56 protein-coding genes and 5 tRNA genes (1 of these 61 only partly in view) are annotated in these 49,413 nt (G+C 70.5%); 27 read left to right on the plus strand and 34 right to left on the minus strand.

What is annotated here, in order from left to right:
- A protein-coding gene (locus ACLQ3K_RS17845) for an epoxide hydrolase family protein (protein WP_224645714.1) crosses the window boundary here: on the plus strand, positions 1–832 show its 3' portion. It extends 254 nt beyond the left edge of the window; only the last 832 of its 1,086 coding nucleotides appear in the window; its start codon lies beyond the left edge, outside the window; the stop codon is at positions 830–832.
- Between the two features lie 49 nt (positions 833–881).
- Here the strand turns inward: ACLQ3K_RS17845 and ACLQ3K_RS17850 are convergent, their stop codons facing one another.
- Together ACLQ3K_RS17850 and ppgK are read right to left on the minus strand one after the other, a co-directional pair.
- Positions 882–2,333: an RNA polymerase sigma factor gene (locus ACLQ3K_RS17850; RefSeq protein WP_224645713.1), complete on the minus strand. Its 1,452-nt coding sequence runs from the start codon at positions 2,331–2,333 to the stop codon at positions 882–884.
- Positions 2,334–2,551: 218 nt separating this feature from the next.
- Entirely contained in the window at positions 2,552–3,295 is a 744-nt protein-coding gene (gene ppgK / locus ACLQ3K_RS17855; RefSeq protein ID WP_224645712.1) for a polyphosphate--glucose phosphotransferase, read from the minus strand.
- Between the two features lie 97 nt (positions 3,296–3,392).
- On the opposite strand from ppgK, the gene ACLQ3K_RS17860 reads away from it, so the two are divergent.
- Positions 3,393–4,256: an inositol monophosphatase family protein gene (locus tag ACLQ3K_RS17860; protein ID WP_374201275.1), complete on the plus strand. Its 864-nt coding sequence runs from the start codon at positions 3,393–3,395 to the stop codon at positions 4,254–4,256.
- Between the two features lie 46 nt (positions 4,257–4,302).
- Here the strand turns inward: ACLQ3K_RS17860 and cei are convergent, their stop codons facing one another.
- Positions 4,303–5,034 (minus strand): envelope integrity protein Cei, encoded by a 732-nt coding sequence (cei, locus tag ACLQ3K_RS17865; RefSeq protein WP_224645710.1) that lies wholly within the window; start codon positions 5,032–5,034, stop codon positions 4,303–4,305.
- Positions 5,035–5,279: 245 nt separating this feature from the next.
- On the opposite strand from cei, the gene ACLQ3K_RS17870 reads away from it, so the two are divergent.
- Entirely contained in the window at positions 5,280–5,579 is a 300-nt protein-coding gene (locus tag ACLQ3K_RS17870) for a DUF4193 domain-containing protein (protein WP_068525100.1), read from the plus strand.
- Between the two features lie 29 nt (positions 5,580–5,608).
- On the opposite strand, the gene ACLQ3K_RS17875 is transcribed toward ACLQ3K_RS17870, so the two are convergent.
- Positions 5,609–6,100, minus strand: a complete 492-nt coding sequence (locus ACLQ3K_RS17875; protein ID WP_426000979.1) for a DUF3093 domain-containing protein — start codon at positions 6,098–6,100, stop codon at positions 5,609–5,611.
- 23 nt (positions 6,101–6,123) lie between these two features.
- Here ACLQ3K_RS17875 and dut point away from each other — a divergent pair, with 23 nt between their 5' ends.
- A complete protein-coding gene (gene dut, locus ACLQ3K_RS17880; RefSeq protein ID WP_212553016.1) occupies positions 6,124–6,585 on the plus strand; it encodes a dUTP diphosphatase in 462 nt (153 codons plus the stop codon).
- A gap of 39 nt (positions 6,586–6,624) precedes the next feature.
- Positions 6,625–7,446: a DUF3710 domain-containing protein gene (locus ACLQ3K_RS17885; RefSeq protein WP_224645708.1), complete on the plus strand. Its 822-nt coding sequence runs from the start codon at positions 6,625–6,627 to the stop codon at positions 7,444–7,446.
- On the opposite strand, the gene ACLQ3K_RS17890 is transcribed toward ACLQ3K_RS17885, so the two are convergent.
- Positions 7,430–8,128 (minus strand): alpha/beta fold hydrolase, encoded by a 699-nt coding sequence (locus ACLQ3K_RS17890; protein WP_426000980.1) that lies wholly within the window; start codon positions 8,126–8,128, stop codon positions 7,430–7,432. The two genes, ACLQ3K_RS17885 and ACLQ3K_RS17890, sit on opposite strands and share 17 nt — an antisense overlap.
- 87 nt (positions 8,129–8,215) lie before the next feature.
- Between ACLQ3K_RS17890 and ACLQ3K_RS17895 the strand changes: the two genes are divergently transcribed.
- The 3 genes from ACLQ3K_RS17895 to dxs are packed head-to-tail and all read left to right on the plus strand — an operon-like array spanning position 8,216 to position 12,069.
- Positions 8,216–8,908 (plus strand): DUF3159 domain-containing protein, encoded by a 693-nt coding sequence (locus ACLQ3K_RS17895; protein ID WP_336670462.1) that lies wholly within the window; start codon positions 8,216–8,218, stop codon positions 8,906–8,908.
- The gene (locus ACLQ3K_RS17900; protein WP_336670461.1) at positions 8,892–10,094 is read left to right on the plus strand and encodes a class I SAM-dependent RNA methyltransferase; all 1,203 of its coding nucleotides are present in this window, start codon (positions 8,892–8,894) and stop codon (positions 10,092–10,094) included. The genes ACLQ3K_RS17895 and ACLQ3K_RS17900 overlap by 17 nt, the downstream gene beginning before the upstream one ends.
- A gap of 40 nt (positions 10,095–10,134) precedes the next feature.
- Positions 10,135–12,069 carry a 1-deoxy-D-xylulose-5-phosphate synthase gene (gene dxs / locus ACLQ3K_RS17905; protein WP_224645704.1) on the plus strand — a complete coding sequence of 645 codons (1,935 nt, stop codon included), beginning with the start codon at positions 10,135–10,137 and terminating at the stop codon, positions 12,067–12,069.
- A gap of 16 nt (positions 12,070–12,085) precedes the next feature.
- Here dxs and ACLQ3K_RS17910 read toward each other — a convergent pair whose 3' ends face one another.
- Positions 12,086–13,306: an HRDC domain-containing protein gene (locus tag ACLQ3K_RS17910; RefSeq protein ID WP_336670460.1), complete on the minus strand. Its 1,221-nt coding sequence runs from the start codon at positions 13,304–13,306 to the stop codon at positions 12,086–12,088.
- Between the two features lie 8 nt (positions 13,307–13,314).
- Positions 13,315–13,932: a DUF3000 domain-containing protein gene (locus ACLQ3K_RS17915; RefSeq protein ID WP_426000981.1), complete on the minus strand. Its 618-nt coding sequence runs from the start codon at positions 13,930–13,932 to the stop codon at positions 13,315–13,317.
- A 95-nt stretch (positions 13,933–14,027) separates the two neighbouring features.
- On the opposite strand from ACLQ3K_RS17915, the gene hemE reads away from it, so the two are divergent.
- From hemE to hemQ, 3 genes are read left to right on the plus strand one after another with little or no spacing between them, the layout of a single operon-like run.
- Complete coding sequence (hemE, locus tag ACLQ3K_RS17920; protein ID WP_224645701.1) at positions 14,028–15,101, plus strand: uroporphyrinogen decarboxylase; 1,074 nt, start codon at positions 14,028–14,030, stop codon at positions 15,099–15,101.
- Positions 15,098–16,363 (plus strand): protoporphyrinogen oxidase, encoded by a 1,266-nt coding sequence (gene hemG / locus ACLQ3K_RS17925; protein WP_336670457.1) that lies wholly within the window; start codon positions 15,098–15,100, stop codon positions 16,361–16,363. Before hemE ends, hemG begins: the two co-directional genes overlap by 4 nt.
- 33 nt (positions 16,364–16,396) lie before the next feature.
- Positions 16,397–17,098 carry a hydrogen peroxide-dependent heme synthase gene (hemQ, locus tag ACLQ3K_RS17930; protein ID WP_336670456.1) on the plus strand — a complete coding sequence of 234 codons (702 nt, stop codon included), beginning with the start codon at positions 16,397–16,399 and terminating at the stop codon, positions 17,096–17,098.
- Positions 17,099–17,116: 18 nt separating this feature from the next.
- On the opposite strand, the gene msrB is transcribed toward hemQ, so the two are convergent.
- The 4 genes from msrB to ACLQ3K_RS17950 all read right to left on the minus strand — a co-directional run bounded on the left by msrB (position 17,117) and on the right by ACLQ3K_RS17950 (position 21,086).
- Positions 17,117–17,542: a peptide-methionine (R)-S-oxide reductase MsrB gene (gene msrB, locus ACLQ3K_RS17935; protein ID WP_426000982.1), complete on the minus strand. Its 426-nt coding sequence runs from the start codon at positions 17,540–17,542 to the stop codon at positions 17,117–17,119.
- A 9-nt stretch (positions 17,543–17,551) separates the two neighbouring features.
- Positions 17,552–18,811 carry a glycosyltransferase family 87 protein gene (locus tag ACLQ3K_RS17940; protein ID WP_426000983.1) on the minus strand — a complete coding sequence of 420 codons (1,260 nt, stop codon included), beginning with the start codon at positions 18,809–18,811 and terminating at the stop codon, positions 17,552–17,554.
- Positions 18,812–18,884: 73 nt separating this feature from the next.
- Complete coding sequence (locus ACLQ3K_RS17945) at positions 18,885–20,438, minus strand: alpha/beta fold hydrolase (RefSeq protein WP_426000984.1); 1,554 nt, start codon at positions 20,436–20,438, stop codon at positions 18,885–18,887.
- Positions 20,439–20,474: 36 nt separating this feature from the next.
- Entirely contained in the window at positions 20,475–21,086 is a 612-nt protein-coding gene (locus ACLQ3K_RS17950; protein WP_426000985.1) for a dihydrofolate reductase family protein, read from the minus strand.
- A gap of 59 nt (positions 21,087–21,145) precedes the next feature.
- On the opposite strand from ACLQ3K_RS17950, the gene zapE reads away from it, so the two are divergent.
- On the plus strand, positions 21,146–22,171 hold the full coding sequence (zapE, locus tag ACLQ3K_RS17955) for a cell division protein ZapE (protein WP_224645694.1): 1,026 nt from the start codon (positions 21,146–21,148) through the stop codon (positions 22,169–22,171).
- A 227-nt stretch (positions 22,172–22,398) separates the two neighbouring features.
- Here zapE and ACLQ3K_RS17960 read toward each other — a convergent pair whose 3' ends face one another.
- From ACLQ3K_RS17960 to ACLQ3K_RS17970, 3 genes are read right to left on the minus strand one after another with little or no spacing between them, the layout of a single operon-like run.
- Positions 22,399–22,704, minus strand: a complete 306-nt coding sequence (locus tag ACLQ3K_RS17960) for a metal-sensitive transcriptional regulator (protein WP_304941267.1) — start codon at positions 22,702–22,704, stop codon at positions 22,399–22,401.
- Positions 22,705–22,709: 5 nt separating this feature from the next.
- Positions 22,710–24,959 carry a heavy metal translocating P-type ATPase gene (locus tag ACLQ3K_RS17965; protein WP_426000986.1) on the minus strand — a complete coding sequence of 750 codons (2,250 nt, stop codon included), beginning with the start codon at positions 24,957–24,959 and terminating at the stop codon, positions 22,710–22,712.
- Entirely contained in the window at positions 24,949–25,128 is a 180-nt protein-coding gene (locus tag ACLQ3K_RS17970; RefSeq protein ID WP_336670450.1) for a hypothetical protein, read from the minus strand. The genes ACLQ3K_RS17965 and ACLQ3K_RS17970 overlap by 11 nt, the downstream gene beginning before the upstream one ends.
- Positions 25,129–25,233: 105 nt before the next feature.
- Between ACLQ3K_RS17970 and ACLQ3K_RS17975 the strand changes: the two genes are divergently transcribed.
- Positions 25,234–25,407, plus strand: coding sequence for a hypothetical protein (locus tag ACLQ3K_RS17975; protein WP_336670449.1), 174 nt, complete (start codon positions 25,234–25,236; stop codon positions 25,405–25,407).
- A 7-nt stretch (positions 25,408–25,414) separates the two neighbouring features.
- Positions 25,415–25,933, plus strand: a complete 519-nt coding sequence (locus ACLQ3K_RS17980; protein WP_336670448.1) for a CGNR zinc finger domain-containing protein — start codon at positions 25,415–25,417, stop codon at positions 25,931–25,933.
- A gap of 19 nt (positions 25,934–25,952) precedes the next feature.
- Here the strand turns inward: ACLQ3K_RS17980 and ACLQ3K_RS17985 are convergent, their stop codons facing one another.
- The 8 genes from ACLQ3K_RS17985 to ACLQ3K_RS18020 form a co-directional block, all read right to left on the minus strand.
- Positions 25,953–27,515 carry an acyl-CoA carboxylase subunit beta gene (locus ACLQ3K_RS17985; protein ID WP_336670447.1) on the minus strand — a complete coding sequence of 521 codons (1,563 nt, stop codon included), beginning with the start codon at positions 27,513–27,515 and terminating at the stop codon, positions 25,953–25,955.
- Positions 27,516–27,598: 83 nt separating this feature from the next.
- Positions 27,599–27,937, minus strand: a complete 339-nt coding sequence (locus ACLQ3K_RS17990; RefSeq protein ID WP_336670446.1) for a hypothetical protein — start codon at positions 27,935–27,937, stop codon at positions 27,599–27,601.
- A 34-nt stretch (positions 27,938–27,971) separates the two neighbouring features.
- Complete coding sequence (gene yidC, locus ACLQ3K_RS17995) at positions 27,972–28,832, minus strand: membrane protein insertase YidC (protein ID WP_336670445.1); 861 nt, start codon at positions 28,830–28,832, stop codon at positions 27,972–27,974.
- Between the two features lie 93 nt (positions 28,833–28,925).
- A complete protein-coding gene (locus ACLQ3K_RS18000) occupies positions 28,926–29,243 on the minus strand; it encodes a DUF6412 domain-containing protein (protein WP_426000987.1) in 318 nt (105 codons plus the stop codon).
- Between the two features lie 62 nt (positions 29,244–29,305).
- Positions 29,306–29,378 (minus strand) — tRNA-Gly (locus tag ACLQ3K_RS18005).
- Between the two features lie 64 nt (positions 29,379–29,442).
- Entirely contained in the window at positions 29,443–30,414 is a 972-nt protein-coding gene (locus tag ACLQ3K_RS18010; protein ID WP_336670725.1) for an NAD(P)H-quinone oxidoreductase, read from the minus strand.
- Between the two features lie 50 nt (positions 30,415–30,464).
- Positions 30,465–31,370, minus strand: a complete 906-nt coding sequence (locus ACLQ3K_RS18015; RefSeq protein WP_336670443.1) for an acetoacetate decarboxylase family protein — start codon at positions 31,368–31,370, stop codon at positions 30,465–30,467.
- 91 nt (positions 31,371–31,461) lie between these two features.
- Positions 31,462–31,695, minus strand: coding sequence for a hypothetical protein (locus tag ACLQ3K_RS18020; protein ID WP_224645685.1), 234 nt, complete (start codon positions 31,693–31,695; stop codon positions 31,462–31,464).
- A gap of 484 nt (positions 31,696–32,179) precedes the next feature.
- Between ACLQ3K_RS18020 and ACLQ3K_RS18025 the strand changes: the two genes are divergently transcribed.
- Positions 32,180–32,671 carry a hypothetical protein gene (locus tag ACLQ3K_RS18025; RefSeq protein WP_224645684.1) on the plus strand — a complete coding sequence of 164 codons (492 nt, stop codon included), beginning with the start codon at positions 32,180–32,182 and terminating at the stop codon, positions 32,669–32,671.
- Between the two features lie 69 nt (positions 32,672–32,740).
- Here ACLQ3K_RS18025 and ACLQ3K_RS18030 read toward each other — a convergent pair.
- From ACLQ3K_RS18030 to ACLQ3K_RS18040, 3 genes are all read right to left on the minus strand, one after another.
- A tRNA-Val gene (locus ACLQ3K_RS18030) sits at positions 32,741–32,815 on the minus strand.
- A gap of 49 nt (positions 32,816–32,864) precedes the next feature.
- Positions 32,865–32,938, minus strand: a tRNA-Cys gene (locus ACLQ3K_RS18035).
- A 17-nt stretch (positions 32,939–32,955) separates the two neighbouring features.
- Positions 32,956–33,028 (minus strand) — tRNA-Gly (locus tag ACLQ3K_RS18040).
- Positions 33,029–33,287: 259 nt separating this feature from the next.
- Between ACLQ3K_RS18040 and ACLQ3K_RS18045 the strand changes: the two genes are divergently transcribed.
- Positions 33,288–33,359 (plus strand) — tRNA-Val (locus tag ACLQ3K_RS18045).
- A 259-nt stretch (positions 33,360–33,618) separates the two neighbouring features.
- Positions 33,619–33,894, plus strand: coding sequence for a helix-turn-helix domain-containing protein (locus ACLQ3K_RS18050; protein ID WP_336670441.1), 276 nt, complete (start codon positions 33,619–33,621; stop codon positions 33,892–33,894).
- Positions 33,895–33,950: 56 nt separating this feature from the next.
- On the opposite strand, the gene ACLQ3K_RS18055 is transcribed toward ACLQ3K_RS18050, so the two are convergent.
- The 5 genes from ACLQ3K_RS18055 to ACLQ3K_RS18075 form a co-directional block, all read right to left on the minus strand.
- Positions 33,951–34,421: a hypothetical protein gene (locus tag ACLQ3K_RS18055; RefSeq protein WP_224652038.1), complete on the minus strand. Its 471-nt coding sequence runs from the start codon at positions 34,419–34,421 to the stop codon at positions 33,951–33,953.
- Between the two features lie 210 nt (positions 34,422–34,631).
- Positions 34,632–34,856 carry a hypothetical protein gene (locus ACLQ3K_RS18060; protein WP_224652039.1) on the minus strand — a complete coding sequence of 75 codons (225 nt, stop codon included), beginning with the start codon at positions 34,854–34,856 and terminating at the stop codon, positions 34,632–34,634.
- A gap of 82 nt (positions 34,857–34,938) precedes the next feature.
- Entirely contained in the window at positions 34,939–35,604 is a 666-nt protein-coding gene (locus tag ACLQ3K_RS18065) for a hypothetical protein (protein ID WP_426000988.1), read from the minus strand.
- 67 nt (positions 35,605–35,671) lie between these two features.
- Complete coding sequence (locus ACLQ3K_RS18070; RefSeq protein ID WP_224652043.1) at positions 35,672–36,235, minus strand: winged helix-turn-helix domain-containing protein; 564 nt, start codon at positions 36,233–36,235, stop codon at positions 35,672–35,674.
- A gap of 107 nt (positions 36,236–36,342) precedes the next feature.
- Positions 36,343–36,828 (minus strand): hypothetical protein, encoded by a 486-nt coding sequence (locus tag ACLQ3K_RS18075; RefSeq protein WP_224652045.1) that lies wholly within the window; start codon positions 36,826–36,828, stop codon positions 36,343–36,345.
- A 133-nt stretch (positions 36,829–36,961) separates the two neighbouring features.
- Here ACLQ3K_RS18075 and ACLQ3K_RS18080 point away from each other — a divergent pair, with 133 nt between their 5' ends.
- The 4 genes from ACLQ3K_RS18080 to ACLQ3K_RS18095 all read left to right on the plus strand — a co-directional run bounded on the left by ACLQ3K_RS18080 (position 36,962) and on the right by ACLQ3K_RS18095 (position 39,106).
- Positions 36,962–37,258: a hypothetical protein gene (locus ACLQ3K_RS18080; protein ID WP_224652047.1), complete on the plus strand. Its 297-nt coding sequence runs from the start codon at positions 36,962–36,964 to the stop codon at positions 37,256–37,258.
- Positions 37,251–37,745, plus strand: coding sequence for a hypothetical protein (locus ACLQ3K_RS18085; RefSeq protein ID WP_224652057.1), 495 nt, complete (start codon positions 37,251–37,253; stop codon positions 37,743–37,745). The genes ACLQ3K_RS18080 and ACLQ3K_RS18085 overlap by 8 nt, the downstream gene beginning before the upstream one ends.
- Positions 37,742–38,665, plus strand: a complete 924-nt coding sequence (locus tag ACLQ3K_RS18090) for a hypothetical protein (protein ID WP_426000989.1) — start codon at positions 37,742–37,744, stop codon at positions 38,663–38,665. The genes ACLQ3K_RS18085 and ACLQ3K_RS18090 overlap by 4 nt, the downstream gene beginning before the upstream one ends.
- An 87-nt stretch (positions 38,666–38,752) precedes the next feature.
- Positions 38,753–39,106, plus strand: coding sequence for a hypothetical protein (locus ACLQ3K_RS18095; RefSeq protein WP_426000990.1), 354 nt, complete (start codon positions 38,753–38,755; stop codon positions 39,104–39,106).
- Positions 39,107–39,173: 67 nt separating this feature from the next.
- Here the strand turns inward: ACLQ3K_RS18095 and ACLQ3K_RS18100 are convergent, their stop codons facing one another.
- Positions 39,174–39,506 carry a WXG100 family type VII secretion target gene (locus tag ACLQ3K_RS18100; RefSeq protein WP_068627341.1) on the minus strand — a complete coding sequence of 111 codons (333 nt, stop codon included), beginning with the start codon at positions 39,504–39,506 and terminating at the stop codon, positions 39,174–39,176.
- Between the two features lie 228 nt (positions 39,507–39,734).
- Between ACLQ3K_RS18100 and ACLQ3K_RS18105 the strand changes: the two genes are divergently transcribed.
- The 4 genes from ACLQ3K_RS18105 to ACLQ3K_RS18120 all read left to right on the plus strand — a co-directional run bounded on the left by ACLQ3K_RS18105 (position 39,735) and on the right by ACLQ3K_RS18120 (position 46,379).
- Positions 39,735–39,941 carry a WXG100 family type VII secretion target gene (locus ACLQ3K_RS18105; RefSeq protein ID WP_426000991.1) on the plus strand — a complete coding sequence of 69 codons (207 nt, stop codon included), beginning with the start codon at positions 39,735–39,737 and terminating at the stop codon, positions 39,939–39,941.
- A 327-nt stretch (positions 39,942–40,268) separates the two neighbouring features.
- Positions 40,269–44,693 (plus strand): DNA/RNA non-specific endonuclease, encoded by a 4,425-nt coding sequence (locus ACLQ3K_RS18110; protein WP_426000992.1) that lies wholly within the window; start codon positions 40,269–40,271, stop codon positions 44,691–44,693.
- Positions 44,694–44,701: 8 nt separating this feature from the next.
- Positions 44,702–45,244 (plus strand): hypothetical protein, encoded by a 543-nt coding sequence (locus ACLQ3K_RS18115; RefSeq protein ID WP_426000993.1) that lies wholly within the window; start codon positions 44,702–44,704, stop codon positions 45,242–45,244.
- Between the two features lie 706 nt (positions 45,245–45,950).
- Positions 45,951–46,379 carry a hypothetical protein gene (locus tag ACLQ3K_RS18120; protein ID WP_224644957.1) on the plus strand — a complete coding sequence of 143 codons (429 nt, stop codon included), beginning with the start codon at positions 45,951–45,953 and terminating at the stop codon, positions 46,377–46,379.
- Positions 46,380–46,570: 191 nt separating this feature from the next.
- On the opposite strand, the gene ACLQ3K_RS18125 is transcribed toward ACLQ3K_RS18120, so the two are convergent.
- Positions 46,571–47,263: a GntR family transcriptional regulator gene (locus tag ACLQ3K_RS18125; RefSeq protein WP_224645184.1), complete on the minus strand. Its 693-nt coding sequence runs from the start codon at positions 47,261–47,263 to the stop codon at positions 46,571–46,573.
- Positions 47,264–47,443: 180 nt separating this feature from the next.
- Between ACLQ3K_RS18125 and ACLQ3K_RS18130 the strand changes: the two genes are divergently transcribed.
- Entirely contained in the window at positions 47,444–47,875 is a 432-nt protein-coding gene (locus ACLQ3K_RS18130) for a PaaI family thioesterase (RefSeq protein ID WP_224644958.1), read from the plus strand.
- Between the two features lie 6 nt (positions 47,876–47,881).
- Here ACLQ3K_RS18130 and ACLQ3K_RS18135 read toward each other — a convergent pair whose 3' ends face one another.
- Positions 47,882–48,427: an isochorismatase family cysteine hydrolase gene (locus tag ACLQ3K_RS18135; protein ID WP_224644959.1), complete on the minus strand. Its 546-nt coding sequence runs from the start codon at positions 48,425–48,427 to the stop codon at positions 47,882–47,884.
- 58 nt (positions 48,428–48,485) lie between these two features.
- On the opposite strand from ACLQ3K_RS18135, the gene ACLQ3K_RS18140 reads away from it, so the two are divergent.
- On the plus strand, positions 48,486–48,923 hold the full coding sequence (locus ACLQ3K_RS18140; protein ID WP_224644960.1) for a VOC family protein: 438 nt from the start codon (positions 48,486–48,488) through the stop codon (positions 48,921–48,923).
- 19 nt (positions 48,924–48,942) lie between these two features.
- Here the strand turns inward: ACLQ3K_RS18140 and ACLQ3K_RS18145 are convergent, their stop codons facing one another.
- Complete coding sequence (locus ACLQ3K_RS18145; RefSeq protein ID WP_224644961.1) at positions 48,943–49,284, minus strand: DUF1801 domain-containing protein; 342 nt, start codon at positions 49,282–49,284, stop codon at positions 48,943–48,945.
- Positions 49,285–49,413 lie beyond the last annotated feature (129 nt).

The raw sequence follows: 49,413 nt of genomic DNA on the forward strand, positions 1-49,413 counted from the left end.
CGTCGCCGCCGACTCCCGCGGCGCGATCCTGCTGTTGCACGGATGGCCGGATACGCCCTTCCGGTACCGGCGCGTGCTCGACGACCTCACCGCCCGCGGCTTCGACTGCGTCGTGCCCTCGCTGCCGGGCTTCGCGTTCACCGGCGGGCACGCGCTCTCGAGCACCGCGACCGCGGACCTGTTCCAGCGTCTCATGACCGAGGTACTCGGCTACGAGAAGTTCGTGGTGGCGGGCGGCGACGTCGGCACCGTCGTCGGCTCGCAGCTCGCGCGGCGGCACCCGGACCGGGTCGCCGGCCTGCACCTGACGAACGCGGAGTACCCGACCGGCGCGGAGACGGATCTGGACGAGGAGGAGCGCGCCTACGCCGAGTTCATCCAGTACTGGTGGGCCACCCAGGGCGGCTACGCGGCCGTCCAGTCCACGAAGCCGCAGATCGTCGGCCCCGCGCTCAACGACAGTCCCGCCGGGCTCGCCGCCTGGATGATCGGGCTGATCGACACCGGGTCCCAGGATCATGACGTCGACGGTGCCTTCGGCGGGCGCGACGAGCTCCTCACCAATCTCAGCATCTATTGGTTCACGCAGACCGCCGCCACCGCCGCGGACAGCTACGCCGCGGACGGGTGGGGCGGCGAGGCCACCAGGATCACCGTGCCGACCGCGATGGCCATCTACCCGCGCGAGGCCCAGTCGCCCCGCAGCTGGTGCGAGCGCGCGGCGAACGTGGTCCGGTACACGACGATGCCGCGCGGCGGGCACTTCGCGGCCCTCGAGGTGCCGCAGGACTACGCCGGCGACCTCCTCGCGTTCGTCGAGGAACTCGGCTAGAACGCCGAACGGCCCGGCGGAGACCGCCGGGCCGTTCGGTGGGAGACGTTTAGTCGAGGTAGTCGCGCAGGACCTGCGAGCGCGACGGGTGCCGCAGCTTGCTCATCGTCTTCGACTCGATCTGGCGGATGCGCTCCCGCGTCACGCCGTAAACCTGACCGATCTCGTCTAAAGTGCGCGGCTGACCGTCGGTGAGGCCGAACCGCAGGCGGACCACGCCGGCCTCGCGCTCGGACAGGGTGTCCAGCACGGACTGGAGCTGGTCCTGCAGCAGCGTGAAGGACACCGCGTCGACCGCGACGACGGCCTCCGAGTCCTCGATGAAGTCACCGAGCTGGCTGTCGCCCTCGTCGCCGATGGTCTGGTCCAGCGAGATCGGCTCGCGCGCGTACTGCTGGATCTCCAGCACCTTCTCCGGCGTGATGTCCATCTCCTTCGCCAGCTCCTCCGGGGTGGGCTCGCGGCCCAGGTCCTGGAGCAGCTCGCGCTGGATGCGGCCGAGCTTGTTGATGACCTCCACCATGTGCACCGGGATGCGGATGGTGCGGGCCTGATCGGCCATCGCGCGGGTGATCGCCTGCCGGATCCACCAGGTGGCGTACGTGGAGAACTTGTAGCCCTTGGTGTAGTCGAACTTCTCGACCGCGCGGATCAGGCCGAGGTTGCCCTCCTGGATCAGGTCCAGGAACGCCATGCCGCGGCCGGTGTAGCGCTTGGCCAGCGAGACCACGAGGCGCAGGTTGGCCTCGAGGAGGTGGTTCTTGGCGCGGTTGCCGTCGCGGGCGATCCAGTTCATGTCGCGCCGGATGCCGATCGCGGGCTTCTCGCCGCGCTCGAGCCAGCGGTTGATCTGCTGCTCGGCGAACAGGCCGGCCTCGATCCGCTTGGCGAGCTCGACCTCCTCCTCGGCGTTGAGCAGCGCGACCTTGCCGATCTGCTTGAGGTAGGCGCGCACGGAGTCGGCCGAGGCGGTGAGCTCGGCGTCCTTGCGGGCCTGTCGCAGCGCCTCCGACTCCTCCTCGTCCCAGACGAAGTCGCCCGATGCCTTGTCCTGCTCGGACGGCTCCTCGTCCTCCGCGTCCGCCGGGGCGGGCTTGGTGACGGCGCTCTTCGCCTTCGCATCCGCGGTGTCGTCCGCGGCGTCGTCGGCGTCGAGCGCGACCTCCTCGTCCGCGAGCTCCGTGGGATCGGGATCGCCGTCGAGCTCCGGATCGACCTCGTCCTCGGCGCCGCCCTCGGCGCCGGCCGCCGAGGCGTCCTTCTTGCCCGCGGCCTTCTTCGCCGTGCGCTTCGCCGGACCCGCGGCCGCCTTCTTGGCCGGGGCCTTCTTGGCGGGGGCCTTCTTCGCCACCGCCTTCTTGGCCGGGGCCTTCTTGGCCGCGGCCTTCTTCGCGGGAGCCTTCTTGGCGGTGGTCTTCTTGGCGGGGGTCTCCGCCGAGGTGGCCGAACCGTCCACGCCGTCTGCCGACGGTGCGCTGGAGCTGGTCTGCGTCGCTGCCACGTACGCCCTTTCCTACTGTGCCTGCATGCGCCGGAACCGCTTCCCGGGCGCGACAACAACACCTGTTCCGAGCCGTGCGCGGCGTCGGTGGTGGCTGAGGCGACCGGAGGCGAGGGAGACCGGCGTCTGTTCCGGCGTTTCGACGCCGGCACCCCATTGTAACGATCCGGTCGCTCCGCCCGCATTCACCTGCGGTCAAAGCGCCCGAACCGGACGGATCAGCCGCGCTGCGACGCCATCGCCGCGCCCACGATCCCGGCGGTGTTCAGCAGCTTCGCGGGGATCACCGGAGTCTTCACCTCGAGCAGCGGGACCCACTTGTCGGCCTTGCGGCTGATGCCTCCGCCGACGATGATCAGGTCCGGCCAGAGCAGCTTCTCGTACTCGCGGAAGACGCGGCTGACCTGGCCCGCCCACTTCTCGTAGCTCCATCCGCGGCGGTCCTTGATCGAGCTGGCCGCCCGGTGCTCGGCCTCCTTGCCCTCGACCTCGATGTGGCCGAACTCGGTGTTGGGCACCAGGGTCCCGCGATAGATCAGCGCCGAGCCGATGCCGGTGCCCAGGGTCAGGAGCAGGATCACCCCGTCGAAGTCGCGGCCGGCGCCGTACCGGTCCTCCGCCAGCCCCGCCGCGTCCGCGTCGTTGAGCACAGTGACCGGACGATCGAGAGTGGACGTGAAGAGCTCGCTCGCGTCGGCGCCGATCCAGCCCGGGTCGATGTTCGCCGCGCTGCGGACCGTGCCGTTCGTCACGACCGCGGGGACGGTGATCCCGACGGGGCCGGCCCAGTCGAAGTGCTCGATGACCTCGCGGACCGCGCCGGCGCACGCGCCCGGCGTGGACGGCTGCGGCGTGGGCACCTTGAAGCGCTCGCCGACCAAGTCGCCCGTGTCCATATCTACGATGCCGCCCTTGATGCCGCTGCCGCCGATGTCGACGCCGAACCCCAGATTCTCCGCCATTGCCTACTCCGCATTCCTTGAGGTGCCGGACCGCAGTCCTCCGCCCGGGTGCCCCCGGCGCTGACAAAGTACCGCGGATTGTGGTTCTGTGGTGGGCGTGCAACTTAACCGGTGGGAGTTGTCCGAGATCGCCGTCGCCGTCGTCACGGAGGCCGCGCAACGCGTCGCGGCCCGCCGGGCGGAGGTCTTCGGCGCCAATGCATTCGATGGCGCCGACGGGACGCGTCCGGAGGGTGTGACCACCAAGTCGACGCCCACCGACCCGGTCACCGTCGTCGATACCGAGACCGAGCGCTTCGTGCGGGAGCGGCTCGCGGAGCTGCGGCCCGACGACGCCGTCCTCGGCGAGGAGTTCGGTGGCGAGCAGGGGGAGCCCGGCGCGGTCCGCTGGATCGTCGACCCCATCGACGGCACCGTCAACTTCCTCTACGGGGTGCCCGCCTACGCCGTCTCCCTCGGCGCCCAGGTCGACGGCGTGTCCGTGGCGGGCGCGGTCGCCGACGTGGTGCACGGCACCGTCTACGCCGCCGCCCTGGGCGAGGGTGCGCGCGAGATCGCCCCCGACGGCACGGTCCGCGGGCTCCGGGCGAACCCGATCACCGACCCCGCGCTGGCCCTGGTCGCGACCGGCTTCGGGTACTCCCGCGAGCGCCGCGAGAAGCAGGGCCGGGTTCTCGCGCAGCTGTTGCCCGCGGTCCGCGACGTGCGACGCATCGGCTCCGCCGCCCTCGACCTGTGCATGGTGGCCGCCGGCCGCGCCGACGCGCATTTCGAGCACGGCCTCAGCCCGTGGGACTGGGCCGCAGGCGCCCTCGTCGCGCAGGAGGCCGGCGCGGTTGTGATCGTGCCCGCCGCGGACTCCACGAGCGATGACGGCGCCCTGACCCTCGCGGCCGCGCCGGGCATCGCCGACGGGCTGATCGCACTGCTGCGGGAGGCCGGAGGGCTCGAGGCCCTCTAGGGCTGCGGCACCCGGCCGCGGGGCGGATCAGCTGCGGGCGGACCGCTCAGCGGTTGCAGGACTGGCTGTGCACGGCCGAGACGAGGGCGGGGTTCGCCCCGCCGTCGGCCGCACCCGCGGGAGCCGCCCGCAGGATCCGCAGGATCTCCTGCGCATCGGTGCTGGGCTCGAGATCGGTGAAGAACGTGCCCAGGACCAGGTCGACCGAGTTGTCGCGCCGCCCGTCGTCCACCAGCTCCGCGCACGGGGCGATGATCCAGGCCGCTGCGGCCGCTGCCCGGCCCGAATCGCCGAACCGCAGCTGCGCCTGGCAGGCCATCTCGGGGTAGACCGGGTCGTTGCCGTAGGCGCCGGTGGTGGGTGCGCCGAACCCGTAGTCGGCGAGTTTGTTCAGGGTGGTCTCCGCGCGGCCCGCCTGGCCCGAGGCGTTGAGCACGCGCACCGTCGACGCGGCGAGCGGTGCGGGCCGGACCGAGACCAGGTCATCGGGGGAGACGACGTCGAACTTCCCCGACGCGGGCGCGGGCGCCGGCGCGGTGGCGCCCGCGCGCGCCGCGGCGCCCGTCGTCGGCGCCGCCGAGGCCGACGGGGCCGGCGGCGGCGGGCAGGACACGGGCGCTGCGGTCTCCTCCTGGGAGGACATGGCGCGGGCCCAGGTCGCGATGGCCACGACGGCGAGGACGGCGATCACGATGAGGATCGGGAGCGTGTTGCGCCGCCGGAACGGTTCACCGTTCCGGTCGAATCGCCGGCCCGTGCCGGTGAGCTGGGAAACCACGGCCCCGACTGTACGGGAGGGCGTCGCCCGGGCAGGGGAGGCGGCGCGGGAGTCGCGCGGGAATCATCCGGGCCCATCGTGCGTTGGAGGGGCAACGAGCGGTGGAATCCGGACCGTCACGGAAAGTCCGTGACATCCGATTTCGAGTGCGCTACACTCTGGCCGCTCGCGCGGGAAACAACGCGCCCGGCGGTCTCGGAAACCCTGAGGCCCAGGGGTACGAGCAAGGATGGGGATGACACGGCATGGCAACTGATTACGATGCTCCACGGCGGTCCGAGGCGGATGAGATCTCGGAGGATTCGCTCGAGGAGTTGAAGGCCCGTCGCAACGAGGGCCAGTCCGGCACGGTGGACGTGGACGAAGGCGAGACCGCCGAGTCCTTCGAGCTCCCCGGTGCCGACCTGTCGGGCGAGGAGCTGAGCGTCCGGGTGGTGCCGAAGCAGGCTGACGAGTTCACCTGTACCAGCTGCTTCCTGGTGTACCACCGCAGCCGGCTCGCCGATCCGGACGGCACCGAGCTGATCTGCATCGACTGCGCCTGACGGCTACTTTCTCCGCGGCGGCCCGCTCGCTATCCGAGCGTGGTCGCGGCGGGGATGAGCGCGAGCATCTTCTCCGGATGCCGCGTGGAGACCATCCAGTACGGCGTCGGATCGTCGGGGTCGTCGAGGACCACGACGATCATGGTCTTGATCCAGCCGCGGTGGTACACGAACGCCGCGGGATCGAGCTGGCGGCCGAGCGCCGCGCTCTTCGCCTCCGCCGGCACGGCCGCGGCGCGGGAGATCAGGTCCAGCGGGAGGTGGGCGTTGCCCGCCCACAGCTCACCGTCGCGCACGCCGACGCTGCCGCGGCCCATCGACCAGAGCAGCACCGCGATCACGGCGACGATCAGCACGAACGCGCCGATCATCCAGTCCCCCCACTTCGCAGCGAGAGTCACCTCGAAACACAGCAGACCCGCCACGACCGCTCCCGCGAGCCACCAGTACCACGGCACCGTCGGCCTCTCGGTGTAGCCGTTCTCCGGCTTCGAGGTCTTCACTGTTCGATCGTCCGACACGGCTTCAGCGTAGTCTGCATCCCATGGTGAGCCAGATACCCCTACTGCGGCTCGACGAGGGCCTCCCACTCCCCAAGCGCGCACATCCCGGCGACGCGGGCGTGGACCTGTACTCGACGACCGACGTGCGGATCGAACCCGGCGCCCGCACGCTCGTCGCCACCGGCGTGGCGATCGCGCTGCCGCACGGCACCGTCGGCCTGATCCACCCCCGGTCCGGCCTGGCTGCGAAACACGGTCTCACCGTGGTCAATACGCCCGGCACCATCGACGCCGGCTATCGCGGCGAGATCAAGGTGTGCCTCCTGAACACCGACCGCGAGACGGCCGTCGACATCAAGCGCGGCGACCGCATCGCCCAGTTGCTGGTGCAGCGCGTCGAGTTGCCCGACTTCAAGGAGGTCTCGTTCCTCGACGAGACGGTCCGCGGCGCCGGCGGCTACGGCTCGTCGGGCGGCCACGCCAGCCTCGAGTCCTCCCACTGATTCACCACCGAACCCCCGAAGACCCAAGGAGCACCGTTCATGGCCCTCGGCCGCCGCAAGTCCAAGCAGCGCAGCACCGCGAGTGTCGACCCGTACGCCACGATCGGGCAGCCGGAGCACCACACGGCGCCGGTCCCCGCGGACGACGACGAGGCGCAGGAGCTCGGCACCGGCGCCGGCCCGTACGACCTCAACTCCCTGGAGAGCACCGAGGGCCTCGACGACGGCCGGCTCGATCTCGGCTCGATCATCCTCGCCATGCCGCCGGAGTCGCAGCTGCAGGTCGAGATGAGCCCCGAGGGCGTTCCCGTCGGCGTGCACCTCGACACCCCCGTCGGCCGGATCACGCCGGGCGTCTTCGCGGCGCCCAAGTCGGGCGGGCAGTGGCGCGAGGTGGTCACCGAGCTGGCCGATTCACTCCGCGAGAACGGCGCCCAGGTCGCGATCGAGGACGGCCACTGGGGCCGCGAGGTCGTCGGCACCCAGCCCGACGGCGTGCTCCGCTTCATCGGCGTCGACGGCCCGCGGTGGATGGTCCGCATCGTCGTCGCCGCGCCGCTCGAGAACGCCGATCAGGCCGCTCAGCTCGCGCGCGCCATGCTCGCGGAGACAGTGATCCGCCGCGGCATCGACCCGCGCCCCGCCCGCGACCACCTGGAGATCGAGCTCCCCGCCGAGCTGGTGCAGCAGCTGCAGGAGGCCATGGCGGCCCAGCAGGCGCAGCAGGAGCAGGCCGCTGCGGCGATCGCCGCGCAGGTCGCGCAGCGCGCCGCCGCCGAGGGCCCCGCAGCCCTGCGGCAGAGCAATCAGGACCGGCTCACCCAGGGATCCGCGCTGACCCGGCTCAACAACCAGCAGTAAGGCCGTCGAGCCCCGCCCGGCCCAGGACGGCCGGGTCGGGGCCGAGGTCCGCGAGGTCGACCACGACCGCGGAGGCGTTGGGGATCGCCGCCGCCCACGTGCGCGCCGTGGCGACGGGGTGGATCAGGTCGCCCTCCGCGCCGACCACGACGGTGCGCGCGACCAGTCCGCCGAGCGCGGACTCCGTCGGCGCGGCGAACCCGGCCGCCTCCCGCAGGGCGGGCGCGAGGAAGTCGCCGTGCGCGGCCCAGGAGCGGCTCAGCTCCCGCGCCAGCCACGGCGGGCTGCCCGCCCGCATCCGGGCGATCGCCTCGGCCGCGTCCACCTCGTCGACGACGTCCGCGGTCACCCGCGCCGACATCGCCGCGGGTACCTCCGGCCCGGCCGCGCCGCACCACGGCGGCAGGGTGAGGACGAGCGTCGCATCGGCGTCGGGGTGCTCGAGCGCCCAGCCCGCGGCGACGGCCGAGCCCAGAGAGACCCCGCAGACCAGCAGCGGTCCGTCGGCGGCGGCCGCGTCCAGCGCCGCGCGGTATCCGGCCACCACCGACGGCGGCGTCGCGTCGACCGCCATGGTGCGCGCGCACAGCGCGGTGAGCGGCGCGAACGCGCGGAGCGCGAAGTCGGCGTCCGAGCCCGAGCCCGGCAACAGGACGGCGGTGGTGTGCGCGGGGAACTGCATGCGCCGAGCATGCCAGGATGTCGCCGCGCCGCGGCGGGGGCACCGACGGCGGACGGCCGCCGGCCCGCCGCCGCGTAGTGTGATCGTGTGAAAGATGGTGCAGAGCAGGAGCCGGACACGGCGGCGGACGACGCCCCCGAGCCCTCGATCAAGGATCAGGTGCTCGACCAGATGGGCGGCTGGCAGGGCATGGTGTACTCCGCGCTGCCGGTGATGGCCTTCGTGCCCGCGAACGCGGTCTGGGGACTCAAGGGCGGTGCCATTGCGGCCCTCGCCGTCGCGGCGCTCGTGGCCGTGGTCCGCGTCGCCACCCGCACCTCCATCCAACCGGCGATCTCGGGATTCTTCGGCGTCGCGGTCTGCGTGGTGATCGCGATGATCGTCGGCGGCAACGGCAAGGGCTACTTCCTGTACGGCATCGTGATGCAGGCCGTCTTCGCGGTCGTCTTCGCGGTCTCGCTGGTCGTCCGGTGGCCGCTCGTCGGGGTGCTCTGGCACCTCTTCGACGAGCGGAAGAAGGATGCGCCCGGCGCGGAGGGTGCGGGCGCCGGCCACGACTGGCGCGCCGACCGGCGGCAGTACCGCGCCTTCGCGTGGCTGACGGTGCTGTGGTTCGCCATGTTCGTCGTGCGGTTCGCCGTCCAGTTCGCGCTGTACCAGAACGACGACGTCGGCGGGCTCGGCGTCGCACGTATCGCCATGGGCTGGCCCATGTTCGCCGTCGGCCTGCTTATCACCTTCCTCGTGGCCAGGAGGACGACGCATGCTCGCGCCGAATGATCTGCTCGAGCTGACCTGCGGCGCACCGGGGCACGGCGGCTTCGTCGTCGCGCGGTACGACGGCCGCGCCGTCTTCGTGCGCGGAGCGCTCCCCGGGGAGACCGTCCGCGCCCGGGTCACCGAGGTCAAGAAGTCCTACGCCCGCGCGAGCACCGTCGAGGTGCTCGAGGCCTCGCCGCACCGCGTACCCGAGGCGTGCGCCGCGGCGGCCGCCGGCGCCGGCTGCTGCGACCTGACTTTCGCCGCCCCGGCCTACCAGCGCGAGCTCACGGCGGCCGTGTTGCAGGACCTCCTCGTGCGCTTCGGAGGCTTCGAGCCCGATGCGCTCGAGCCGACCGTCGAGCCCCTGTCCGACGGGCTCGTCACCGGCTGGCGGCACCGCGCCCGCCTCGTCGCGGACGCCGACGGCCGCCTCGGGCAGCACGCCCACCGCAGCACCGCGGTGATCGTCGCGCCGTGTGCGCAGCTGCCCGACGCGCTGACCGACCTCGCGGCGGGGCTGCGCGCCGAGCCCGGAACCGAGGTCGCCCTCGTCCTCGACGACGCGGGCGCCGCGCACGCCGCGGTGCCCGCGCGCCGCGGCCGCCCAGCGAAGGTCCTCGCCGGCGCGCCCTTGGCCGAGTACCGGGTGGGCGCGCGGTCCTGGCGGATCCCCGTCGGGGGCTTCTGGCAGGCGCACCGCGATGCGGCGTCCCGGTACGCCCAATGGGTCGCCGCCTACACGGGACGGTACGGGGGAGAGCCCGGCCGCGCCTGGGACCTGTACGGCGGCGCGGGCGTCCTCGCCGGCGCGCTGGTCGACGAGGGTTTCGCGGTCGACGTGGTCGAGACCTCCGGCGGTGCGATCGCGGCCGGCAGGCAGTCCCTCGCGGACGAGCCCGTGGCGTTCCACCGCGGCGACGTCTCGTCCCGCCTCAAGGGCCTCCCGTCGCCCTCCGTCGTGGTCCTCGACCCGCCCCGCGCAGGCGCCGGCGCAACGGTCGTGACGGCGATCGCGGCGGCCGGTCCGCGGGCGATCGTGCACGTCGGTTGCGATCCGGCGGCGTTCGCACGCGACGTCGGCGCCGCGTGCGAGAACGGCTATCGCGTCGCTGAGCTGGACGCATACGACGCCTTCCCGGGAACGCATCACCTCGAGGCGTTCGCGGTGCTGGTGCCGGGGCGCGAAAACCGTCGCGGCCGGTAAAGTGGCAAAGGCACCTCTCACGGGAGTAGACACGAGGGATATGAACCTGCTGCGCACCATCGAGTCCCCACGCGACCTGCGTCGGCTGGACCAGGATCAGCTCACCGAGCTGGCCGGGGAGATCCGTGACTTCCTCGTGGAGAAGGTCTCGGCGACCGGTGGGCACCTCGGCCCGAACCTGGGCGTCGTCGAGCTGACGATGGCGATCCACCGCGTGTTCGATTCGCCGACCGACCCTGTGCTCTTCGACACGGGTCATCAGGCGTACGTGCACAAGATCCTCACGGGCCGGCGCGACGGTTTCGACACCCTGCGTCAGGCCGGCGGCCTGTCCGGGTACCCGTGTCGCGCGGAGTCCGAGCACGACTGGGTCGAGTCCTCGCACGCTTCGGCGGCCCTGAGCTACGCCGACGGCCTGGCGAAGGCCTTCGCTCTCAAGGGCGAGCAGCGCACCGTCGTGGCCGTGGTCGGCGACGGCGCTCTGACCGGCGGTATGTGCTGGGAGGCGCTCAACAACATCGCGGCGTCGGACCGCCCCGTCGTCATCGTGGTCAACGACAACGGCCGCTCCTACGCGCCCACGATCGGCGGCCTCGCGACGCACCTGTCGGGCCTGCGCACGCAGCCGGAGTACGAGCGACTGCTCGGCGAGGCGCGGGCGCGACTGCGGAAGATGCCCGTGGTCGGCGAGCCCGCGTACTCGTTCCTGCACGGCATGAAGGCCGGCATCAAGGACATGGTGAGCCCGCAGGCGCTGTTCGCGGACCTGGGCCTCAAGTACGTCGGCCCCATCGACGGGCACGACGAGCTGGCCCTCGAGGCGGCCCTGCGCCGCGCCAAGGATTTCGGCGGCCCCGTCGTCGTGCACGCGCTCACCCGCAAGGGGAACGGCTACGAGCACGCCGAGAACCACGAGGCCGACCAGATGCACGGTATCGGCGTGATCGACCCCGCCACCGGCCTGCCGGTCGGGGGTGCCGCCGGCGCCCGCGACTGGACCTCGGTCTTCGCGGAGGAGCTGGTCGCGCACGGCGAGCGCCGCGACGACGTGGTCGCCATCACCGGCGCCATGGCGGAGCCGACGGGCGTCGCGGACTTCGGCCGCAAGTTCCCCGACCGCATGTACGACGTGGGCATCGCCGAGCAGCACGCCCTGACCTCCGCCGCCGGCCTCGCGCTGGGCGGCATGCACCCCGTGGTCGCCCTGTACGCCACGTTCCTCAACCGTGCCTTCGACCAGCTGCTCATGGACGTCGCCCTGCTCGGCCAGGGCGTCACCGTCGTCCTGGACCGCTCCGGCGTCACCGGACCGGACGGCGCGAGCCACCACGGCATGTGGGACCTCTCGCTCGCCGCGATCGTCCCCGGCCTGCGCGCCGCGGTGCCCCGCGACGCGGCCCGTCTCCGCGAGGAGTTCGCCGAGGCCCTCGCCGTCGACGATGCTCCGACCCTGATCCGCTACGGCAAGGGTGCGGTGCCCGCCGACCTGGAGGCCGTGCGCCGCCTGCCCGACGGTGCCGACGTGCTCGTCGAGGACGGCGACGGCGCCGCGGACGTGCTGATCGTGGCGGTCGGTGCCTTCGCCCACGTCGCGGTCGACGTGGCGACGCGCCTGCGCGATCAGGGCATCTCGGCGACCGTCGTCGATCCGCGGTGGGTGCTGCCGGTGCCGGGGTCGATCGTCGACCTGGCCCGTGCGCACCAGCTGGTCGTCACGCTCGAGGACAACGGCGTCGCGGGCGGTATCGGTGCGTCCGTGACCGCCGCGCTGCAGCGCGCCGAGGTCGACGTGCCGACGCGCGTCCTCGGCATCGAGCAGAGCTTCCTCGATCACGCCTCCCGCGGCGAGATCCTCACCGACCTGGGGCTCACCCCGTCGGAGATCGCCTTCCGGATCACCGGCTGGGCCACCGCGTGCGCGCACGTGACGGTGCCCGCCGAGAAGGCGCAGGCAACGCCGGAACAGGTGCGCTGACGCGGGTCCGGATCGGTCAGGCGGAGGCGAGCGCGGCCGCGACGGCGGCGACCGTCAGCCGCCGCTGCCAGTTCCGCGCGCCCGAGGCGGCGAGGGCGTCCTCGACGGCGTCGGAGCCGCGAGCCGTGCCGTCCCAACACAACTGACGGACGGCGTCGGTCGGAAGCAGGTTCTCCACCGGCACCGCCACCTCGTCGGAGATCTCGGCCAACGCGGCGCGGACCTTGGCGAGGCGCTCGGCGGCCTCGGGGTTCGACTTCGCCCACCGGTTGTTCGCGGGCACCCCGTTGCGGGGGCCGTGCAGCGGGGGGAGTGAGGCATCGGGGAGCGCGTTGGCCCGGTGGATCGCCCCGAGCCAGCGCTTCGCCGACCGTCGCATCCGCGGTCCGCCGAAGACCGGCAGCGCGGTCAGCTCGGCCTCGGTGGTGGGATTCTTCGCGGCGGCGTTGACGATCGCGGCGTCCGGGAGGGTGCGCCCCGGAGCGACGTTGCGCTGCTCGGCCATCTCGTCGCGGGCCATCCAGAGCTCCCGCGCGCGGGCCAACTGGCGCCGGTTGCGCAGCGTGCTCAACCCCGAGAGGCGACGCCACGGATCGGGCTTGGGCGCCGGGTCCGGGCGGGTGCGCTCGTACTCGAACTCCTCGAGCGCCCACTCCAGCTTCCCGGCGTCCTCGAGCCGCTCGTAGGCCTCGTCGCGCAGGTCGACCAGCACCTCGACGTCGAGCGCCGCGTAGTTGAGCCAGTCGTGCGGCAGCGGACGGGTGCTCCAGTCGGCGGCGCCGTGCCCCTTCGCCAGCGCGTAGCCGGTGTACTCGGAGGTCATCGCCGCGAGGTTCACCCGCGGCGCGCCCAGCAGGCGGCCGGCGAGCTCCGTGTCGAACAGCTCGTCGCACTCGAAGCCGTCGTCCCGCAGGCACGGCAGGTCCTGGTCGGCGGCGTGCAGCACCCACTCGACGCCGCGCATCGCCTCGATCACCGGCGCGAGGCCCTCGGGCTCGTGGATCGGGTCGAGCAGGAACAGCCCGGAGCCGGACCGCTTGATCTGGATCAGGTAGGCGCGGGAGGAGTACGTGAAGCCCGACGCCCGCTCGGTGTCGACTGCGACGGGGCCCGTCCCCCGGCGCAGTGCGGCAGCGCACTCCGCGAACTCCTCGACGGTGGTGAGGGGCTCGGGGACGCCCTCGGCGGGTTCGGTGAGCGGAATGCCGGGGACCGGTTCCGACGAGGCCTTGCCCACGGCGGCGCCTACGCCGAGCCGAGCCGGGTGATGCCGGCCGGGGGGAGCCCGGCGGCGGTCTCGAGCACCGCGCAGAAGGCCTCGACGTGGCCCGACAGGTCGTCGCCCAGCGGCGTCCACGAGGCCCGCAGCTCGAGCTGGTGGGCGCGCGGGGGGCCGGCGATGTCGCCGTAGCGCACGGACGCGGTCGCGGTGACGGTGCCGCCCAGCGCGGTCACCTCCTGGCCGCGCTCGGCGAGCGCGTCGGTCAGCCAGCTCCAGGCGACCTCGGGGAGCAGCGGATCCGACGCCAGGGACTCGTCGACCTCGGACTGCACGTACGCGACCAGCCGCATCAGGCCGTTCCACGCCTCGTGGCCGTGCGGGTCGTGGAGCAGGATCAGGCGCCCGAAGGTCTCGCCGTCGGAGTGCTCGGGCACCACATCGGTCTCGGGCGCGCGGACCTCGGCGCCGAGCGCGTAGCTGTACGGGGCGAGTCTCTGCGGGGGCCGGATGCTGCCGATCTCGATCTCGGGGCGGATCGTCGCCGTGTGCAGGGACTCGACGGCGACGCGGAACGACTCCGGCTCGGCGCCGCGCGTTCTCGCACCGCCCGCCGCTTCGTCACCCGTTCCTGGTTGGCTCACAAACCGTGACCGTAGCCGCTCGGAAGGCCTCACAGGCGGAGGCGCGCCGCGGGCCTCGGCCTGCGGGCGCGGAGGTCATGACATGATCGTTGACGATGAGTAACGAGGATCGATCGACGACGGCCGCGGCGACGGCGTACCCGCTGCTCGACGCGGCGGCGGGGCGCACTCCGGAGCACCGCCCGGTGTGGTTCATGCGGCAGGCCGGGCGCTCGCTGCCCGAGTACCGGAAGGTGCGCGAGGGGGTCGGCATGCTCGAGTCGTGCTTCCGCCCCGACCTGGTGTGCGAGATCACGCTGCAGCCGGTGCGCCGGCACCGCACCGATGCGGCGATCCTGTTCTCCGACATCGTGGTCCCGCTCAAGGCGGCCGGCATCGATCTCGACATCGTGAGCGGGATCGGCCCCGTCATCGAGCAGCCGATCCGGGACGCCGCGGCCGTCGCGGCCATGCCGAAGCTCGACGCGGCGCAGGTCGAGCCGATCGCCGAGGCCGTGCGGATGCTGCGCGGCGAGCTGCCCGCGGGCGTCGCGCTCATCGGCTTCTCGGGCGCGCCGTTCACGCTGGCCTCGTACCTCGTGGAGGGCGGGCCCAGCCGCAACCACGAGCGCACCAAGTCGCTGATGTACACCCAGCCGGAGACGTGGCACGCATTGCTCGACGCGCTCGCCGACATCGCGATCACCTTCCTGCGGGTCCAGGCCGACGCCGGCGCGCAAGCCTTCCAGCTCTTCGACTCCTGGGCCGGCGCGCTCTCGCTCGCCGACTACCGGCAGTACGTTCAGCCGCACTCCGCCCGCGTCTTCGCGGCGCTCCGCGAGAGCGCTCCGACGCTGCCCGCCTTCCACTTCGGGGTCGGCACGGGCGAGCTGCTCGGCGCCATGGGCGAGGCCGGCGCCGACGTCGTGGGCGTCGACTGGCGGGTCCCGCTCGACGTGGCCGCCGGCCGGGTCGGCCCCGGGAAGGCGTTGCAGGGCAACCTGGACCCCGCCACCCTGATGGCCGACCGCGACACCATCGACGCGCAGGTCCGGCGCGTGGTCGCCGACGCCGACGCGGCCCTCGCTGCGGGCGCCACCGGGCACGTCTTCAACCTCGGTCACGGAGTGCTCCCGTCGACCGACCCGGACGCTCTCACCCGCGTCGTGGAACTGGTGCACGCGCTATGAGCAATGTCGCCGTCGTCGGGGCGGGCATCTCGGGACTCGTCGCCGCCCTGCGCCTGCAGGAGGCGGGCGCGCGCGTCACCGTCTTCGAATCGGGCAACCGCGTGGGTGGCAAGCTGCGCTCGGAGACCATCGGCGGGGAGCGCCTCGACGTGGGCGCCGAGGCCTTCGTGCGCCGCCGCCCGGAGGTGATCGACCTCGCGACCGAGCTCGGTCTCGCCGACCAGCTCGTCGAGCCCGCCGGGCGCCGCCCGGCCCTGTTCGCCGACGGTGCCCTCCGCGGCGGCTTCGGCCGCACGGTGATGGGCATCCCGGGCGACGCCGACGAAGTGCGGATCCCGTTGCGCTGGAACCCCGGCGCCGACGCGTCGATCGGCGCGCTGGTCCGCTCCCGCCTCGGCGACGAGGTCGTCGAGCGCAGCGTCGACCCGATGGTGGCGGGCGTCTTCGCCGCCCACGCCGACGATGTCTCGGTGCGCGCCGCGCTGCCCGCGCTGGCCGCCCGCCTCGACGAGGGCGCCGCATCGCTCGGCGAGGCCGTGCGCGACGTCCTCGGCGAGCCCGACGACAGCCCCGTCTTCGGCGCCTTCCGCGGCGGTTATCAGCAGCTGCTGGATGCGCTCGCCGAGCGGCTCGGCGACCGGATCATGCTCGGCGCGCCCGTGCCCGAGGTGCGGCCCGGCTGGAGCCTGCGCGGCTCGATGTTCGACGCGGTCGTGCTCGCGGTGCCCGCGCCGCAGGTGGGTCGCCTCGTCGGGCTGAGCCTGCCGGAGCTCGGCGCGGCCGTGGGGTCGATCCCGGCGGCCAGCTCGGCGCTGGTGACGATGCGGCTGCCCGAGGACGTCGAGCTGCCGGACCTCTCCGGCGTGCTGGTGGCGAGCCGCGAGCAGGTCAGCGCCAAGGCGCTGACGCTGTCGGGCCGCAAGTGGGATCACCTCCCCGGCGGCACGGTGCGGCTGTCCTTCGGGCGGCTCGGCGTCAGCCGGATCGTCGACGACGTCGACGCGGGCCTGGTCGCCGCGGCGCGGGACGACCTCGCGAACGTGCTGGGGATCGCCGCAGAGCCGACCGCCACGCACGTGCAGCGCTGGTACGAGGGCATCCCCGTCTACCTTCCCGGCCACCGCGACACCCTCGCGGCGATCGAGGCGGCCACGCCGAAGGGACTCGCCCTCGCGGGCGCGTACTTCGACGGTGTCGGGGTGCCCGCGTGCATCGCCCGCGCGGAGGCCGCGGCCCAGCGGGTGCTGGCCGACCTGTCCTGAGTCGGTCCCGCGCGCGGGACTACGATCGACGGCATGGCCAAACTGGATTACGCGGAGCTCAATTCGACCGTCCGTTACCTCATGTTCTCGGTGTTCTCGATCTCGCCGGGGGAGTTGGGCGACGACGAGCAGCGGGCCGCGGCGGCCACCGAGGCCGAGGCCTTCCTCGCGAAGATCCAGGAGGGCGACCTGGTGGTCCGCGGCGTGTACAACATCGCCGGGATGCGCGCCGACGCCGACTTCATGATCTGGTGGCACGCCGAGAAGCTCGAGGACCTGCAGGCCGCGTACAACGACTTCCGGCGCAGCACCGCGCTGGGACGCGCGAGCGACCCGGTGTGGTCGAACACCGCGCTGCACCGTCCCGCGGAGTTCAACAAGAGCCACATCCCCGCGTTCTTGGCGGGGGAGGACCCCGGCGCGTACATCTGCGTCTACCCGTTCGTGCGCAGCCTCGAGTGGTACCTGCTGCCCGACGAGGAGCGCCGCAAAATGCTCGCCGATCACGGCCGCGCCGCGCGCGGCTACCCGGACGTGCGCGCGAACACCGTGCCCGCGTTCGCCCTCGGCGACTACGAGTGGCTGCTCGCCTTCGAGGCCCCCGAGATGCACCGCATCGTCGACCTCATGCGCGACCTGCGCGCCACGGATGCCCGCCGGCACACCCGCGAGGAGACGCCGTTCTTCTCCGGGCCGCGAACGGACGTCCGCGCGCTCCTCACCGCTCTGCCGTGACGGTGGGCCGGGCGGGGCTCACGCCTCGTCCGGCTCCAGGCGCATGGAGATCGAGTTGATGCAATAGCGGAGGTCGGTGGGGGTGTCGTAGCCCTCGCCCTCGAAGACGTGGCCGAGGTGGCTGCCGCAGTTGGCGCACAGCACCTCGACGCGCCGCATGCCGAGCGAGGTGTCCACCCGCTCGATGACCTTGTCGCCCGCGAGCGGCGAGAAGAACGACGGCCAGCCGCAGTGCGACTCGAACTTCGCGTCGGAGCGGAACAGCTCCTCGCCGCACGCGCGGCAGCGGTAGACGCCGGACGTCTTGGTGTCGGTGTACTCGCCGGTGAACGGCGCTTCGGTGCCCGCCTGCCGCAACACGCGGAACTCGGGCGCCGAGAGGCGCTGCCGCCACTCCGAATCGCTCAGCTGCAGTTTGGGCTTGGGAGTACTGGCCTCACTCATGCCTCCACGCTAACCGCGCGCGGCGGATGGTGCCAGCTCGTGCTTGCCGGGCTCCTCGTCGGGCGGGAGCGGCCGGTCGATGCCCTCGTCGAGGCGGTTCTCCGCCTTCGCGTCGAGGTAGCGGAAGAGCAGCACGCAGAACGGCACGATGATGAGCAGCGACCAGCCGAGGGTGCACTTGAGATACGCCAGCGACCGCCCGAACGCCGGCCATTTGCCGGAGAGCCAGTTGTCGTAACTGAGGAAGCCGTAGACCGCGACCCAGGACACCCAGTTGCCCATCACCGAGCTGCGGTAGACCACCGTCATCAGCATCGGGAACAGCAGCATCGAGTAGTAGCCCTGGCCCAGCGACAGCACCAGCCACGACGTCGTCAGCAGGGTGCCGGTGGAGGTCGCCAGCCACAACAGCTCGTTGCTCGTGCGGTAGTACTTCCAGAGCAGCCACAGCGTGACGGCGGCCATCACGACCACCGCGATGCGCAGGAACAGCGACAACCAGTCCGGCAGACCGAAGTACTGGGCGTTGCCCTGGATCGAGCTGTTGTAGTAGTCGCGCGCCTCGCTGAGGTAGGGGAGCGTCTTGTGGAAGAACTCCATCCGGTCCGCGGAGAGCAGCATGCCGGCGCCCATCAGCACGACGGGTATGCCGACGGCGGCGATGAGCGCTTTCCACTGCCGGTTCGCCACGATCAGCAACAGCATCACGAAGAGCAGCGGCTTCACCGCGAAGGACAGCCCGAGCGGGACGCCGGCCCACAGGTCCTTCCGCTTGAGCAGCAGCGCCATCGCGGCCACCTCGGCGAGCAGGACGAAGCAGTTGAAGTTCGTGTAGACCAGCGTGCTGGTCACGGCCTCGGTGGTCACCGCGAAGAACAGCACCACCGGCGCGACCACGGAGTTCAGGCCGTAGCCGAACATCCGCAGCAGGATGTACAGGGCGAGCAGCAGCGCGATCGCACTCAGCCCCACGAAGATGTAGCGCGCGGTCTCCGGGTCGAAGTACCCGAACGGCGCCATGAGCAGCGTGCCCGACGGCGGGTACAGGTAGTGCGGATCGACCGTGTCGTAGTTCTCGGTGTACACCGCCTCGTGGCGCAGGAAGCGCACCGCGGCCGCGTAGACCGTGGTGAAATCGTCGGTCTTGTTCCCGTTCGGGACCAGGACGATCAGCCGCTGCAGCAGCGTGAGCAGGGCGAGGGGCCACAGGATGGCCTTGACCACGAGGCCGGGATCGGACTTCATCCGGGCGAGGGCGACTGACGACACCGCTAAACCGTACCCAACGCCGACGCGGCCGCCGGGAGGCCCGCCCGCCTCACGCGCGGCGCAGGGGCGCCGATCACGCGGGACAGGCGCGCGTCGACGGGGCGTCGAGCCGGTCCAGGTACCCGATCACCGACTTCTGCACGCACGACGACCGGACCACGGCACCGTCGCCGATCCCGGCCCAGGTGACGGCCGAGGGCTGCGCGCCGACGACGGTGAGCTGCCCCGTCAGGGTGTCGAGCGCGGTGCGCGCGGTGAGCGGGTTGGCCGCGGAGGTGGCGACCACGGCCTTCACCCCGAGGTCGGTGAGCTTCGGCGGGGCCGTCATTGTCGGCCACGCCGCGCAGGTGCCGAGGTCGAGCGCGGTGGCGGCGCCGAGCCGGAACTCGGGGCCCCACTTCCGCGCGGACGCGATGATCTGGTCGGGGGAGGCCTTGGTCACGGCGTCCGAGCACCGTCCGACGAACTGGCCGTCGGTGCCGAGGGCCTCGTCGGCCGTGCGGAGCAGGGCGCGCAGCGGCCCGGCGTCGCCGGACCGGGCGCCCTGGAGCGCGGTGGCGAGGCGGGTGATGCGCGCGTCGCGGTCGCCAGGGCCGATGCCGAGGGTGACCACCACGGCCCGTCGGACATCGGAGTCGGTGAAGGAGCCCAACCGGCCCGCCGCCGCGTCGTCGATGATCCCGCGCACCGCGCCGGCCGGATCCGCGCCGAGGGCGCACGCCGGTCCGCACTGCTCAGCGAAGGCGTCGACGGTGGCGGAGGTGCCGCGTGCGGCGTCCTCGGCGCGCTGCAGCTCGGTGCCGCCGTACCGGACGGGGGAGTCGAGGATCAGGCGCGCGACCTGCTTGGGGTGCTCGGCCGCGTAGGCGAGGGCGGTGGTGGAGCCGTCGCCGACGGCGAGCAGCCCGAGCGCCGGGACGTTCCACGCGGTGCGCAGCTTCTCGAGATCCTCGGCCGCGGCGGGCGCGGTGAAGTCGGAGATCGTGTCGGCGTACGCATCGCCGCACGTCGTCGACGCCTTCTGCGCGGACTCACCGATCTCCGCCACCCGTGCCTCGAGGCTCTGGCCCGCGGTGCCGCCGGTACGGAGCACGGCCTGATCGCCGGCGGTACGGCAGGTGAGCGCCCCCGACGTCCCGATGCCGCGGCGTTCGACGGCGACCACCGGGCGGTTCGCCAGCACGGGGCTGTCGCCGGAGGCGAGGGTCGCCAGGGCGCGCTGGCCGGTGAACTCCGTCCCGCCCACCAGGACGAGCGGGGCCGCGGTGTCGGGGGTGCCGGGCACGCTGGCCCGCGTCACCGAGAGCTTGAGGGGCGCCTCGGCCTGGCCGACGCCGACGGTGAGCGTCGCGCACTCCAGGGTGGCGTTCGCCGCGGGCGGGGTGCCGTACCGGGTGGCGATCCGGCTCGTGCAGTCCTGCCAGGCGAGCGGATCCTTCGCGGAGGCCTTCCACTCCGGGCCCTGGGGCGTGGTGTTCGCCGAGGCCGACGGTGCGCCGCCGCCCTTCCCGAAGTCGGTGACGTAGTCCGGGGTGGGCGCCGGGACCGGGGCGCAGGCGGACACGGCGACGATCGCGCCGACGGCGATCCCGGCGGCGGCGAGGGCTCGGGTGCGCGCGGAGGGCATGCCGTTCACAGTAACCAGATCACGGGGCGCGGGCCGTCAGCGCGCCCACCGCGTGTAGAGGAAGCCCTCGTCGTCGCCGAGGACCGGGCCGCGTTGCCAGTGGCCGAGCGGCAGGTCGGGTCCACGGACGATCCGCGCGCCGTCGCCGCCTACGAGCACGGGTGCGACGGTCAGGCACAGCTCGTCGACGAGGCCCGCGGCGAGAAGCGCGCCCAGGACGCCCGGACCGCCCTCCGCGAGGATCCGGCGGTGGCCGCGGGCGTACAGATCATTGAGCACCGAGCACAGGTCGACGGATCGGCCGTGCCCCGCGTAGACGATCGGTGCCGCGCCGCCCGCCGGGTACAGGCGCTCGGTGCGCGGGATGCTCCCGCGCGTCACGATGGCCAGCGCGGGGTGCGCGGGTGTGCCGTAGTCCTCGTCGCGCACCGTCGCCGCGCCCACGAGGACCACGTCGGCGGCGGCGCGGAGGGCCCCGAACACCCGACGGTCGCCGTCCCCGCCCAGGCCGCCCGACCTGCCCGCCGCGGTGGACGACCCGTCGAGCGAGCTGATCATGTTGGCGCGCACGTACGGTCGGCCCTCCGCGAGCGGGTGCGCGTAGGCCAGGGCGAGGGCGGCGTCGTCCGCGGGCAGTGAGTCGATCACGTCACGACCGTAGCGCGGGATTTTTCGACCGCGACGACCAGCGGATATGATCACGACTCATGACGCTGCATCTCGTGGATCGCAACCCGACGGTGACGCCGGAGCAGATGGTGGAGCAGCTCGTTCCGCCGGAGATGTTCAGCGAGGTCAGCTTCGACAGCTACATCCCGGACCCGAACGAGCCCACCCAGGCCGCCGCGGTCCAGACGGGCCGGGCCTTCGTCGCGGACGTGGTCAAGCTCTCCAAGCAGCGGAACAAGAAGGGCCTGTTCGGGCGCAAGAGCACGCCGCCGCACGGCGTGGGCCTCTATCTCGACGGCGGGTTCGGCGTCGGCAAGACCCACCTCCTGGCGTCGATCTTCCACAGCGTCCCGTCGCCGAAGTCCTTCGGCACCTTCGTCGAGTACACCCACCTGGTCGGCGCGCTCGGCTTCAACCAGTGCGTCGAGTACTTGGCGAACCACAGCGTCATCTGCATCGACGAGTTCGAGCTCGACGATCCGGGCGACACGATGGTGATGTCGCGGCTGCTGACCGAGCTGGCCGCGCGCGGCGTGTCGATCGTCGCCACGTCGAACACCCTGCCGGGGCAGCTGGGCGAGGGCCGGTTCGCCGCGCAGGACTTCCTCCGCGAGATCAACAAGCTCAGCTCGGTGTTCCAGTCGGTGCGTGTCGACGGTCCCGACTACCGGCACCGCGACCTGCCGCCCGCGCCCGACCCGCTCACCGACGAGGAGCTCGTCGCGGTCGCCGAGGCCGATCCGACCGCCACGCTCGACGACTTCGACGCGCTGTCGGACCACCTGTCCAAGCTGCACCCGTCGCGGTACAAGCAGCTGGTGGAGGGGATCTCCAAGGTCTGCATCCGCGGGGTGCATCCGGCCGACAACCAGACCGTCGCGCTGCGCATCGTGGTGCTCGCGGACCGGCTCTACGACGCCGGGATCCCGGTGCTCGTCTCGGGCGCGAAGCTCGACGAGATCTTCACCCCGGAGATGCTCGCCGGCGGTTACCGGAAGAAGTACCTGCGCGCGACGTCGCGCCTGCTCGCGCTGTCGCGCTTCGCCTCCGCCGACGCGCGATAGCCCCAAGCAGACGGGCTCCAGCCCGAAGCGACGGGCTATAGCCCCGAACACACCAACACCCGCCCGGTGATGTGTGGGCCGGGCGGGTGCATGGGTGAGGGTGTCGGAGTGTGAGACGCGTCTCACTTCGCTGACAACAGTCACTGTACGGGAACGCTTTGCTGCGGGGAAGAAGGTTCGCGCATTCCGACGGGCGGAACTGTGACTCCGCAACGTGCGCGAGTGGTTCAGCGCGTGAACCGGGCGATCGCGTCCGTCGCCTCCTTGAGCTTGGCCGCGGTCTCCGCCTCGTCGCCCGAGCGGGCCGCGTCGACGACGCAGTGGCTCATGTGGTCCTCCAGGAGGCCGAGCCCGACGGCCTGGAGCGCCTTGGTCATGGCGGAGACCTGCGTGAGGATGTCGATGCAGTACTTCTCCTCCTCGACCATCCGTTGCAGGCCCCGGGCCTGTCCCTCGATGCGGCGCAGCCGCTTGAGGTACTCGTCCTTGTCGGACATGTAGCCGTGGTGCGCGTGGCCGGCGTCGGTGGTCATGGGGATCAGTATCCCTTCTGGGGTCGGAAACTCCGCAGCCGCAGGCTGTTGCTGACCACGAAGACGGAGGACAGGGCCATTGCGGCGCCGGCGAGCATGGGGTTGAGCAGCCCGGCCGCGGCCAGGGGGAGCGCCGCCACGTTGTAGGCGAAGGCCCAGAACAGGTTGGCCTTGATCGTGCTCAGCGTGCGGCGCGAGAGCCGGATCGCGTCGACGACGGTGCTCAGGTCGCCGCTGACCAGGGTGAGGTCGGCCGCCTCGATCGCGGCGTCGGTGCCCGTGCCCATGGCGATGCCCAGGTCGGCGGTCGCGAGGGCCGCCGCGTCGTTGACGCCGTCGCCGACCATCGCCACGGCCCGGCCCTGCGCCTGGAGCCGACGCACCGCGTCCACCTTCTGCGCCGGCAGCACGTCGGCGATCACCTCGTCGACCCCGACCTGCGCCGCGACGAACCGCGCCGCGGGCTCGTTGTCGCCCGTGAGCATGATCGGGCGCAGCCCCAGGCCGCGGAGCCGCGCGATCGCCTCGCGGGACGTGGCCTTGACCTCGTCGGAGACCACGAGCACGCCGCGGGCGGCCCCGTCCCAGCCGACCGCGATCGGGGTCTGCCCCCGGAGCTGGGCCTCGTCGAACGCGGCGCGCAGGTCGTCGGGCAGGGGCATCGCTGCCTCGTCGAGCAGGCTCGGTCGCCCGACGGTGACGGCGCGCCCGCCGACGACCCCGCGCACGCCGAGCCCGGGCACGGCGACGAAGTCGTCCACGGCGCCGACGGGTGCGGGGGCGGCCCCGACGACGGCGCGGGCGATCGGGTGTTCGGAGGCCGCCTCGAGCGCGGCGGCGACGGCGAGCACGTCGTCGTCGGTCTCGCCGGGGGAGACGTGCACGGCCTGCAGGGTCATGACGCCGGTGGTGACGGTCCCGGTCTTGTCGAGCACGACGGTATCGACGGCGTGGGTGTGCTCCAGCGCCTCGGGGCCCTTGATGAGGATCCCGAGCTGGGCGCCGCGGCCCGTGCCGACGAGCAGGGCCGTCGGAGTGGCCAGGCCGAGGGCGCAGGGACAGGCGATGATGAGCACCGAGACGGCGGCCGTGAGTGCCATCGACGCGGGCTGTCCGGTGCCGAGCCAGAAGCCCAGGGAGCCGACGGCTATCGCGAGGACGATCGGCACGAAGACACCGGAGATCCGGTCGGCGAGCCGCTGCGCCTTCGCCTTCCCCGCCTGCGCGTCCTCCACGAGGCGGCCCATCTGCGCGAGCTGGGTATCGGCGCCGACGCGGGTGGCGCGCACCACGAGGCGGCCACCGGCGTTGACCGTCGCGCCGGTCACCGGATCGCCCGCGCGCACCTCGACGGGCGTCGCCTCACCCGTGAGCATCGAGGCGTCGACGGCGGACCGGCCGGCGGCGACGACCCCGTCGGTCGCGACCTTCTCGCCCGGCCGCACGACGAACTCGTCGCCCACCGCGAGCGCGCCGATGGGGACGAGAGTCTCGACGCCGTCCCGGAGCACCGTCGCGTCCTTGGCGCCGAGCTCGAGCAGGGCGCGCAGCGCCGCCCCGGCCTGCCGCTTGCTCCTCGCCTCGAAGTACCGCCCGGCCAGGATGAACGTGGTGACGCCGGCTGCCGCCTCCAGGTAGATGTTCGCGGTGCCGTCCATCCGCTCGATGGTGAACGTGAAGGGGTGCGTCATGCCGGTGACGCCGGCGGCGCCCCAGAACAGCGCGTAGACCGACCACCCGAACGCGGCCAGGACGCCGATCGACACGAGGGTGTCCATGGTGGCGGCGCCGTGCTTGAGGTTGGCCCACGCGGCCCGGTGGAAGGGGAGCGCGCCCCACACGACGACCGGTGAGGCCAATGTCAGCGAGAGCCACTGCCAGTAGTCGAACTGCAGCGCGGGGATCATCGCCATGGCGATCACGGGGACGGTGAGCGCGGCGCTGATCAGCAGGCGGCGGCGCAGTGCGTCGGTGGGCTCATGGGTGCGTCCGGCGGGCTCGTCCTCGGCGTCGCCGCCCGGCGGCGCGGGAACGTGCGCGGCGTACCCCGCCTGCTCGACGGTGTCGATGAGGACGGCGGCATCGGTGCCCGCCGGGGCGATGACGTGCGCCTTCTCCGTGGCGAAGTTGACCGTGGCGGTGACCCCGTCGAGCTTGTTCAGCTTGCGCTCGATGCGGTTCGCGCACGACGCGCAGGTCATGCCCTCGATCGCGAGGTCGACCGCGGTCTCGGACGACCGGGCCTCAGTGGCCACCGTGACCTCCCTCCGCCGTCGACGGTGCGCCGGCGTGCGGCCCGGGTCCCTCGGCCGACGGCCCGACGGCGGCTCCCACGGCGAACGCGGCGCCGAAGACGACGGCCAGGCCCGCCGCGAACGCGCCTATCGTCACCAGGGGATTCATCGCCTCGCCCGCCTTTCGCATCGGTACACCCTACTATACCCCCCTAGGGTACGAGCGACGTGGTCGCGCGGACGCTCGCGATGTAATGGTTGAAACGTCGAATGAGCCGGTCGCACGCTGAACGGCATGAACGAGAACGAGACGCGGATCCACGCCTGGGAGACCGAATCCCACCACCCGACCAGCGAGGGGGTCGTGATGTACCAGCGCTGCGCCTGCGGCGCGTGGCGGATCAAACTCGTCGGTCGAACCGCCGAGGTGCCCGTGTCGCAGCCCGAGATCACCGCCCGAGCGGGATGATCGACGCGTGCAGTTCGACCACGACAACATGACCGGAGTACGGCTCTCCGTCGACCTGGTGAATCTTCGGGCCGACGGCGAGTGGACCCAGGACGCTGTCGCCGCAGTGCTGCGCGACCACGAGATCCGCCGGATCGAGCTGGACGACGACGCGGTGAGCGGTCTCCATGACTGGGCCGAGCTGCTGCGCCCGCCCTTCCTCACGACGAACATCGAGGACCGGTGCGCCGCGGTGAACCGGCTCCTCGCGGACGGGACCGCCGGGATCTACCTCACGGCCCACGACGACTGGCGGCCGCACCTGCACTTCACCCCGGAGACCGAGTCCCTGCTGAGCCGGGTCAAGGCGGTCACCGCGGGCGGGCTCGCCGTCTTCACCACCGAGGCCGAGGGGGCGCGGCTGGGCGCCTGCGCCCGCGAGGGCTGCCCGAAGGTGTTCGCCGACACCAGCCGTGGCGGTCGGCAGTCGTACTGCTCGCCGCGCTGCGCCAACACCGACGCGGTGCGCCGGCATCGTCGGGCCTGACCGAATCCCGGACCCGGCACTAGATCGGGGAGATCGACCGCCGCTTCTGCGGCACCCGGGGCGGCCGGCGGCGCACGCGCCCCAGCGCCTCCGCGAGCATCGGCCGCGTGGCCGACGGGAGCACCACGTCGTCGATGCCGAAGCCGTCGGCCGCGAGCAGCGGGTCGACGTTCGCCTGGAACAGGGTGATGAGGTCGCCGCGCGCCTTCGCCGGGTCCGGCGCCGCCTCGTACTGCGAGCGGAAGGCGAGGTCGACGGCGCTCTCGATGGGGATCGCGCAGATCTCCGCGGTGGGCCAGGCGAGCGAGAGATCGGCCTCGATGCTGCGCCCGCCGCCCATCGCGATGTACGCGGCGCCGTAGGCCTTGCGGGTCACGATCACGAAGCGCGGCACCGTCGCCGCGGCCAGCTCGTAGCCGAGCCGTGCGCTGCGCCGCACCAGGTTCGTCTCCTCGGCGCCCGCGCCGACGAGGAAGCCGGGCAGGTCGATCAGGATCAGCAGCGGCAGCCCGAAGGTGTCGCAGACCGCGATGAAGTGCGCCGCCTTCTCGCAGGCGTTGGCGTCGAGCGCGCCCGCGTGGAAGCGCGGCTGGTTCGCGACCACGCCCACCGGGCGGCCGTCGATCCGCGCGAAGGCGGTCACGATGTTCGGGGCGTGCAGCCGCTTGAGCTCGAAGACGGTGTCGATGTCGGCGAGCGCCTCGATCACGTCCACCACGTCGTAGGCCTGGCGCATCGATGACGGGACCAGCGTGTCCAGTCCGTCGGCCGTGTCGCCGGGCTCGTACGGGCCGGGCGCGACCAGTGGCTCGTCGGCCGCGGACGCGGGGAGGTAGCTGAGGAAGGCGCGGATCGCGTCGACCGACTCCTGTTCGGTGTCGGTGACCACGTCGACGACGCCGCGCTCGGCCTGCAGATCGGCGCCGCCGATCTCGTCGTTGGAGAGGTTCTCTCCCGTCGCCGCCTGCACGAGCGGCGCCGAGGAGATGCCGATGGTGCCCATGCCCCGGACGATCGTGACGAAGTCGCAGCACGCCGAGATGTTCGCCGGCGCACCGAATCCGGGGCCCATCATCGCTGCCACCAGCGGCACGTGGCCGGACAGGTCGGCCAGGCGCAGCAGCAGCCGCGATCCCGGGGCGGCGAGGCGGGAGTCCAGCGCCTCCTGCATCCGGTGGCCGCCGCCGTCCATGAGCATGATCAGCGGGATCCCGTCGAGCAGCGCGCGCTCGGCGCAGCGGTCGAGCTTCGCCATGCCGGTGGCGCCGTTGCTACCGCCGAGCACGGTGAAGTCGAACGCCGCGATCGCCGCCGGCCGGCCGTCGATGTACCCGACGCCGGTCACGACGCCGTCGCCCGGCGCGACGAGGGGAGCGGCGCCCTGTTGCGCGGGGCCAGGGCCGGCCAGCGCGCCGAACTCGTGGAATCCGCCGTTCGCGAGCAGTGCCACCCGCTCGCGGGCGGTCATCTTGCCGCGGGCGTGCTGCTTGGCGACCTTCTCGGCGCGTGCCTCGTCGGAGACCGCCCGGTAGGCGGCGCGAACGCGGTCGTTCAGGGCCTGTTCCGGCGTGGGTTCACTCACAGTCGGAAGCTAGCAGGTGACCACGGCACGGTGGACAGCTGGCCGTGTTCCGTCCATTCCCGCCGGTCCGGGAGTCGCGATCGTCAACCCGGCAGGGAGTCCCCGGGGAAGCTCATGCACGGGTACACCTCGCTGAGCATCATCTCCGCCCGCACGCACGGGTCCTCGGCGATGATCTCCTCGGCCCGCTCGGTGGGCACGGTCATGACCGCCATGCCGGCCATGGCGTCGTCGAGGATCGGGCAGAGGATCGCGATCACGCCGTCGGCACGCAGCGACACCATGCGCCGCTGGTGTTCGAGCTCGATCGCGCCGGCCCCGGCCTGATCGCGCCGCAAACCCCAGCGGAGGATCAGCAGGCTGAACGGCTGCGCGGTCCTCACCAGGTCCTGAATCTGTTCGTCCGTCACCGTCGTGCCCACGGGCCGCTCCTGCGCTGGTCGGATTCCCCCGCCCTCACGCTACTGCGCGCGCCGCGCGCGACTCGTCCCTTTCCAACACGCGATGCGTCAGATGCTGCTGGCCGTAGGTCCACAGGTTGTTGGACACCCAGTACAGCAGGATCGCGACCGGCAGCACCGGCCCGGCGACGATGCTGCCCACCGGCATCACCCACAGCATGAGCTTGCGCATGACGTCGGCCTGCAGCGCGTTCCCCGGATCGGTGATCTGGTGGCTCAGTGAGAAGCGCGCGTTGACGTGCGTCGCGAGGCACGCGATGAGCATCAGCGGGATCGCGACGGCCGCGATCGAGGCGATGCTCGGCACGCCGCCGAACTGCGCGAACGAGGCGAGCACGGTGTCGGAACTCGACATGGACACCGAGATGGGCGCCCCGAACAGGCGGGCGCTGAGGAACGACTGGACGTCGTGCGCGGAGAAGAGGTAGTTCGCGGTGGTCGCGTTCTGCTCCGGCGTGAGACCGAGCTGGCCGAGCCCGGTTCCGGTGCGGTTGAACGAGCGAAGCACGTGGTACAGGCCGAAGAAGACGGGGATCTGCACGAGCGCGGGTAGGCAGCCGAGCAGGGGGCGTACGCCGTGCTCGCGCTGGAGCTTCTGCGTCTCCAGGGCCAGTTTCTGGTTGTCCTTCCCGTGTTTGCGGCGCAGCGCATCGAGCTGCGGGCGCAGCTTCTGCAGGCGGCGCCCGGTCCGCGCGGAGACGATGCCGGGCCACAGCAGCAGCGCGCGGACGGTGAAGACCAGGAAGATCACGGACAGGGCCCAGGCGACGCCGTTGTCGGCGCCGAGGACCGCGCCGAAGACGCGGTGCCAGGCCCAGAGGACGGCGGAGATCGGGTAGTAGACGACATCGAGCATGACGGAGGCACCTCACAGGCAGGGGCGCGCGCGAGGGACCGCGACGCGCAGGGGAAGGGTCTGCGTGTGCGGCGTGTGCCGGGAGGGAAGGGGCTACGCCGCGGAGGCGGCGAAGCCGGGTGCTCGAGGTCGACGGGGCCGCCCGGCCCCGTTGGGCATGGAGCTGCGGCGATAGGCGCCGCGCAGTCGCTGGTCCGGTTCGCGTCCGGTCCTCGGACCAGACGGGGCGTGCTCGTCCCGGTCCGTGGCCGCACGACACAGCGCGGCGACGGCGATCGCAAGGGCGATGCCGACGAGGGCGGCGGCACCGTCGGACAGGGCGACGCCGGCGACGAACAGCGCGACCACCGCGATCCACGGCGCGGAGAGGTCGCCCCAGCGGGGGAGTCTCCTCAGCAGGTCGGCGGTCATGCCAGCCACAGTACGGGAGAAATGGCTGAAGCCCCGGCCGCGTACGCGGCCGGGGCTCCTTGAGCGGATGACGGGATTCGAACCCGCGACCCTCACCTTGGCAAGGTGATGCGCTACCAACTGCGCTACATCCGCGTGCCCATCGGGCGAGCAACAAGTTACACGAAGGTTGCGCCCGGGCGCGAATCGGCTGGTGGCGTCAGGCTTCCCGCGGCAGGAGCAGGACCTTGCCGACGGAGTCCTTCGATTCGAGGAGGGCCTGTCCCTGCGCGGCATCGGCGAGGGGCAGGCGCGCGGAGATCACCGGCGCGATGAGGCCGCGCTCGACGAGCGGCCACTCGTCCGCCGCCACCGCGGCGACGATCTCCGCCTTGGATCCGGGCCCGGTCAGCGGCCGGTTCCGCACGTTCAGCCCGATGATGCGGGCCCGCTTCCCGATGAGCGCGCCGACGTTCACCTCGCCGGTGAACCCGCCCTGCATCCCGATGATCACGAGGCGCCCACCGACGCCCAGCGCGTCGATGTTCCGCGGGAGGTAGCTGCCGCCCATGATGTCCAGGATCACATCGACCTGGCCGGCGAGCTCGGCTGCGAAGTCCTGCTCGCGGTAGTTGATCACGATGTCGGCGCCGAGCTCGCGGCAGCGTTGCGCCTTGCCCTCCGAGCCGACCGTGACGGCCACCCGTGCACCGAGCGCCTTCGCCACCTGGATCGCGTGGGTGCCGATGCCGCTGCCGCCGCCGTGCACGAGCAGGAGATCGCCTTCCTTGAGGCCGGCGTCCATGACGATCGTGGACCACACGGTGCTCGCGACCTCCGGCAGTGCGGCCGCGTCGATGAGCGAGATGCCGGCGGGGACGGGCAGCAGCTGCGCGGCCGGCACGACGGCGTACTCGGCGTAGCCGCCGCCGGCCATCAGTGCGCACACCTCGTCGCCCACGGCGGGGCCGCCGACCTCGGGGCCCAGGGCGACGACGGTGCCCGAGATCTCCATGCCCATGACGTCGGTGATGCCGGGCGGCGGCGGGTAGAGGCCCTGGCGCTGCATCAGGTCGGCGCGGTTGATCCCGGCCGCCTCGATGCGGACGAGGACCTCGCCGGCGGCCGGGACGGGGGTGGGGATCTCGTCGACGACGAGGTTCTTCTGGTCGTCGACGACGATCGCGCGCATGGTGGTGGGGGTGGAGGTCATGGCGGGAGCCTTTCGGTCGGGTACGACGGTCAGCGGACGGAGAACGGGACGGGCATGTGCAGGGCCGCTTGTGCTCCAGTGTTCACGTCCAGCGCGATGGCGCGGAGCGGCTTGAGCGAACGCAGGTCGTCGGACATGCGGCCCTCGCCGAGCGTGAGGTCGAAACCGCGCGGGAACAGCGAGGTCCCGGTCGCGAGCAGGTTGGTCTGGTTCAGCGTCGAGAACCAGGCGCCCCCGCGCCGCGTGTAGGACGTGAGGGTCGAGACCTTCGCGCCGCTCGGGTGTCGCTTCTGTCGCGGGGTGCGGGCCGCGAAGGCGACGTCGACGCCACCGTCGGCGTTGGCGACCCGGGCTGAGGCGTTCTCGGCCGTGATGTCGACGTCGAGCTCGGTGACCCACTTGGGGAAGCCGTAGCCGTCGTGCCCGCGAACCTGCGCGATCTCGGTGTTGACGGGGAGCGAGAGGACGTAGGAGTGCAGGTGGTCGCCGCCGAGCGCGGAGGTGAGGTCCGCAACGCCCGGGCCGCCGTGGCGTGCCGGGCGGACCGCGACCCCGACGGCGGCCTCGGTGTAGAAGTCGATGTCGCAGACGTCGTAACGGAAGAACATGACCGAGGCGAGGCCCAGTCCTGGTGCGACCTCCAGCGGGGAGAGTTCCTCGGGGAGGCGCCGGCGGATCGCGCGGGTGGGGGCGAGCATGGTGAGTCGCGCGGAGGACATCGCGTAGTAGAAGTTCGGTGTGCGGGTGGCGCCGATGGGGGAGTCGACCCGCGTCTTGGGGAGCGTGCGGAAGAAGTCGACGCCGGGGACGCGCGGGTCGGCGGCGACCTCGTCGAGCGGGGTGTCCATCCGATACCGGTCGTAGAGGCCGTCCTTGGGGACGGTGACGGTACGCCCGCCCAGGTCGACCTGGACGCCGTCGGTTGCTGCGGTCATGTGAGCGATCCTCGCCTCGTTGATGTGTGCGGTGCTTACATGCGAGGGTATGACGCGATGTAAGCAGTGTCAACAAGGCGGGTGGGTCCGGCTACTTCCTGGGGTGTCCGAGATTGCGTCGGGCGTCGGCGAGGGCGCTCGAATGGAGGAACCGCTGGACGACGTCGGCGGACAGCAGGACTCGGTACGGCACCCCGAGTCGGGTGGCGAGGAGCCGGATCGGGTCGGATCCGCCGACCGACTGGCGGGCCGCCCAGATCAGTGCCGCCTGGATGCTCGGGAAGCCGGCGGGGCGGGCCCACGTATCCCACTTGGGTGCCGCCACGGCGCCCGTGCGCGCGCGGCGGGGATTGCGGGGGCGTCGGGGTGTTTCGTCGCTTTGGTCCGGTGTTCGCATTTGCATTCTCCCTCAACCTCTTTCGCGACCCGACGGGCCGCCGCTGCTGAATATCCACTCGCGCGAGGGGTGGCAGGCCGTTTTCCCGGGGTTGCGCGGGGTTGCATCCCGCAGTAGAGCAGCGCGTCGTGCGGTGGTCACGTGAGGTTGCGGCGCAAGGCGTTTCGTGGCGATGATCGTGTGATCGCAAATGTATGCTGCGCCCGGTCCGGTGGCGGAACCATCGATAGTGCTGCGGCGCAGGCTGGTTCGCGCTCAGGGGGTGCAAGCTCGGGTGTCATGGTGGGGCTGACCGGCTAGGATGGCGGTGCGCATCATGTCCGGCTGGAGATGGTGTCGATCAGATCGAACGTCGTTCCAGGGGCTGCAGCAGCTCGGCCCGTCGTGCACTGAGTGACCGGTGGGAGTGCCCGTGTCGACTCGAGTCCCCTCGCGTGCCCCTGACCGAGCCCTGCCCTGGAACGGGGCGTGCATAGCGCTGATCGCCGCCGCCGTCGCCACCGGGTTCATCGACGCGATCCCGGTCGAGGTGACGATCGGGCTGTGCGCCCTCGGCGTGGTGGCGGGTCTGGTCGGGGTGCTGTTGTACATCGCCCACCTCCTCGCGGGGTGGCGCACCTCGAGCTCGTCGAAGAGGGTGGATCCGACTGCCGCCCGGGATGCCGTGCCGGCGGACGCGAGCGCCGCAGAGCCTGCCCCGTCGACTGTCGCGGAGCCTGTCGCGGTGCAGGCTCGTCCCGAGCCCGAGCCCGAGCCCGAGCCCGAGCCCGAGCCCGAGCCCGAGCCCGAGCCCGAGCCCGAGCCCGAGCCCGTGGACGGTGCTGCAGGATCCGAAGAATCTGCTGACTCGACAGCGGCGCCGACTGCTCGGTGCTCGTGCCACGGGCTGCCCGTCACGGGCTGACTCGGTGTCAGGTGGTGGCGAGAGGTCCGGATAACGCAAGAAACCCCCTGCGAACAGGGGGTTTCTTGATGGTGCGCGATACTGGGATTGAACCAGTGACCTCTTCCGTGTCAGGGAAGCGCTCTCCCACTGAGCTAATCGCGCTTACATGAAGTGGCGCTCAGCCGCTCCGTTGCGGAGTGGCTGAGCGTGTTGGAGGCGGCGACGGGAATCGAACCCGTGTGCACGGCTTTGCAGGCCGTTGCCTCACCACTCGGCCACACCGCCACGGTAAGCCCACTTCGAGCGGATGACGGGATTCGAACCCGCGACCCTCACCTTGGCAAGGTGATGCGCTACCAACTGCGCTACATCCGCATTCGTCCGGACCGGCGCTCGAAAGCGCCTTTCCGGTGCGAGAGAGAACACTACGTGAACATCGCGCGCTCTGCCAAATCGCCTGGTCACCCTGTGTTTCGTGCGCAGTCGGCGTGGTGGGGCGCACCCTGGAACAGCGTCGACTTACGCGTTCGGACAGTAGTCGCAGGTGGGATACCCGATTACCCTTTCGCTCACCCGTCGTGTTAGTGTTCTCTCTCGTTCGCCTCCCTGGTAACACGGAGACGCGCACGAGTTCGGTCCTATGGCTCAGTGGGAGAGCGTCCCCTTCACACGGGGAAGGTCGCTGGTTCGATCCCAGCTAGGACCACCGAGAAACCGCCTGGTGACAGGCGGTTTTCTTCGTTTCTGGAGCGGTTCGCGCACGAAGTGCGCACAATCCTCGGCAGGCAATCTAGGCCGCTGTTGGCCACGCCTGGCAGAATGTGGACATGCCGCGATCCACGCGCGGCGTACGAAGCGGCCTCGCCGCCGCGTATCGGCTCGTGCGGGCTCCCAACGCCGGTCCGCCTGACCCCCGCCGTGGATGGGGCTGCAGGGGGTGCCACCGGCGGTTCTAGGAGACTGCCGTGCCCACCCCAACCCCTAAGCGCCGCCCCGCCGGCGCCCATCGCATGAGCTGGCGAATGCCCGCCGCGCTGATCCCGCCCACCATCGCTGGTATCCCCGCGCAGGCCGTGAGCGTCCCGGTGGCCGCCGCCATGCTCGGCGTCAGCGACCGCAGCGTCCGTCGGATGATCGACTCCGGTGATCTGCCCGCCCGCAAGCTGCCGACCGGCAGCCTCTCGATCCGGGTGGCGGACCTCGACGCGGTCGGTGTGCCGGTCGAGCCACGCCGCGCCTGAGCCGAACAGCCAACGCACCCCGCCACCAGGAACGGTGGCGGGGTGCTTGCGTCGGGTCAGGCGGTGGCTTCGATTGCGGCCATCGCTTCAATCACCGCGACGCGCTCCATGATCTCCGCCCAGTGGTTTCCCACGCTGAGCGCGATGCTCGCGCGGGTCGATTCATCCAGGTGCTCCCGCGCCATGCCCGCGACCGGATCCTCCTCGAGGACGCTGCTGACGAAGCCGCCTGCTGCGGGATCCGATCGTGCGGAGTTCCAGCGGACGAACGCGACGGCGAGGGTGGCGGCGAAGGCGAGCGTGGCGGTCGACGTGTCGGGCTCGGCCTCTGTGAGCAGCTCGATCGTCGCGCGGCGGTACATGCGCTCAGCGTTGGTGAGGGTGGGCGGAACGGCCTCCGCGGCGAGCTCCTCGATGCGCTCCCACATCTCGCAGACCCACGTTTCCAGTGCCAGGCAGCCGACCGGGCCGATCTCCACGGCGGCCCGGTGGGCGACGCGATCGCCGCTCAGTTCGTCGAGCAGCATCGGCGACAGCTGCGCGCTGACTGCGGCGGATCGCGGCGGCGACGGCGCCCGAGTAGATCGCGACCGCGGCGGGCGCGGCGTGGTCTCGGGTGATGGTGTGCGCGGCGTGGCGGAAAGCTTCCTCGGTCATGTTTTTCCTTGTTTCAGCTCAGGTTCGGCGGACAAGGCCCGGCCACCCGCGGTGGCGGATGCCGCACCCTGGCGGCCGGCTCAGCGACGGTTCGGGTCGGGGTCGACTCGGCAGCCGGTGAGGCCGAGCTGATCGCGATCGACTCGACGGAGCTTGCTCTCGCCGATCGGGGCGGCCCAGGTGGTGGTGCTGTCGAACGAGGTGACCACTTGGGAACAAACCCCGTCGACGCTGCGCTGCTCGACGGTGGCCGGCGGGGCCACCCCGGCCGATCGCTGCGAGGTGAAGGCGAGCGCGAGCAGCACGCCGATGACGAGCGCCAGCGCGGCGATGAGGCCCGAGCGCGTGGCCGGGCGAGCGAGGATGTTCGTGACTGTTCTCCTTGGTTCAGTTGGGGATGGTGGTGGGCGTCGGGATCGGGGCGCCGTTGACGCCGGGCACGGTCTCGCCGAGCGTCGGCGCCGGCCCATGGCTCACCGCGTCGCGCAGAGCCGTGCCGGTCTCGGGGATGTTCACGGGTACCGAGTACACGGCGGCGTTCCACCGCAGCAGCAATGCGCCGCGCTCGTTGGTCCACAGGTAAGGGCCGGGCGAGCTGAGGTCATCTGCGGCGGGCACGTTGACCGCGGGCGAGCAGGGGTGGCTCTCACTCGCACCCGCGCCGGGCCAGGAACCGAAGCGCTGCTCGGCTGCGGTGTCCCGGGTGAGCGGGCCGCCCGCCGCGTGCAGGGGCCAGAGCGTTCCGTCGGGGAGCCGGACCCACGAGCAGCCCGGGCCGTAGCCGAACGCGAACGGGGTGCCATCCGTCGAGGCGGCCTCCGCGTACAGGCGATCGACCGCCTCGGGAATACCAGCCGCGACGTGTCGCCTCATCTCGCGCTTGGCCTCCTCGGCCTGCGCCTTGCGGTATGTGCGGACGGCGCTGTCGCTGGGCGAGGCGGTGACCGAGGAGGTCGACGGCGTCGAGGCAGTCTCGGTGGTGGTGTCGCACGCGGTGAGGATGGTCGCCGCGGCGACTGCCGCGGCGAGGGCGGGGTACTTCTTCTTGTTCATGTTGTCCCTTTCGTGGACGAGGTGAGGGGGATGCACCCTGGGTGTCGGTGGGGTGGGTCGCGGAGGTCTATGCGAAGGCCGGCTCGGGCTCCTCGGAGGCGGCCTCCAGCTCGCGGGCGGCCGTGACGATGCGCTGCACAGCGGACTCCGAGAGACCCGTCTCGTCGGCCAGATCGCGGTTCGACATGCCGTTCGCCTTCCCGCGAAGCACGCGCACCACGACCTCGACCGGCGCCTTCGTGCGGCCCGCGTCGACCAGCTGCTGCGCGCGAAGCAAGTACTCCGCGTCGTCTGCGTCGCGATCGGTCGCGGTCCGCGTCGAGGGCGAAGCGGCGGCGTGCGCCGCGGCGGGTCGAGGAGTCGGCACCGCGGCGAGCCGCCGCGACGTGGGTGCTTCGTCGCCGTGCTTCGCGGCTGCGTCGCGCGAATCAGCGCTGGTCACGGACAGTTCCTCGGTGTCTGCGTCGCGAAGTGCGTCGGGCCGCGTCGCGGGTTCCTCGGGCGTCGCGTCGCGGTTCGCGTTGGCGCACGTCGCGGTGTGCGTCGCGAGCTCCGCATCGCGAACGGAGGCGTTCTGCGTCGCGGTGCGTCGCGCGTCGCGCGTCGCCGGGGCTTCGACCGGCTGCGTCACGGGTGTCTCGTCGCGAAGCAACGGGGTGTCGACGTGGCGGCCCGCCGTGGGCTGCGTCGCGCCGGTGGGGGTGCTCCGCCACCAGGCGTGCACCCGCTGCGGCAGGGTTACGGAACCGGCCTGCTGCGCGCCGGCAGCGAGGTGAGGAGTCGATGCTGCGCCGCGGCCTGCATCGCGATGCGGTGCAGACTCGCGCGGGTGTCGAGATCGCTGCTCGTCGCCTCGTACCCCTCCTGCGCTGCGGCGGCGCAGGCGGAGCAGAGCCGGCGCACGCTGCCCTCGCACGACTGATTTAGCGATCCGGCTGCACCACACTCCTCGCACAGGTGGGCCGCCGGCTGCGCGGCGTCCCGAACCAGTGCGCGCATCTGCTGGTAGCGCTCGCCGTGGACGGTGTCGAAGCGGACGTCGAGCTCACCCGCCTCCTCTTTCACCTGCTTGAGCACGTAGTCCGGATCGATTGCGGCGAGCTGCCGGTCGAGGTCGACGAGTACCGGATACCAGCCGGGGCCGATGTCGATGTTCCGGCCCCACTCCTCGGGGATCCTGCGCAGGATCGGCTGCAGCGCGGGGTACTGGTCCTCGTCGTCCATGCCCCGATCATCGCGCGGAGAACTGACAGTGTCGACAGCGTTTCCGATGCCGCCGACGGTTGCACTTGCATCGGAACCTGCAGCCGCTCAAGCTCATTCGGTACTCGTCAGCGCCTGGAGAGATACTGCCGGCATGACCGACGATGCCCCCGATGTGATCGCCCAGCTCCGCCAGATGCTCACCGACGCCGAGGAACGTGAGGATCCGGTCGACGCCGCCTGGGCCCGTCACGCCCTCGCCGTCGCCACGAAGGTCGTGGCGCAGATGGACGCCGTCGAGGCCCTGATCCTCTCCTTGATCCCGACGCGGGAGCGGGGTGCGATCACCGCGCTGGTGATGGCAGATGCCATGCTCCGGCTGACGGCCGCGGTGGACGCCGCGTTCGCGCAGGCGAAGCGCACCTCGGACGAGATGGCCGATCGTGGCTGAGTCGGAGGGCTACCGTCGACGCGTCGAGCTGCTCGACGCCGTCGACGCGGAGATGATGGCGGTCCATGAGCAGGTGATGGCTCTGATGCGGAAGGGGTTGCCCGAGGACGAGTTCACCGTGCGGATGCAGGTCTCGATGCACCTGGAGCAGCTCGTCGAGGCCGTCGACACCGCGCTCGGATATTTCGAGCTGCATCCCGCCGAGCTCGCCGAGCGAGCAGACCGCGTCGTCCTCGTCGAGCGCAGCGGGCCCACGCCGATCGAGACCACCTACCCGCTCGACGACTGGCGCCGGGAGGGGCCGAAGATCCTGACCGCGGCGTTGAAGCTGTGGGGCGTAGCAGGAGGACAAGTCCGCCTCTCTGGCAGCGCACTACGCGGCCGCGGCACCGTCTACACGCAGAGCGGCAGCTACACCGCCGCGGCGTGGTACGCCGCGAATGAGCACGGAGCCATCTGGCCCGCCGACACCGACGAGAAGTCGTGACCGAGAGCCGCACCCTGACCGATCTGATCCCCGGCGGCGGCACGGTCGCGCTGACCGTCACCGCGAGTACCTCGAACCTCGACATCGAGACGATGGTCCTCGACGCGCAGCGCGAGCAGGCCAACGCAGTACATGCCCTCCTGGCCGAGCAGTTCGCGTTCTGGAGGCGCGCCCTCTACGAGATGCGGGAACAGCTCGGCGGAGACCCCGCACCGGCTGCTCACCCGAGCAGCCTTGCACCCAATCCTATGCCCGGGCGGATGCGAACTTGGGACACGGACGATGCCGTGTGGCTGCAGTTCATTGCGCCCGGACGGGCGATGGACCTCGACAACGCGGAGGCAGTGCGCGTACCGGTGGAGCGCGACCGACACCGACGCCGACCTGGCGGCGGCCGCGGGGAAGTGGCTGACCGGCGGTGGTGCACCGCCCTACTGGCGGAGGGCGGTATTTTAGTAGGGCGCTATTCGGTGGGTCACGCCTGGACAGGCGCCGAAGCTGTCGTTGGAGGCGTACACCTATGTCCGGCCCCGTTTGTGACCGGCATGGCTAGCGCGCATAGTCATGCTCGCTCACCAGGGGCGGCTTCACGCACCTACGCGACCCTGTCTGCCGGCGGGAAGGTCCGGAGCGCGCTATGGGGAGGTGTCCGTCGCGGCGACGCGTTCGGCCTCCGCTCGGGCTTGGATGCGGGCGAGGGTTTTGGTGACGGCTTGTGGGCTGGTGCCGGCGTAGGGGGCGATGTGGGTCGGGCGCATCTGGCGGCGGTGTGCGTGGGCGATCGCGGCGCGGTAGTCCTGTTCGGCGGCACGTTTGCGCTGGGCGGCTGCCCGGATCGGCTCAAGGAGTTCGCGGATCTCGTCTTCGCTCGGTGCAGGGACGTACGGCATACCGCTCATTGTGACGCGGCGGCGGCGTGATTGTTCTGGCGGATCTGCGGCCGGGCCGGGTTGTCGCCTCCTGCGGTTTCGGTTGATGTCAGGGTCGCGGTCGGTACTGTCTGCTGCATGTCGCCTCAGCAGCCGTTGTTCGCATCGGCGCGTAAGCGTGGCCGGGATGTGGTTGTGGGTGAGCATGCGTGGTACCGCGGTGAGTACTGGCTGGTGAATTCGATCACGCTTCTCGACACCGCTGATTCGAGTCAGGCAACAGTGCAGCTCGACCTGCGTAACACCGTCGGGCATGGCCGCCGCTGGGTGTTGCCGGCCGATGTCGATGTCGCAGTCCGCGGGCCCACGTACCCCTGCAACTGCTCCAGGTTCGCCTCCAACGCGGCGACGATCGACGCCAGATCATCACCGGCGGTTTCCGCGCCACCCTCGTCGTACGCATACATCTCAGACATGATCATCTCCTCATAGGAAGGCTCAGACGCAGCTCACGGGAGTCCGTGGCTGCAGATAAGAAGTCGGCTCGAAAACCCCGGAGTCAGCGGAACTTCGCCTGATCCCAGGCCATGCCCCGAGCCGCCTGCTCAAGGTTCGCGGCCTGCTGCTGCTCACCGGAGGTGTACAGCTGCCCGGCCTGACCCACCGACTCGCGGATCGTCGTCAACGCCGCGTTGAGCTCCTTGAACGAAGCATCCCACCGCGTCGTCAACTGATCCCACGCGATGAACGACTGCCCCTTCCACGACGCCGGCAACGCCTCCACCGCGGAGACGAACCGCTTGCCCTGAGCATTCAACGCCCCGGACACCTGCTCGATGTTGGTCGCGTGCGTGGTCACCGCATGATTGGCGACTGAGAAACGAGTACCCATGGCCGTCGTGCCCCTCCAGGAGTGTCCCCGGCAGCTGGTGCGACGGGGGTTGGATTTGGGCAAACCTTATAGGCGGTTAAGTGTGGCCGCAATAGTTACCGCAACGAACGTACGCTTCGTCACATCAACTAGCGAACACGGCTGTCCTGCGCTTATCTTCCCGCTCATCTTCCGGCCTCAGCCTCCCAGGGCGGAACCGCCACAAGATCGTTGAAGCTCCTAGTTGCGGTGTTGCTGCTGGCGGCGCTGGCGTCGGTGGAGTCGCAGTGGAACGCGGATGAGCAGGTGCTCTACCGCGGTGTGCAGACCAAGTGGAACAACGCCGCGGCGTCGGTGAGCGAGATCCTGGGGCAGATGAAGACCGCGCTCGGTACGAACACTGAGCAGGTGCGTGACATGCGGTCGCAGGTCCGCTCCGCCCTGTCGCGCAACTGAATCCCTCAACGACCTCGCCGCTGTCCCTGCGGTGGCGGCATGCCGCGCCCGCCGGAGCGCTTCCCACACTTGCATGGAACGGACCCACCGATGAACTCCATCGTCGTCACCTTGATCGAGCGGCTATCGGTCGCGGCCCTCACCGGTGTCGCGATCGCGGCGTCCGCCGTGACCTCCTCGCCCACCGACGATGCTTCTCCCGCAACGGGGGACCCGTGTTCGGAACGACAGCGATCAGATTCCCTTGAGTTGTCTCAGCTGTCTTGCTGATCCACTGCCCACCAGTTCCCGCCGAGCCAACGACCCCTGCCTAGAGAGGCCTTCGCGATGAGTTTCGACATCACTCCTGGTGACGGCATCGTCGGGGAGCTGGAGCTGCTCGGTGACCTGATCGTCGGCGGGTTCCCGGAGGCCGTGTTCACGCTGCCGGGGGTGAGCGTTGATGAGGTGCTCGATCATGCGCGCCTGTATCTGGGATTCGCGGAGGCCGCGCAGGCGGCGCACTCGCGGGTTCGTGGACTCGAGATCCCTGAATTCGTGGGTGTGGAGGGTGAGTTCTTCCGCGGCCGAGTCCCCGGCGAGCTGGCGATGCAACTCGGCGCGGCGGTGGAGTCGTACTCCCGAGTCGGTTCGGGGATCAAGGAACTCGCCCGCGAACTCGACGCCTCCCAAGCAGCTTTGAAGCCCCTCGAGGCGCGGGCGCGGGCGGTGTTCGAGCACATGCAGAAGGTGTGGATCAAGGTCAACGTCCCGTTCACCGAGTACAGCGGGTTGCGCAGCGAGTGGGATGAGCTCGTCCGGGCCGCCGGTGTGGTGCACGAGCGGGTCGCGGTGGCAGGGCAGCAGGCGGCCGCGGCGATCACCGCGGGCACCGAGGCGATGGTGCCGGTCAATGACTACTTCTCCACGCTGCCTGGTGGAGCGGTGGCGGGTGGTGTTGTGGCGCAGGGTGTGCGGTCGACCGCCTCGCGTGCGGTTACGGCTGCCGGCGGTGTGACCGGTGCTCCGGGGCGCGCGGTGAAGGCGATCGCCGACGGGCTGGGTGTCGCAGCCGGCGCGGTCACCTCGGTTCCGCAGCAGATCACCGTCCGCGGGCAGCAGCTCGCCTACCACGCGGCGGAGCTCACCTCCTACGGGCCTCGGGTGGGCGATCAGCTGATCACCGATCCGCGTAGCGAGGCCGCGCAGCGCCTGGTCCGGGAGGGTCGCGCGACCAACATCCTGGGCCTCGACCCCACGGGTGTTCCGACGGCGATGCTGATGCTCGCCTCACCGAACACCCTCATCCGCGAACAGGAACCGAAGAAGCGTAACGCGGGCCGGCGGTGGACCACCGCGTCCGGGGCCGGGCAATCCCGGATCGCCGACACCACTGCCGTTCCCGCCGCCTCGTCTGTTGTGGTCGCGGAGCGGAGGCGGTCGGCACTGTCCACCGTGTTCACCGGTGCCGCTGGTGCGGCGGGGTCGGTGCGGGACCGTGCAGGCGCGGTCCGCGAGGGCTCGGCGGGTGTCGCCCGTAACAGCCGGGGTGTGTGGATCGTCGGGGAACAGATCGCCCAAGCCGCACAACGCGTCACGCAAGTGGCCGGCAACGTCGAGCAGCTCGCCGCCCTCACCTCGTGGGCGGCAACCCAGACAGCGGCGGGGCAGCTCCCGCACGCTGCAGCCAAAGTTGCCGACGCTACGGTCGGGCAGCTGGTTTCGGTGCCGGGCCGGTTCATCAGCGGGTACGCCTCCATCGTCACCGACGGGATTTCGGGCACCGCCGCCCTGCTCGGCGTCGGGGGCGACCCGGTGCGAGCCTGGTCGGGCCTCGCGTGGAATGTGCTCAACCCGGTCAAGGGGGCGTCCCGGTTCGCGGTGGCGGCGTCACCATTGGAAGCCGCCGCTGATCCGGTGTACGCAGCCGGTGCGGCAGCGTTGTGGGGGACGAACGCCGCGATCGCGGCGGTCCCGTTCGCGTGGGTGGTCACCCTGCCGTTGACGTTCACCCTCGGTACCGCCCAAACCCTCCTGCGCCCCGGCCTCCTGTCGCGGATCGAAGCGAAGAAGACCCTCGATCAATCCCTCGACGCGACCACCGAGCAGCACCTGCAGGACACCGCCGCCCGCGCCACGGCAAACACGAGTCAGGTGCAGGTCACCACCTCCGATGTGGACGTTCACGCCCTCGATCATGGTGGGTACGTCACCTTCACCCTCCCCGACCTCGAAGGCGGGGAGCCCAAGGCCTGGTACATCCTCGCCACCCCCGACAGCCCCGGAAACTTCACCACCAACGTTCCCACCGCCCCGGACCAAGAACTCGTCGAACGCGCCGACGGCTCCGTCGTCCTGGTCAACACCGCCACCGGGCAGATCGTCCGCACCATCAAAACGCCTTGGGCGAAAGACGCACTCGGTCGGGATCAACCCACCTGGTACTCCATCGACAAGGTCGACGATGTGACGTCGACGATCACCCAGCACATCGCCCCGAACAAGAACGCCTTGTATCCGTTGGTGGCGGACCCTGTCTCCGTCACTAGTGGCGGCGAGATGACCAGCGGGAATACCCCACCGGTGGACTCGAAGGACAATCAAACACCCTCGAATCTCCCAGCTGCGAGCGCTGGCCCGAGCAGCGGCTCCGCTTCAGGTTCCGGTCCCAGTCGTGGCTCGAGCAGCAACCCACCTCCGGCTCGCACCGCACCCGTCGCACCTCCTCCGCCGCCGCCACCGCCGCCGCCTGCGGATCCGAGTTCCCCCGGCGATGACCGCAGCCAAGGCGACATCGGCGTGCGAGAGGACCCCGGAACAGGCACCGACAGCGGCACTGGCGCCGGTGGAGGGTTCGGTGGCGCTCGCATCGACAACGGCTCCGGTGTCTTCGACGGCGGCGCACACATCGACGACGGCTCCGGGCCGATCACACCACCGTCCGGCGGGTATGGAATCGGCGGGAGCGGCGGCGGCGTTGGGACCGGCAGCGGGTCCTTCCTTCCCGACCAGGACAAGAACAAGCCTGGCTGGGGATTCATCGACGGCGTCTACCGGGGCCAGGACCCGCAATACGCGGACGGCGTGTACCGCCCCGGTGAAGGCCGGCCGGACATGCAGCAAGTGGTTTTCCCGTTAATCGCCGCCGCAATCGCCGCAGTGACCGTCGTCGATGTTGTCATCGTCGGGTCGGTCGTGGTCGTGGCGACCAGTCTGCTCGTCCTGGCCCAGAACCCCGAAGCCCGCCACAGCTTCGCAGCGTTCGAAAAGGACGTCAGAGATCGCATCGGCGCAGCCTGGGACACTTCCAGCAGCGCGTTCCGCGGATGGTACGAACGCAACGTCGCCACCAAGGTCATCGAAGGTCAAGCTGTCCCCGCCCCAGGCGCCGGCACCCCGAAGCCACCGACGGCACCAGCACCCGCGGCGCCGGCACAACCCGGAGGCCAACCCCCAGCGACCGCGCCCGCACCACCGGTCCCGCCCGCAGCGTCCGCGCCGTTCGTCACCGCACCCGCACGCCCCAACACACCCGCCCCGCCCCAGATCGGCACCCCCACCCGCCCCGGCGTCGGCGCACCCACAGCACCTGCCACACCGGCGCGACCGTCGACACCCGCGCCCGCGGCTCCCGACACCCCCGACCGCGACACCCCGGATTCTCCGGACCGCGTCACCCCCGACGAACCAGACGACACCCCCACCAAGCCCGGAGGACTCCCCGCCGGCATTCCCGCAGGGATCCCCGGAGCCATCCCAGACACCAGCCCCGGCGGCACCCCGAACGGGGACCGCGCAGGTCCCCCTGGAAACGACCCCAACCAAGTCCCCGGAGGCGTTCCCGGCGGACACCCCGCCGGAACGCCCACCCCCGACGAACAAACCCCACCCCCCGACAAGGACAAGGACAAGGGCACACCAGTCCGACCCATCCCCGCACCCTCCACCAACCCCAATACCGTCCCCAACCCTGACCAACCCGGCGAGAGCATCCGAATCCCCGGACACAACAACCCCCTCGAAACCGGATCCACACCACCCAGCGAAACCACCAGCCCCACCGAACCCCAGCCCAGCGAAACCTACAAACCCTTCACCACCACACCCGGCAAACCCGGCCTCGACATCACCGCCAGCACCGGAGACGGCGGGGACGGCACCCCAGGAGACAGTGGCGGCGGCAACGCAGACGTTGACGTCGCGGGAGACGGTGACGGAGAGGATGATCGGTCTGGCGCACCCGGACCTTTGAACGGCTACCCCCTGCCGAAAACTCTCGTCGGAGATCCGAAATACCCGAACGTTGTGAGTGACATCGTTGACGCACACGGAAACCGAACAGTCACCTGGGCCGACGGCGGGTACGTCACGTACAAGGCCCTCAACGGACGAGCTGCGACCGGCATCGAGGCGCTCGTAACCAAGGATATGGTGAAACAAGGGACCGCGGCGAAGCGTACGGTACTTCCCCCTGGTTGGGACCCAGCCAAAGCATGGACCAAGGGCGAACTGCAGCGAGGCCACGCACACGCGGCGCAACTTGGAGGTATGGGTGACGACGGACGTAACATATTCACGATCACCGAAACAGCGAACAAGAGGATGCGGCAGCACGAGGACGATGTCCGTGAGATAGTTGATTTTGAGATTCCAGTAAAGTATTCAGTTACCCCGATCTATGGCAATGGCGAGGACTCGGCGCCAACCAGCATCGAAGTTACAGCCCGCGGCGGTGGTCTTGACATCGATGACCCGATCGAGAACATCCCCTAGGAGAATCAATGGATATCACTCAACTGACACGGCTAGTCCCTCCCCCGATTGAGCCGGCTGAGATTGTCCGCTGGGACGAGGTCGAAGCTCGAATCGGAAAGCTTCCAGACGACTACAAGGAATTGATTAGCACCTACGGGCCCGGAACATTCTGGGGTGACCTGACAGTCAACGGACCTGAGTGGATTGAAGAGTCTGGGACGCAGCATGATCTGGTGGAAATCCTCCATCGGATTGCAAATCGCGGACCTGAATCGGTAAATCTCTCAGGCGCTCCCGATGGACGTGCTGCCGTCGGCACGGAATCCGACCAGTATCTGTCCTGGGGTGGCGCGAGCGGTACTCAAACAGGGTTTTGGCGGGTGACCGACGCCGACCCGAACAAGTGGCCGGTGGTGTTCACGGAATTGTCTGCGATCGACTATGAACCCGCGGGGTTGGTGGCATACCTCGTGTCACTCTTCGGCGGCGCCTTCGATTCGGTTGCTCTACCCGAAGACTGGCTTGAAGACTCAAGAGATCTGGGTGCGCCGCCGTTCGAGCGGGGGTGAATGCAGCGAGATCGTGTCTGTCGACGACGGCTGAATACTGGGTAGCGGACTCATAAGTGCACTACGCACCCTCCCGAATGAGTTCGCAACCACTCAGATTATCCCTTGATGATGCAGGCCAAGTATCGACGCGAGCTCTTGCGAACTCTGGACGGTTTGCAAGAATAGTCTCAGGTGTGTCTCGTCGCGAGTACACACGGCTGAGCGCTAGTCCTACGACGGGCTTCACGCCCTGTATTCCGAGGGGCTTCCGGGCCGCTGAACGACTCTCCGGCCCCTCGGCGGCCCGCGCTGATGGCGATGAGGATCAGAGGGTCATTCCGTTCGTAGCTAACCTCAAAGCGAGCGTTAACGAGATGCACGTCGGACAGCCAATGCCACCTAGAGCGAACAAGAGCCAGCGCCCACAGTGCTGGCGTTACGAGGATAATGAGGTCGGTTCGGCATGAAGCGGTGTGGGTCGGTTCTTTCGTGACGCGGTAGTAGCTGTTGCGGCTGTGTCGGTGCCTGTCTGGTGCCGGGGTGTGCCGAGGTAGGTCACGCTGCGGGGACGGAGGTGGTGTCGTCGTCTGCAGTTGCGGATCCGGGGTATCCGGATCCGCCGGTGTCCGCGTGCAGCGACACAAGTACCTGTCTGGACTTGGGGGCTGTGGACGTGGACGGTGATCGCCGTCCTGATCCGGTAGGTTGGGTCCGCGGAACTTCTATGCAGGAGTTGGTGATACGACTGGCGACCGGCCGGCAGATCCGCGTCGCCGCGGATTACAACCGCTCCTCCCCGCTCATCGCGGCGATGACGGCGTGGTTCATCGAACTCAACGGTAGGCCCGGCGCTGAGATCGTCGTCCCAGTCGACGCAAACGCGGGCCTGAAATGGTTCGATGTCTTCACCTGGAGTGGCGGCAACCTGTCAATACCTGACCATCGGGTTGCCGGGGAGAACGCCGCAAATATGCAGTTAGACCGCCTACTCGCCCTGGTCGGGTCGATGTGCCCGCGACCTGTACTGTACGTTTCGATCCCAGCTAGGACCACCGAGAAACCGCCTGGTGACAGGCGGTTTTTTCGTTTTCGGGCGGAGCGTGACCCGCTTGTGACCCCACCGACGAGAGTTGTGTGCCTAATCCCGTCGTGAAGTCGTGGTCGAATTCCTTGCCCGCACGGGGCGGTAGTGCCGGGTCGTCGCGCCGGTGATCACTCCGGACTGCACGTGTCCATCCGCGAACCCGGGCCGTGCGAGCTCCTTCTTCAACGTCGAGCTGCAGGGCGCCCGGATGGATGTGGACGGCTACGACGGCGACGAGCCCGGGCAGCCGTGGGGCCGGATCACTCGGGAGCTACTTCCGCCCAGAGCCCGGCCTTCTCGAGCATCGCGATCACGTGGTCGGCGCTGTCCACGAGGTGCGCCTCCATGACCTTGCGCGCGCTCTTGGCATCCCGTGCCTCTAAAGCGTCGAGTAGTTCAAGGTGTTGCGCACGAGCAGCCTCGACGTGCGCCTCGATGGAGGCGTAGAACTGGTTGGGCAGGTGATTGACCACCCCGGCGAGGACTCGTGCGAGCCGGTCGGAGTCCGCTGCCACGTTGATCTCCCGGTGGAAGGAGTGGCCCAGATCGGCCACCCGCTCAGTGTCACCGGCGGCCGCGGCTTCCATTGTCGCGGCGTTGATCTCCCTGAGTCTGTCCACGAGCTCGGGGGTCGCCTTCTTCGCGGTGCGGGCGGCGAGTTCTCCCGCCAGGCGGCTCTGTGCCCAGAACAGGTCCCGAACGTCCTGCCGGGTGAACTTCGCCACCTGGAAGCCTCGGCGCGGAACCAGGGTGACGAATCCCTCGCTGCGCAGTGTCAGCAACCCCTCGCGCACCGGCGTGATGGAGACCCCGACGGCCTCCGCGATCGGTTCCATCCGGAGGAAGTCGCCAGGGCGCATGATGCCGGACATTATCTGCTCGCGTACGTAGCTGGCCACCTCGTCGGGCAGCTGGCGCCGCTTAGGACGCCCACGCGTGGGGATGTTGTTCATCGGGGCCACACCCGCCTCCTACTGTCGCCATTGGCCGTGAAACTTTAAAGAGAATATATCGTGACCCCGGGCCATGGTGGCTGGAGCGGACGGGCTTCGGGGCGATATTGCTGCCGCACCGCCCCGGGATTGATCATTGCCGGGAGCAATGATGTCGTACCGTCGTGAGACGGTGACCGCATGACATTCGACCGACAGGGCATTCTCTGGGACGCGATCAACGGAAAGACCCCGCCGTCACCGGCGGCGGCGCTCATGGGGTGGACGTTCCGGGCGGTCGATCCGGACGAGGGGACATTGGAGATCGGGTTCGCGCTCGACGAGCGCTTCACCAACCCGGTGGGGTCGATCCAGGGAGGCTTCGTCGCCGCGATGCTCGACGACACCCTGGGGCCGGCCCTGGTCGCGACGCTGGAGCCGGATCAGTTCGCGCCGACGGTGTCCCTGACGGTGCAGTACCTGGCGCCGGCACTGCCCGGCACGTTCGTCGGCCACGGGCGGGTCGTGAAGAGGGGACGGGAGATCGCTTTCCTCGAAGGACATCTCGTCGACGCCAAGGGAACGACGGTGGCGACGGCCACCGCGACGAGCGTCATCCGCACCCTGCGGTGAACCGCACTACGAGGTGAAGCGGATCCGCTCGGCGGGGACGACGACGATCGAGCGGCCGGGGTAGTCGAGACGGGCGAAGGTCGCGTTGTAGTGCGCGATCACATCCGGTGCCTCTACCGGATCCATTCCACGGTCGATCGTCGTCGTGTGGCAGTCCGATACGAGGACAACGTCGAGGCCCCTGGACAGCGCGCTCCTCGTAGTCGAGTCGACGCACGCCTCTGTCGCGAACCCGGCGATCACGACGCACGTGATGTCCGCAGCCGCAAGAATCTCGGGCAGGCCCGTCCCGCCGAAGGCGTCCGGCGAATCCTTGGTGATGACCACCTCGCCGTCGGTGGGGGCGACTGCCGGGACGATGTCCGGGATGCGGTCGCCGAACCGCTGGCGCGTGAAGACGACGTGTGCACCGCCCGCGCGGGCCCTCGCGAGTACGGAAGCAAGGCGAGTGAGGACGCCGTCCGCGGCGTAGGCGATCCGAGGGAAAGCGCCCTGGACGTCGACGATGACGAGCGCAGTCCGCGACCCGCTGAGTCGGTGCTCGACATCCATCCTGGTGAGCTTGCCATGTCACCTGCGGTGGGCGCCGACGATCGATAGCCTCGGAACCATGGCCATCAAACTCGAGAACGTCGCGATCGCGGTGCGCGACTTGGAAGCGACGATCGCGTTCTTCACCGATCTGGGACTCACGGTGATCGGCAGGCAGACGGTCAGCGGAGAGTGGACGGACACCGCCGTAGGCCTCGACGGGAACCACGCCAAGATCGCGATGCTGCAGACCCCGGACGGCCAGGGGCGGATCGAGCTGTTCGAGTACATCCACCCCGACGCGATCGAGACGGAGCCGACGCTGCCCAACGAGATCGGCATGCACCGTGTCGCGTTCTCCGTCGACGATCTGGAAGAGGCCCTGGCGATCGCGGCCAAGCACGGCTGTCACCCGCTGCGCGGCGTCGGCGTCTACGAAGACATCTACAAGCTCACGTACGTCCGCGGACCGAGCGGCATCATTGTCATGCTCGCCGAGGAGATCCAGAAGTCGTAGCGGCGCACCGGCCCGCGGGTCAGGGTCGGTTCAGCGCCGCCGCGCGGGTGACGAGGTCGCGGAAGGCTGTCTCGTCGAGCACGTCGGACTCCGTGATGTCGATGGCTCGGCGGGTGCCGGCCGTGAGGCTCGCGTTGAACAGCCGGTCGGGATCGTCGATCGAGGCGCCCTTGGCGAAGGTCACCTTGACCTTGTCCTTGTAGGTCTCCGCCGTGCAGAGCAGGCCGCCGAGCGAGAACGTCGGCACGCCATCGGGATTGGACGGCTTGCGCCACTTCACTTCCTCGACGGCGTCCGGCTCGGCCTCCAGGATCAGGCCGCGGATCTGCTCGACGGTGCGCTCTCGCCAGTCGGTGCTCATGGTCGAAAGGTACGCCGACGGGGGGGGGGGGGGGGGGCGCCCCCCCGCCCCCCCCGGCCCGGCACGACAAGATCGTCGGCAACAGCGCAACGCACTTCTACGGCAAGCTCAACGCGCCGGTGCAGATCC

The sequence above is a fragment of the Tsukamurella sp. DT100 genome (assembly GCF_049844855.1).
Classification (GTDB): Bacteria; Actinomycetota; Actinomycetes; order Mycobacteriales; family Mycobacteriaceae; genus Tsukamurella.

Coding starts and splice junctions, on each gene's coding strand:
- ppgK (WP_224645712.1), bottom strand. CDS start 3,295: ATGGCGGAGAATCTGGGGTTCGGCGTCGACATCGGCGGCAGCGGCATC.
- ACLQ3K_RS17870 (WP_068525100.1), top strand. CDS start 5,280: ATGGCAACTGATTACGATGCTCCACGGCGGTCCGAGGCGGATGAGATC.
- dut (WP_212553016.1), top strand. CDS start 6,124: ATGGTGAGCCAGATACCCCTACTGCGGCTCGACGAGGGCCTCCCACTC.
- ACLQ3K_RS17885 (WP_224645708.1), top strand. CDS start 6,625: ATGGCCCTCGGCCGCCGCAAGTCCAAGCAGCGCAGCACCGCGAGTGTC.
- ACLQ3K_RS17890 (WP_426000980.1), bottom strand. CDS start 8,128: ATGCAGTTCCCCGCGCACACCACCGCCGTCCTGTTGCCGGGCTCGGGC.
- ACLQ3K_RS17900 (WP_336670461.1), top strand. CDS start 8,892: ATGCTCGCGCCGAATGATCTGCTCGAGCTGACCTGCGGCGCACCGGGG.
- dxs (WP_224645704.1), top strand. CDS start 10,135: ATGAACCTGCTGCGCACCATCGAGTCCCCACGCGACCTGCGTCGGCTG.
- hemE (WP_224645701.1), top strand. CDS start 14,028: ATGAGTAACGAGGATCGATCGACGACGGCCGCGGCGACGGCGTACCCG.
- hemG (WP_336670457.1), top strand. CDS start 15,098: ATGAGCAATGTCGCCGTCGTCGGGGCGGGCATCTCGGGACTCGTCGCC.
- hemQ (WP_336670456.1), top strand. CDS start 16,397: ATGGCCAAACTGGATTACGCGGAGCTCAATTCGACCGTCCGTTACCTC.
- msrB (WP_426000982.1), bottom strand. CDS start 17,542: ATGAGTGAGGCCAGTACTCCCAAGCCCAAACTGCAGCTGAGCGATTCG.
- ACLQ3K_RS17945 (WP_426000984.1), bottom strand. CDS start 20,438: ATGCCCTCCGCGCGCACCCGAGCCCTCGCCGCCGCCGGGATCGCCGTC.
- zapE (WP_224645694.1), top strand. CDS start 21,146: ATGACGCTGCATCTCGTGGATCGCAACCCGACGGTGACGCCGGAGCAG.
- ACLQ3K_RS17960 (WP_304941267.1), bottom strand. CDS start 22,704: ATGACCACCGACGCCGGCCACGCGCACCACGGCTACATGTCCGACAAG.
- ACLQ3K_RS17970 (WP_336670450.1), bottom strand. CDS start 25,128: ATGCGAAAGGCGGGCGAGGCGATGAATCCCCTGGTGACGATAGGCGCG.
- ACLQ3K_RS17975 (WP_336670449.1), top strand. CDS start 25,234: ATGAACGAGAACGAGACGCGGATCCACGCCTGGGAGACCGAATCCCAC.
- yidC (WP_336670445.1), bottom strand. CDS start 28,832: ATGCTCGATGTCGTCTACTACCCGATCTCCGCCGTCCTCTGGGCCTGG.
- ACLQ3K_RS18000 (WP_426000987.1), bottom strand. CDS start 29,243: ATGACCGCCGACCTGCTGAGGAGACTCCCCCGCTGGGGCGACCTCTCC.
- ACLQ3K_RS18010 (WP_336670725.1), bottom strand. CDS start 30,414: ATGCGCGCGATCGTCGTCGACGACCAGAAGAACCTCGTCGTCGACGAG.
- ACLQ3K_RS18015 (WP_336670443.1), bottom strand. CDS start 31,370: ATGACCGCAGCAACCGACGGCGTCCAGGTCGACCTGGGCGGGCGTACC.
- ACLQ3K_RS18055 (WP_224652038.1), bottom strand. CDS start 34,421: ATGCTGCTCGACGAACTGAGCGGCGATCGCGTCGCCCACCGGGCCGCC.
- ACLQ3K_RS18065 (WP_426000988.1), bottom strand. CDS start 35,604: ATGAACAAGAAGAAGTACCCCGCCCTCGCCGCGGCAGTCGCCGCGGCG.
- ACLQ3K_RS18075 (WP_224652045.1), bottom strand. CDS start 36,828: ATGGACGACGAGGACCAGTACCCCGCGCTGCAGCCGATCCTGCGCAGG.
- ACLQ3K_RS18080 (WP_224652047.1), top strand. CDS start 36,962: ATGACCGACGATGCCCCCGATGTGATCGCCCAGCTCCGCCAGATGCTC.
- ACLQ3K_RS18095 (WP_426000990.1), top strand. CDS start 38,753: ATGTCGCCTCAGCAGCCGTTGTTCGCATCGGCGCGTAAGCGTGGCCGG.
- ACLQ3K_RS18100 (WP_068627341.1), bottom strand. CDS start 39,506: ATGGGTACTCGTTTCTCAGTCGCCAATCATGCGGTGACCACGCACGCG.
- ACLQ3K_RS18110 (WP_426000992.1), top strand. CDS start 40,269: ATGAGTTTCGACATCACTCCTGGTGACGGCATCGTCGGGGAGCTGGAG.
- ACLQ3K_RS18115 (WP_426000993.1), top strand. CDS start 44,702: ATGGATATCACTCAACTGACACGGCTAGTCCCTCCCCCGATTGAGCCG.
- ACLQ3K_RS18120 (WP_224644957.1), top strand. CDS start 45,951: ATGCAGGAGTTGGTGATACGACTGGCGACCGGCCGGCAGATCCGCGTC.
- ACLQ3K_RS18125 (WP_224645184.1), bottom strand. CDS start 47,263: ATGAACAACATCCCCACGCGTGGGCGTCCTAAGCGGCGCCAGCTGCCC.
- ACLQ3K_RS18130 (WP_224644958.1), top strand. CDS start 47,444: ATGACATTCGACCGACAGGGCATTCTCTGGGACGCGATCAACGGAAAG.
- ACLQ3K_RS18135 (WP_224644959.1), bottom strand. CDS start 48,427: ATGGATGTCGAGCACCGACTCAGCGGGTCGCGGACTGCGCTCGTCATC.
- ACLQ3K_RS18140 (WP_224644960.1), top strand. CDS start 48,486: ATGGCCATCAAACTCGAGAACGTCGCGATCGCGGTGCGCGACTTGGAA.
- ACLQ3K_RS18145 (WP_224644961.1), bottom strand. CDS start 49,284: ATGAGCACCGACTGGCGAGAGCGCACCGTCGAGCAGATCCGCGGCCTG.